Below are 42110 nucleotides of genomic sequence, written 5' to 3'. Positions count from 1 at the left end.
TTCATAGGATTGAAGAAAAAGCCAGCAGTTAATTTTTGTAAGTATTTAGAAAAGCATAAAGAAAGAATTATTAATTACGAACTTTTCCAGAGAGATGGAATCTGTTCGATTGGTTCTGGAGCAGTAGAATCAGGAATCAAGCAAATAGCTAGACGGGTTAAAATATCTGGAGCAAGTTGGAAATTAGACCATATTGGGCAGGTATTGGCTCATCGATGTGCTTACTTAAATGGCTTAATTGGTAGACCTCGAAAAACTGCACAAGTATAAATACTTATCGCAAAAGTGACATGCTCCCAACTCGCTATCGTCATAAAATTAAAATTAAACTGCTCAAAAAAACGCCGACTTTCCTGTTAAACAAAAACGCCGCACCATAGCTAAGCAGACCAAGGAGGATGTCAATCATAATAGTGGTATCGACAAGAGATAATCGTTAGATACTCGTCATCCACAGCATAAACTAATCGATTCGTATCATCAATTCGCCGCGACCAAAAACCAGCCAGATTCTCCCTCAGTGGTTCGGGCTTTCCGATCCCCTCAAACGGCAATCGGATTGTTGCCTCAATTAGCTTGTTAATTCGTTTTAAGGTTTTCTTATCTTGCCCTTGCCAATATAAATAATCGCCCCAAGCCTCATCCGTCCAGGCTAACTTTCTAGTCATCCAACAAATTTCGCTCTACCACTTTCCCCTGCTTAAAGTGAGCGATAGAACGCTCCAAATGGGCAGCATTGGCGGGAGATTTGAGTAAATGAACTGTTTCCAGCAAACTATTAAAGAACTCTAGCGACATCACCACCGCATCCTCCGCATCTCGTCTAGTGATGATGGTATAGTCCGTATCTTCCACTACTCTGTCTAAAACAGCCTTGAGGTTATTTCTCGCTTCGCTAAAAGAAACAATATTCATGTACTTGACACTTGTACTACTTACTGTACAAGTATAGCAATCCGCAATATATTCGGCAATCCCGATCTCATATCATGTCCGGTCAATTTACTGGTTCTATGGCTGGAGCCTGGGAACCGATACCTAGAGGAAGAGCCTCGCGAGCGAAAATTAAATTCGAGGCTCTAGGTAGCTGTGGAGTGTTACTTTCGCTCCAGCCTGGTAACGAGTAAACAATCAGTAAACGAGTAATAATTGAGGACTAAAAAACTTAGATTTCTTCGTCCAAACCATCTACATCATCTACCTCATCATTTACATCATCTACATCATCTACATCATCTACATCATCTACCTCAATAGGAGCGACAGAATTAGCAGAAACCAGAGCACCTGTCTCAAGTTTCTTTTTAACTAGCTCCTCAATTTCATTTTTGAAATCGATGTTTTTCTCCATGTGCTGGATCACTTTGTCTCGTCCTTGAGCTATGTTCTCTCCGTTGTAGCTATACCAAGAACCTTTTTTCAGAATTACTCCCATTTCGTCGGCCAAGTCAGTCAGACAGCCTAAAGTAGAAATGCCTTTGCCAAATACAATGTCAAATTCGGCAATGCGGAAAGGCGGAGCAACTTTATTTTTAGCAACTTTAACTTTCGTGCGGTTGCCGTATTCTTCGGTACCTTTTTTCAAGCTTTGAATGCGGCGAATGTCGAGCCGCACGCTGGCGTAGAATTTGAGTGCGTTACCGCCGGTTGTGGTTTCCGGGTTGCCGTAAGTTATGCCGATTTTCTGCCGCAATTGGTTGAGAAAGATGACGGTACAGCCGGATTTGCCGATATTGCCGGTGATTTTCCGCAAAGCTTGACTCATCAAGCGCGCTTGCAAACCCATGTGGGAGTCGCCCATGTCGCCTTCGATTTCGGCGCGGGGGACGAGGGCGGCTACGGAGTCAATTACTACGATATCGACGGCGACGGAACGGACGAGTTGATCGACTATTTCTAGGGCCATTTCGCCGGTATCCGGCTGGGAAACTAAGAGATTTTCAATATCGACGCCTAAAGCTGAGGCGTAGGTGGGATCGAGGGCGTGTTCGGCATCGACGAAGGCTGCTATACCGCCGGATTTTTGGACTTCGGCGATCGCGTGGAGAGCTAGAGTGGTTTTACCGGAACTTTCCGGGCCGTAAATTTCAATAACTCGACCTTTTGGCAAACCGCCGCCCAAAGCAATGTCTAGTGTCAGGGCTCCGGTGGGAATGGTTTCTACCCTCATGCGAGTGGAGTCTCCCAATCGGACGATCGCCCCTTTGCCAAAGCTGCGCTCGATTTGGGAGAGTACGGAAGTTAGAGCTTTTTGCTTTTCTGAGTTTTCAGTGGAAGTTTTTATAGACGCTTCTTTTTTTGCCATTTGCGGTACGCGGGTAGACCCCTTGCGGAGCTTGTTGATTAACTGTACAACACGTATGTTAGCAGTTATTTTTGGGGTCTGGAGGTTCTGGGAGCATTTGGTTGAAGATTCTTGATTTTGGGGTGGTTCAGCCTGCTCCCGCCTTCAGAATGCCCAAGATGTAGAAGATATTTAACTGGTTCCCAGGCTCTGTCTGGGAACCGATGTAAGCGAGGTTCTGCCTCGAAAAGCTTACATTAAAATTGGAGGCAGAGCCTCCGGATCTGTGTTACCAGGCAGAGCCTGGTAACAAGTAATCGCCACAATTAGGACAAGCATGGCATCTACAACACATCAAGACACATCTGTCAATAGCAAAAATTTCCGCTGGTTGATTAACTTATTGGCGATCGGCATTTTACTTGGTATCGGATTTCGGTTTTTTGAGATCGATCGCAAACTGTACTGGCACGACGAAGCTTACACATCAATCCGCGCCGCTGGTTTCACCCGCCAAGAAATTGACGACGAACTATTCCAAAACCGGATTTTTCCCGCACCAGAATTGCAAAAATATCAGCGGATTAAACCGGGAAGTACAGAAGCAGACACCATTCGTTCTTTAGCACTAGAAGACCCGCAGCATCCGCCTTTATACTTTCTCATGGCTCGTTGGTCGATGCAGCAATTTGGCAGTTCTCTAACAGCATCTCGCAGTTTGCCAGCACTATTGAGTTTGCTGTCGCTGCCTTTGATGTACGCTTTAGCTCAGGAACTTTTCGCCTCGAATTTGGCTGCGTTATTAGCAACAGCACTTTTGGCTTTATCACCCTTTGATATATTGTTTGCTCAGACAGCAAGGCAGTACAGTTTGCTGACAGCCACAGTTATTGGGAGCAGTTGGCTGCTGCTGAGAGCAGTGCGGTTGCGGGATTGGCAAAATTGGGTATTTTACTCGCTGGCGATCGCCCTTGGTTTCTACACTCATCCTTTCTTCAGTTTAACACTCATTGGACACGGAGTTTTTATAATTTCTTACTGGTTGTTTGTCAAAAAAACAAAATTGCCCGGTCACGTAACTAATTCCCAATTTTTCTTAGCAGTAACAGCAGCTTTAATATTGTATATCCCCTGGATTTACGTGCTGGCGACCAACCTGGGACGAGCATCAGCTACGACAGATTGGACGCGAGTATCTCCGGGTTGGCTGTATCTTGTCAAATTGTGGACACTCAGCTTTACAGCTTTATTTTTTGACTTCGACTTCGGGTTTGATAATATTTGGACTTATCTGCTGAGATTGCCATTTTTGCTGTTATTTGCGGCAGCCCTTTACACAATCTGCCGCCGCACTAGCAGTTCAACTTGGCTGTTTATTGTAACATCAATTTTTGTACCTTTTTTGCTCCTGGCTTTACCGGATCTCATCCTAGGTGGCAAACGTTCGGCAGTCAGCCGTTATCTGATTTCGTGCTTTCCGGGAGTGCAGCTAGCAGTTGCTTACTTGCTCGCCAGTAACGTGAAAACTCAGCAGCGGTTTTGGCAAGTCATTTTAGCCCTGGTTTTTACAGCAAGTATAGCATCCTGTACTGTCAGCGCTTTTTCTGATACTTGGTGGAGCAAAGACTTGAGCTATTTTAATGCTGAAGTTGCGAAAATTATTAACAAAGAGGCGATAGCTAACCGATCGATTAAAGATACAATTGTAATTAGCGATCGCGGCAACGATTTTACGAACATGGGAGATTTGCTGTCTCTGAGTTATTTGCTCGACAAAGACGTGCGGCTGATGCTGATGAGCCAGTCGCCAGAAATCGAGATGCTGAACAAATATTCGGCTCCGCTGGTGTTCCGCCCCTCGGAAAAATTGCGATCGGCTCTCAAGCAAAATCAACGCCGCTTAGAGCCAATATTGCAGTATGCCAGACTTTTTCGAGCGCGGCGAGCTTCTTAGAGCAATTCTGAAAAGTAGCTGTAGGGACACTCCAAGAGCCCAAGGCGTGTCAACTTAACGTCAAACCTAGTTATAGACGGCTGTTTGACTATTAAGGCCAGATCCCCCCTAGCCCCCCTTAAGAAGGGGGGGACAGGAAGCCTCTTTAAGTCCCCCTTCTTAAGGGGGATTTAGGGGGATCTGGACTCAGGTAAAAACGAGATTTATCAAGGCTTTCAAGCTTAAGTTGACACCTATGGGCATTGCCGTCTCCGGCGTCGGGATTCGGGACATGGCAAGGCCTAAGTCCCTACTGTTCGTTTTAATAATTGGTATAAGATTTAGAATTGTAGTCAGACAAAAAAACTCTGTCAGTTGTCTCAAGTATTGGGGCTGACACACCCGACATCATCAGCAATAATTATTTGAATACTTAGGATAAAAAGCAATGCAAGAGTTAAATAAATCATCTTCCGAATCCGCGCAGAAGTTTCGCAATCTTCAGACAGAATTACGCGATCGTTGGCGAGCGATAGAAGAATTCGACAGCGGAGATTGTGATATTATTATCATTCCTTCTGTCAGCTTAGATCAGCAAGAAATGCGGAAAATTGAGGGTGCTTACCACTACGAAGAGCGACATTTATTTTCATTGATTCGCCTGCGAAATCCCCACACGCGCTTAATTTACATTACCTCGGAGCCATTGCACCCGATGATTGTGGATTATTACCTGCAATTGCTGCCGGGAATTCCGTTTTCTCACGCGCGCGATCGGCTTTTGCTGTTCAGTGCTTACGATGCTTCTGCCAAATCCCTCACCCAGAAAATTTTAGAGCGCCCCCGCTTGATGGAGCGCATTCGTCAAGCAGTACGGCCGAAAAAATCTTATATGGTTTGTTATAACTCGACGCCCTTAGAACGCGAGTTATCTGTTCAATTGGGGATTCCTTTGTGGGCCAGCGATCCCGATCTGTTATACTGGGGAACAAAAAGCGGTAGCAGGCAAATTTTCCAAGAATGTGGCGTGCCTTATCCTGACGGTTCCGAGTTGGTTTGGAATGCGGAAGATTTAGCAGAAGCTGCCGCTCAATTGTGGGAACGGCAGCCACATTTGCAGCGCATCGTAATTAAGTTAAATGAAGGTTTTTCGGGGGAAGGGAATGCAATTTTAGACCTGAAGTCCCTGGCAGGTAAAGCGCCTACAGAAAGAGCAAAGGCAATTGGCGATCACTTCCATAATTTACGCTTTCAATCCAAAGGCGAAACCTGGGACAACTTTAGCAGCCGCATTCCCGAATTAGGGGCAATTGCCGAAGCATTTATCGAAGGAGAAGAAAAGTTCTCCCCCAGCGTTCAAGGCAGAATTATTCCCAGCGGCGAAGTAGAAATCCTCTCCACTCACGACCAGATTTTAGGAGGCCCAGACGGCCAAATTTTCTTGGGTTGCCGATTTCCGGCGGACGAATCTTACCGGCTGGCGTTGCAAGAATTGGGATGGAAAGTCGGGCAAAACTTAGCTAAAAAAGGCGCTTTAGAAAGATTTGGAGTAGATTTTCTCGCTGTAAAGCAATCCGACGGAAAATGGGATCTTCAAGCAATAGAAATTAACTTACGTAAAGGAGGCACAACTCATCCGTTTATGGCTTTGAAACTGTTAACAAACGGTCGTTACGAGCGTACTACCGGATTATTTTATAGCCAGCAGGGCCGTCCGAAATATTATGTCGCTTCGGACAATTTGAAAAAAGAGCGCTATCGGGGATTATTACCGAACGATTTGATGGATATTATTGCTGACAATCAACTGCACTTTGACAGCGGTACAGAGACGGGCAGTGTGTTTCATTTAATGGGTTGTTTGTCGGAGTTTGGCAAATTGGGAGTGACGAGTATCGGCAATTCGCCGCAACAAGCTGAGGAGATGTATAACAAAGTTGTGAAAGTTCTCGATCGCGAAACGCCAGGCGATGTTAAATTTTAGATTTTAGATTTTAGAATTGATCCAGCCAGTAAGCTTAGATCCCCGGCTTCTTGAAGAAGTCGGGGATCTAATATCCTTAGCGTTTTGTATAGCAAACGATAAGACGATTAGGATGTTCTTAATCACCCAAATCATTGCTATTATTGAATGGGCTTTTTTGCTTCTTCCTTCTTCCGTTAGAGCTAATTTTTAGCGGGATAAAGGGGCGTGGGGTCGATCGAACCTGTGCGGTTGAGTGGCCAAAAACGCACAATTGCCCTACCGATGATATTTTGCTTGGGTACAAAGCCCCAATAATGACTGTCACAGCTTGCGTTGCGGTTGTCGCCGAGTACCAAGTAAGAATTTGGAGCTACAACTACAGGCCCGTAGGGATACTGCGGAATTTCTTCAATATATTTTTCCTGTAGCGGCTGCTTGTTAATAAAAACTTTTCCTTCTCTGACTTCCACACTGTCCCCCGGCAGTCCGATCACTCGCTTGATATAGGCATCTTTGATCGGTGGCGGCTGTCCCGTGCACAAACTAGCCGGATCGGGAGGCATAAATACAATAATATCTCCTCGCTGGGGCTCTTGGAATCGATAGCTGACCTTATCTATAATTAATCGATCGTTAATTTGTAAGGTTGGGAGCATCGAGCCGGTGGGAATGTAGCGTGCTTCGGCAACCAGGGTGCGGATACCAAAGGCTAAAAATGCTGCTAAGCCGATCGTCTTAATTCCTTCGATCCAAGGATTTTCGGTGTCTTGCGGAGGTTTTTCGTCGGCTGACTTGTCTAGACGAGTCATAGTGTATTGTAGTGACTGAGCTGGATACGAATTATAAACTTAATAATGCTTCCATGCTAGCACGCTGTTTACTCAATTAATGATATCTTATGACTCCCAAATCAAGTTTGTTAATCCGTCGCGCTCGCATTCTTTTGCCCAACGGTGAGTTTTTGGTAGGAGATGTGCAAATCTGCGATCGCAAAATTGTCAAGGTTGCTGCGGAAATTGTCGAATCTGGCGATCGAGAAATAGATGCGAAAGGCTTAACTCTGTTACCCGGAGTAATTGATCCCCAGGTACACTTCCGGGAACCGGGTTTAGAACACAAGGAAGACTTGTTTACGGCTAGCTGTGCTTGCGCTAAAGGCGGCGTGACATCGTTTCTGGAAATGCCGAATACGCGACCTCTGACCACAACCCAAGCTGCCTTAGATGATAAACTAAGTCGCGCTGCCGAGAAGTGTTTGGTGAATTACGGCTTTTTTATTGGTGCAACGCCAGAGAATTTGCCGGATTTGTTGAATGCGAATCCGACTCCGGGAATTAAGGTGTTTATGGGTTCGATGCACGGGCAGTTGTTGGTGGATGGAGAAGCAACTTTAGACCAGATTTTTGCCAAGGGCGATCGGCTAATTGCGGTACACGCAGAAGACCAAGCTAGAATCAACCAGAGGCGTCAGGAATTTGCCGGGATTTCCGATATTGCAGTTCACTCGCAAATTCAAGACAATCAAGCAGCTTTATTGGCAACTCAACTAGCAGTAAAACTTTCTAATAAATATCAGCGGCGACTGCACATTCTGCACCTTTCAACGGGGGATGAAGCTGAGTTTTTGCGCCAGGAAAAACCGAGTTGGGTGACAGCAGAAGTTACGCCGCAGCATTTGTTGTTAAATACCAGCGCTTATGAAACTATTGGCAGTTTAGCTCAGATGAATCCGCCTTTGCGCGAGCCCCGCGATAACGAAATACTTTGGCAAGCTTTACTCGACGGGGTAATTGATTTTATCGCCACCGACCACGCGCCGCATACATTAGCAGAAAAAGCTCAAGAATATCCAAATACGCCGTCGGGAATGCCCGGAGTCGAAACTTCTTTGCCTTTGATGCTGACGCAAGCAGTAGAGGGAAGATGTACAGTTGCTCAAGTTGCTAATTGGATGTCGGCGGCTGTTGCTAAGGCTTATAAGATTCCGAACAAAGGGGCGATTGCTCCGGGTTTTGACGCCGATTTAGTCTTAGTTGATTTGGAGAACTACCGCCCGGTGATCGGAGCAGAGATGGCGAGCAAGTGCGGCTGGAGTTCCTTTGAAGGTTGGAGTTTGACTGGATGGCCAGTTGTGACTGTTGTGGGAGGAAAAGTTGTTTTTGAGAATGGTAAATTGGATACAAATGTGAGGGGAGAAGCCTTGACATTTGACGCTGAGTAAGCATGGATTTGACTCAAGTGTTATAATTGGGTATTCCTGCATCGCAAAGGCGATTTTACCCATGCTTCTCCAAGAACTAGAAACACAACTCCTGGCCTTAACTCCGACTGAGAAAGCTGAAGCCATCGGGCTTTTAACCCAAAGTTTAAACAATAGCTGGCCAGGAATTACCAAGACTCCCGACGTGTGTGGCGGCGATGCTTGCATTGCCAAAACTCGACTTCCCGTTTGGCTGTTCGTGAGTTTACGTCGTCAAGGTTCAAGCGATGCTGAACTTCTACAATTTTATCCCCAGTTGAATGCTGCAAACTTAGTAAATGTCTGGACTTATGCTGAGGCTAACTCAGAAGAAATTGAAACAGCACTCCGAGAAGAAGCAGCAGCAATGATGCAGGAAGTATAATTTATGGCACGTTTCTATGCAGATGAACAGTTCCCGTTTCCTGTTGTGGCATTGCTGCGAAATTTTGGTCACGATGCCCTGACTATTCAAGAGGCAGGAAATGCGGGAGATGATGACCCCGAAGTATTAGCCTTTGCTGTGAATAACGATCGGGCGGTTATGACGCAAAATCGTCGGCATTTCATTCGCTTGCATACTCAACAACCAAATCATGCTGCTATTATCGTGTGTACAGACGATAAAAATCTAGAAAGGTTGGCAACAGGCATCAATGATGCTATTGCTGGTGAGGAAACTTTGAGGGGGAAATTGATTGGAGTCAACCGTCCGACGCAGTAAGTTCGATCGCCTTTTCTCAAACTTCCAATTGCCAATCCAATAAGTCGCCATTACCAATTACTTCAGCTTGCCGCCAGTTATCTAGATAACTCAAAGAAATTTGCAAATAATTTTCTGGCTTGTACTGCAATCTTTCCGCCCATTCGATCGCCACAATTCCCAAATCCATTTCTAACCCGTCCCAATAACTTTCTAAGTGCAAAGCCTCCACTTCTTCGGGTTCTAATCGATATAAATCTAGATGATACAGCGGAACTCGCCCTTCAAAATACTCGTTAATCAGCGTAAAAGTAGGACTCTCAACCGAGTCTGATATTCCTAAACCTTCAGCAATGCCTTGAACCAAGGTAGTTTTGCCCGCACCTAAATCTCCTTGTAATAAGATTAGAGTGCCGGCGGGGAGCGCTCGACCTAACGCAACACCAAACTTGCGCGTAGCCTCAGAATCGGGAAGCAAAGTTTTCATTTCAATAGTTAGTCATTAGTCATTTATTATTTGTTATGTGTTATTTGTTATTTGTTACTCGCTGGCGGCTGCCAATAACCAATAACCAATAATATTAGTCAACAGTCAACAGTCAGCAGCTTAAATGTTGTGCGCGCGGCCGTACCAACGCAGCAACATCCCCGCCAACCTTTGAGAATTGTGGCGAATTAAACCCGTATTTTTATCTTCATCCATCACATTTGCGATGACAATTCGCCGCCCCAATTGCGTTACGGCTTCTCGATCGAGCACAACCGGATAAGAATTCTCCTGAGAATAGCGGATCAAAGCCTTTGCAGAAGGGACTTTGCCTTGAACTACTACAGCATCGAACAGGGGCCGGCCGCAAGCGCGATCGATCGCCCGAATGTGGTCTGCAACACTGTATCCGTCGGTTTCCCCCGGCTGAGTCATAATATTGCACACATAAATGCGCGGAACTTCGCTGTTGGCGATCGCATCAGCAATTTCCGGCACCAACAAATTCGGAATGACACTCGTATAAAGACTCCCCGGCCCAATAATGATAAAATCCGCTTCCCGAAGTGCTTGGGCCACCTTCGGTAACGCCGGAGGATTAGCAGGAGTGCAGCCTATTCTGAGGATTTTTCCGTTAGCTTTTGTAATGCTGGACTCCCCCTCAATCCTGCGGCCGTCAGCCAGTTCTGCCCACAAAGAAACGTCGCTCAGAGTGGCCGGCAGCACTTCTCCCCTAACTGCTAAAACTTTAGAACTCGCGGCGATCGCCTGTTCCAAATCTCCAGCAATATCGCTCATCGCCGTCAAAAACAAATTCCCAAAACTGTGACCCATCAAACCGTCACCGGCCTGAAAGCGATATTGAAATAACTCAGTCAATAACTTTTCCTCATCTGCCAAAGCCGCCAAACAATTGCGAATGTCTCCGGGTGGCAATACCCCAATTTCCCGCCGCAGCCGGCCGGAAGACCCCCCATCATCCGCCACCGTGACAATAGCAGTGATTTTGGCACTGTAATCCTTCAATCCCCTGAGCAAATTAGAAAGACCGGTACCGCCCCCAATTGCCACAATTTTCGGGCCGCGGTGCAAGCGGCGGTGGTTGAGAAGTCGATCGACCAATTCCTCATTCCCTTCGGGCATCAGCACTTGAGTAATAGAGTTCAAACTGCGAGTTTGCCCCCACAGAATTAACAAAATCCCGCCAGCAATGATGATCGGCCCCGACACGTAATTGGGAATAACTTCCGCAATCCACGCCAAAAAATTTCTCAACAATTGCAATAAGAAGAAAATGGGAGTCATCCCAGTCCAAATTGCTAAACCCAAAGTGGCAAGTACCACGCCGCTGGCACTGATCAGCAGCCACCGTTTCACTAACAGCCCGGGGGCTAACCACTTAAACCACTGGTGAACTCGCCCGTTCCGCAAAGAAGGGGGGTAAGGATTTCTGGATTGGGCAAAAACCTGCTTGGCTTTAGCCAAGACGCGGAGGGCTTTAGGAAGTGAACTAATTGACATGGTTAATTAGTCTTAATGGTATTGGAACAGATCGATCTGACAAATTTACAATACAAGAGAGTTTTGATTTGCCAGTCAATTTTAGTTATTAGTCATTAATCATTAGTCAGGAGTCATTAGTCATTAGGTAGACTGAGGACTGAGGACTGATAACTTATTGATAACATTTTATGGCTGAGCCACTAATCGAACTCAAGGGGGTAAGTAAGTCCTTCGGCCAGAACCCGATCCTCGATCGAGTCGATCTGAGGATTTATCGGGGAGAGGCCCTGGCAATTATTGGCCCTTCCGGGACGGGGAAATCTACGATTCTGCGGATAATTGCGGGTTTGTTGGCCCCGGATGCCGGTGAGGTTTTTGTTCAGGGACAGCGCAGGGTCGGATGGGTGGACGACGTGGCAGATCCGATCGGAATTGGGATGGTGTTTCAGCAAGCGGCTTTGTTTGATTCGCTGACGGTGGAGGAGAATGTCGGTTTTTTACTTTACCAGCATTCTAAGCTGCCGCGCCGCCGGATTCGGGAATTGGTGGAGGAAAAGTTGGAGATGGTGGGTTTGCCGCGAATTGGCGAACGCTATCCAGCGCAGTTGTCTGGGGGAATGAGGAAGCGGGTAAGTTTTGCCCGCGCGATCATGGCGAATCCTGATAATGACAGGGATAATCCAGAGGTTTTGCTGTACGACGAACCGACGGCGGGTTTAGATCCGATCGCTTCGACGGTAATTGAAGATTTAATCAGGGACTTGCAGGCGGCCCAAGGTGTTTGCAGCACTTATGCGATCGTCACTCACCAAGACAGTACCATCCGCCGCACTGCCGATCGCATCGTGTTTCTCTATCGAGGCAAAGTGCAATGGGAGGGAACTGTCAATGACATTGCATCGACAGATAATTTGCTGATCAGACAATTTTTTAGTGGCAGTGTTACTGGGCCAATTCAAGCGCTTGGATAGTCAATTGTCATTATTCCTTAGTCATTAGTCATTAGTTATTAGTCATTAAGGTCGAGGGTAATATGGCAACAAAAAGTTTTCAGGAATTGCGAGTTTATAAATTATCAGAACGACTAGCAGATGAAATTTGGCAAACTGTTAAGACTTGGGAGCCATTTGCCAAAGATACGATCGGCAAACAAATTGTCCGTTCAGCCGATAGCGTCGGTGCTAACATAGCAGAAGGAGTGGGACGAGGCAGTTATCAAGACAACAGACGCTTTGTCAAGATAGCTAGAGGTTCTTTATATGAAACTCAACACTGGTTGAGACGAGCTTACACTCGAAACCTTTTAACCGTTCAACAAGTAAATACATTCACAGCAATCATTAATGACTTAGCCCCTCAATTAAACTCATACCTACAATCTATCGGGTCATCCCCTAAAAATGATGCTCAATGACCAATGACTAATAACTAATAACCCATAACTAATAACCCATAACTAATGACTAATGACCAATGACCAATGACTAATGACCAATGACTAATGACCAATGACTAATGACCAATGACTAAGGAGGTAATATGCGATCGCGAACTGTAAGAGAAGGTTCTGTCGGGTTCTTAATTTTAGTAGGAATCGGTTTATTTGGTGGCTTAGTGCTCTGGCTGCGGGGCGTGCAGGTAGGGAACCGCAGCTACAAATTCGCCGTAGAATTTGGCAGCGCCCAAGGAATGCAAATCGGCACGCCCATCAGGTATCGCGGGGTGGCAGTCGGTAAAATTACCGCCCTCAAACCGGGTTCCAACGGCGTAGACGTGACGCTGGAGATTTCCCCCGGTACTTTAGTGATTCCCAGGGATGTTACGATCGAAGCGAATAAATCGGGTTTAATTGGCGAATCGTCGATCGACATTACCCCCAACTCGATTTTGCCAGAATCATTACTTACCGCCAATCCCGTTAGTGCCGACTGTCCCTCGGAGATTATCTGCCAAAATTCGCGCTTAAAAGGTCAAGCTGGAGTCACTATCGACGAACTAATTAAATCCACAGTCCGCCTAGCTAATTTCTACACCGACCCCGCGCTGTTCAACAATATTAAATCTCTTGCCGAGAATACAGCCAACACAGCTAAAGGTGCAGCTAAACTTACTCAAGATTTATCGACTTTAACTAAAACTGCCCAAGCGGAAATAAAAACTTTAAATCAATCAGTAAGGGGAGACATTGGGAGTTTAAATCAATCTGTTAAAACCGAAATAGCAAGTTTAAATCAATCATTAAAGGGGGAAGCAAGCACCTTAAATCAATCATTAAAGGGAGAAGCAAACACCTTAAATCAATCGCTCAAGACAGAAATATCAGCAGTCGCCGCTGATGTGTCTAAAGTGGCAGCTACGGCGGACACTTCCACAAAAGCCGTATCTGCCGCTGCGATAAATTCTGCTAATTCAGTAAGTCAAGCAGCCAATCAAGTTACATTAACAGCCAACCAACTCAATTCTTTAGTAACAACCAACCGCGCCAGTTTAGTCTCAACTCTGAATAACATCAATCAAAGCAGTCAGGAACTGCGCGTAGCTGTTAGCAGTTTGAGTCCGACAATAAATCGCATCAACCAAGGACAATTGCTGAACAATTTAGAAGTTTTATCAGCGAATGCTGCCCAAGCTTCTGGTAATTTGCGAGATTTATCCAGCCAGGTAAACAATCCCGCCACTTTGCTATTATTGCAGCAAACTCTAGATTCTGCACGAGCTACATTTCAGAACGTGCAAAAAATTACTTCCGACGTGGATGATTTGACGGGAGATCCGGCTTTCCGCAACAATATTCGCAGGTTGTTCAACGGATTAGGAGGCTTGTTAGGCTCGACAGAACAACTGCGACAGCAAGTTAAAGTCACTCAAACATTAGCTCCCCTTTCTGAAAAAGTAAATGCGAGTACGCCTGCCAGAAATCAATCAGTAGAGCCTGGATTTCCCAGCTTGCAAAAACAGCCCAAATTGCCTGTTATACCTTCTCAAACTGCAAGGTCAGCAGAACCATTGGCTCCAGAAAATAATCCTTAAAACAGGGTATCATTGAATAACCGCAATTATTGCAAGATGCGCGAGCTACTCTAGTTAATAACCAGCGCAATACGCACCCCGATTACAGCTAGTTAATAAGGTGCGCCTTTCGCACCAGGTCTTAAAATTATTGTCCAAATCCTATTAACAAAAAACTCTTTCACTTGAAACAAGGAAAACCAATGACGCAAACTTTATCGAAAGCGAACGCAACCAGAATTCAGTATATTGTGACTTGGGAAAAATTGCCAGACGACTTTAAATTACCCGACGAGGCTGTGGAAAAGATCGACCAACCACTTTTAGCCGCCGCCCTCCGAGAAGCCTTGGATCTCGCAGGATTTATCCTAGCTTCAATGCTAATAGCTTCCAATTTTGGACTGTGTGCCAAAGTTAACGACAAAACAGTAGTAAAAGCCCCGGATTGGGTGTACGTTCCCTCGGTATTGCCAGCAGAACCAGGAGAAGTTCGCCGCAGTTATACGCGCAATGCTGAGGGAGAAGTACCTGCTGTAGTGATGGAGTTTTTATCGGATACTGACGGCAGTGAATATTCAAATAAACCGACATATCCTTACGGAAAATGGCGGTTTTATGAGCGAATTTTGCAAGTACCGATTTATGTAATTTTTGAACCAAAATCGGGATTGTTGGAAGTGTACAGACTCTCGAATTCGGGAGAATACGAATTGCAAGAACCAGATGCTAATCACCGATTCTGGATAGAATCAATGGGTTTATTTCTGGGGCTTTGGGAAGGTGAAAAATCTCAGAGAAGGGGTTATTGGTTGCGCTGGTGGGATGAAAATGGCAATTTGCTGCTGTGGGGTGCGGAACGGGTGGAACAGGAACGCCAGCGCGCCGAAGAGGAACGCCAGAGGGCCGAAGAGGAACGCCAGAGGGCCGATCGACTAATGGCATACTTGAGAAGCCAAGGCATCGATCCTGATGGCATTTGAAGGTGTGAAAGGTCGATCGACCTTTCGGCCCTTAATCCAATCCCATTTTGATTGCACAATCGAGTCAGCAAGGGCGTTTTAGATTAAAAATAACCACAATTAAGGAGCGATGGGGATGACTGCAACAACATTAGAAGAAAAATTAGATCGGCTTTCTGATGAATTAGCCTCAGCACTAGAAGCGGAACGCCAGCGTGCTCCTTAACTCACATCTTTGCTACCGCGTTACCGAGCTCGGTTTGGCGAAATGTCAGAGAGTAACGGCTAAAAAGTAAGGGTGCGATCGCGCTTCATCGATCTCGATCGTCCGCGTGTTATTGTCACCTAAATGTCCTTGACAAATATGAGATTTTGTGCAGGGCTAGAATTGGTTCCAAATTTTAAATGGCGAAGGGCGATCGTTTTGCGATCGAACTTGGGCAATCTAGAGATAGGTGCTTTGCGAGTACCGGGAAAACAGCGAGGCCAAGAGTTAGCAATGGAAAGTACACAGAAAAAATCTAGCCCTCGTCCAGTTAATAAGGGCGATCGAATTAAGCAGATTTTTGCGTTTGTATCAATGGTTGGCTTTAGTGGTTCGGCAATTTTTGGTATGGTGAGTCTGTTCAGCAGCGGTTTGAGCAGCCAGCACCAGCAAAAATCTGCTCCAGTAGCAGTTTCTCAGGAATCTTTGCTGGCGGCGCAGGAACGGGGATATGAGACGGTTTTACAGCGGGAACCGCAGAATCAGACGGCTCTGGAGGGGTTGGCAAATGTGCGGTTGCAGATGAATAATCAGGTGGGGGCGATCGAGCCTTTGGAGAAGTTGGTGAAGCTAAATCCCGATCGGGCCGATTATAAGGCGCTGTTGGGGCAGGCGAAGGGGAAGTAGTAGGCGATCGTTGACCCAATAAACAAGTTAAAGAGTAAGTACGGAAAATGGCAAATAACCTTTCAAACTCTGAACTAAACCGTCTCATTCCTCCTGAAATCAAAAATGATGAACTGTACTTGGCTATCCACAAAATAGCAAGAGAAGAAGATATTAAAACTGTTTTAGAAATTGGCTCATCTTCTGGACAGGGAAGCACGGAAGCATTTGTCACAGGTTTGCGGGAGAACCAGAACAAGCCCACACTTTTCTGCATGGAAATTTCAAAGCCTCGCTTCGCCGAACTGCAAAATACTTATAGGAACGATTCTTTTGTCAAATGTTATAACGTCTCATCTGTTTCTATAGAACAGTTTTCTAATGAAGAGGAAGTCATTAGATTTTACAGAAACAATCAGACAAATCTAAACTACTATCCCCTGGAACAGGTCTTAGGATGGCTGTCCCAAGATATTGAATATGTAAAAAAATCAGGGTTTTTAGGAAATGGCATTAAGGAAATCAAAAAAGAAAATGATATCGATGTTTTTGATGCTGTATTAATTGACGGTTCAGAATTTACAGGTAATGCTGAATTAGAAGAAGTTTACGGAGCCAAAATTATTATTCTTGATGATATCAATACTTTTAAAAACTACCGGAACCATAACAAATTGCTGACCGATCCTAATTATGTCCTAGTCGGTCAGAATTATCTCATTAGGAATGGGTATGCCATATTTAAAAAAAATACTTTTATCTCTGTCAGCACATCCCCCACAGAGTTGGCTGTTGAATCTCATCTTAGCTGTACTCAGGAGCCAACCATCTATTTTAACTTTGAAACTGAAAAATCCGAACAACTGTTGGTTAAAAATATTGTGCGCTCCGGCATGGTCGTTTTTGATGTAGGAGCGAATATCGGTGACTATTCAATCTTATTTAGCCAGCTAGTTGGAAATTGCGGAAAAGTCTATTCATTTGAACCGACAGGTAACATTTTCATAAAACTACAAGAACGGGTTAAAGAATATGGATGCCAGAATATATCTTTATTTCAAAAAGCAATTTTTTCGGAAAATAAACAGATAGAATTTAATGAGTTTCCCGATGAATACTCAGTCTGGAATAGTATCGGAAAACCTAAAATGATGAATCCCGAGGTTCAAAATCAATATGTTCCTCTTCTAAAAACAGAACTGGTAGAAGCTATTACTCTGGACTCTTTTTGTCAACTATACAAAATTGAGTTTATAGATTATCTCAAACTGGATGTTGAAGGAGCTGAAAGTGATGCCTTGGAAGGATCGATTGGGCTTTTAAGCAAAAAAGCCATTCGGTTCATTCAGTTTGAAATCTCTCAAAAGATGCTCGAAGGCTTAAATCGACAAGCCCAAGAAACATTTGACCTATTAATTAAGGCAGGTTACGAATGCAATCGCATCAAGGAAGACGGTCAAATAGGAGAACAAGTTATAGAGTCAACATCTTTTTACGAAAATTATATTGCTTTTCCGGCGCTTCCCATTCATTTCTTTACTATTGTCCTCAACGGTGAACCTTTCATCCGCTACCACATAGAAGCTTTCAAACAACTACCATTTAAATGGCATTGGCATATTATCGAGGGTGTAGCCGAATTAAAGCATGATACTGCTTGGTCTTTAGGAAATGGGGGACGAATTACCGATGAAATTCACTGCAATGGACGGAGTAATGATGGCACAACGGAATACCTAGACGAACTGGCACAGCTATATCCAGAAAATGTCACGGTTTATCGTAAACCGGAGGGTATTTTCTGGGAAGGCAAACGTGAAATGGTTAATGCACCATTGGAAAATATTAATCAGGAATGTTTGCTATGGCAAGTAGACGTTGATGAATTGTGGACTGTCGAGCAAATCTGCACAGCGCGACAGATGTTCATCTATCATCCTGAAAAAACAGCGGCTTTCTATTGGTGCTGGTATTTTGTCGGAGAGAAGTTGGTGATTAGCAGTCGCAACTGTTACGCTCAGAATCCTGCACAAGAATGGTTGCGAACTTGGAGGTTTAAGCCTGGTCATGTCTGGGTACGCCATGAACCCCCCATTTTAGCTGAACCTTTACCAGATGGTGAGTTGAGAAATGTGGCAGAGTTCAACGCTTTTCGACACGAAGAAACAGAAAACCTGGGATTAGTTTTCCAGCACTTTGCTTATGTGATACCAGAACAACTGAGGTTTAAAGAACAATATTATGGCTATACCAATGCTCTATCGCAATGGACAGCTTTGCAGCAGCAGACTAAATTTCCAGCTCTATTACGCGAGTATTTAGGCTGGGTGCAGGATGGAACAACCGTTGATACTGCCGAGTCCTACGGTGTAGTCCCGATCGCACAGAAAGAACTTAAAGGCGCGGGTTGGCATTTTCTAGCATCAGATGATTTACCAAATAAAACTTTAATAAGCCCCAGGGAAGATCCTAAAATTCTCATTGATGGCGTGTTTTTCCAACTCTACAGCACAGGAATTGCTCGTGTCTGGAAATCTTTGCTAGAAGAATGGGCCAAAAACGGTTTTGCCAAGCATATCGTAGTTCTTGACAGGGCGGGAACAGCACCAAAAATTTCTGGAATCTGGTATCGCAATGTACCACTTTATGACTACGGAAGCACGGATGCTGACCGCGAAATGTTGCAGCAAGTCTGCGATGAGGAAGGTGCGGATTTATTTATCTCCACTTACTATACAACGCCACTATCAACCCCTTCTGTGTTCATGGCTTATGACATGATTCCTGAAGTTTTAGGAGCGAATTTTAATGAACCTATGTGGCAAGAAAAGCACTATGCGATTCGCCACGCATCTGCATACATTTCAATTTCAGAAAATACAGCCCGTGACCTGATAGAGTTCTTTCCCGATATTTCTTCAGAGTTGGTAACAGTTGCTCACTGTGGACTTTCAAGTATTTTTTCCCCAGCGCGCCAAGAAGATATTAATGGTTTTAAAACCAAGTATGCGATATCCAAACCCTACTTTATTTCTGTCGGAGGTGGCTCGGACTATAAAAATATTAAATTATTCTTTCAAGCTTTTGGTCAACTTGCTAGCAAACAAGGTTTTGAAATTGTATGTACAGGGAGTGGAGTGTTATTAGAATCAGAATTGAGAGCTTATACTTCAGGTTGTGTAGTTCACAAGCTGCAACTCGATGATGAGGAGTTGAGATTAGCTTATGCTGGTGCTGTTGCATTGGTTTATCCATCAAAATATGAAGGATTTGGCTTGCCTATACTGGAGGCGATAGCCTGCGGTTGTCCAGTCATTACTTGTCCTAATTCTTCTCTTCCAGAAGTTGCAGGCGAGGCCGCATTATATGTGAATGATCGGGATGTTGAGGGTTTAGCCGATGCACTTTGCGAGGTACAAAAACCCAAGGTTCGCAACTCATTAATCGCGGCTGGGTTGGAACAAGCCAAAAAGTTCTCTTGGTCAAAAATGGCAAAAACGGTTAGTTCAGCCCTGATTGACGCAACTCTAGTGCGTTTAAACTTGAAAGAGATTAATCTAATTATTTTTCCAGATTGGACGCAGCCTGAAGAGTCTCTTGGTTTAGAATTGGAACGAGTAGTGAGGGCGATCGCAACTCACCCAGACAAAAGCAAGATGACTCTCTTAGTAGAAAACAGTAACATTTCTGACGAAGATGCTAATCTCGCTTTATCCAGCGTGGCGATGAATCTTTTAATGGAAGAAGATTTAGATGTGTCCCACGGTTCCGAAATTTTACTGATTGGACAGTTAAGCGAAATTCAGTGGTCAGCTTTGATACCTCGACTTTACGGTCGAATTGTGTTGGAGAATGAGAACAGAGAGGCGATCGCGCAGGCAAAAGTACAAAACATTCCCACATTTGCTCCACACAGTTTTATACAGGAGAGTCACTGATAAATCTAGGGATGTGTGCAGCAACTCGGTGCACAAATTACTAACCCCGACAATCACTATCAATCATGACTGCCAAGATACCTTTGCCACATTTGCTCATAAGCTTTCTCCATCTCTCGCGTAAACTGCTTAGCATTCCACAAAGGAGCGGTTTGTCTTGACTGTCGGAGTTTCCAAGATATTTGTTGTCGCAAAACAGTATCTTTTCCTAAACGGATTCCCCATTCTATATACTCTTCATCCGTCCAAGCTATTCCCTCTGTTATACCAGCATTGATCATCATCGTGTAACTGTTGCGGGCCGCAAATTGCTCTCCTACCCGCGTCACGAGGGGAATACACATCCACAAAGTTTCTAGGGTAGTTGTAGCACCGTTGTAAGGATAAGTATCTAACACCACATCTGCGATGCCCAAGTTAGCTCGGTGGACTACCTCTAGTCCCACCTCTGGCAGAAATCGCAGGCGATCAGCCGCCACACCTTCTTCTTCTGCTAACTGAAAAAAGAAGTTTTTAATTGATTCTTCATCAGCAGAACCTTTGATCAAAAAATAGCTATTCGGAACTCCTGCAATAATCTTAAGCTGTAGTCGAGCTGTATGCGGATGACGCTTATAACTTTTCTGAGCACTGATATAGACAACTGCATCACTCGGAATATCCAAATGATCGCGTCGTAGAGTTGGTGTACCCACCTCAAAACCATCCACAGCTATATAAGTTTGAGGTAAACGCCAGATTTTTTCTGTGTAATAATCTTGGGCAGACTCCGGCAAAACATACGGATCGGCTATAAAATAATCAACCGCCGGCAATCCTGAAGCATCCCATCCCAGCCAACTGGCTTGAATAGGAGCTGGTTTAAGCGCCATCGCCTCACAGGTAATGTCTACAGTGATGCTATCAAGTTCAATCAAAATATCTATTTCATCTTCAACAATTTGCTCTGCTATTTCAAGACCAGAAATACTGCCCTTATATGCTTTACACACTTGACTTACATACCATTCTTGTAAAGAATCTTGCGTTTTTTTATTTCCTATAAAATAGCCATAAATTTGAAATTTATCACGATCGTGATACTGAAACAGCCATCGCGCTAACCAGCCCACCGAATGTCTTCTGAGACAGTTGGATAAGTAGCCAATCTTTAAGGGCTTGGTAACACTACCACTGCTTTTACGAAATGACTGTCGCTGGCGGTACTTCTCTGCCTGCTCCTTAGCATAGGTTTGAACATTAACTTGGCACAACTGAGACACTTGGTTTTGAGTTTGCCTATTATTTTTCGGATCGTCCTGAAAGTAAGGTAAAAAGAAAGAGGTAAGAAATAAATTTTGAACTGTAACTGGGGGAATCGACGTTGATTGTTGAACTATCAGTAAGTCCAGCAGTGATTTATGTCGTTCGATAACTGAAGCGACATCTTCCCAATATCCACCTGCACTCATCAAACCGCGCATAATCTGATGGTTAGAAAAAACTTTATCGGCTAACTCCTCTGATACGGAATAGCGCAATTTAGCCACTTTTATACCCAGATCATATTGCTGAGCATTTTGGTAATAAGTAGCCAATTGCTGTAAGATTCCTAAATTTTTATCATCTAAACTGCGAGCTAGCTCAGCGAAGCGTACTGCCAGTGCAGGTATTAGTGCCGAGTGTGCAATCTCAGCCGAAGCTGCTACTACTATTTCGATAAAAACTAGAGGGTTTCGGACATGAGGTAAACAGGCTTCCGTTAATTCTAACGAGGACGGGTGCAAAGAATCATAATCTAAAACACTCTTTAACACTTGCATTAATAGCTCAAAGTCTACCTCGCTCGGGGGTTCCAGCTTGAGCATATTGAACACGCCTAGCGCAGTCAAATCCTCTCCCGTATAAGTCTCAAGCAGGATAGATAGCCCTATCAAATGTAAGAGGTTGTTAATATCCGCAGGGCTGATTTCCCGTATATGCTGCCGGATTGCCCAAGCCATTGAATAATCGCTGACATTACCTCTGCGTTCCGCTTCCGTTTGCAGCACTTGTATCAATTCCGCAGTCCACAGATCGACTTGTTCAGGCTCCCCTTCTGCCATGCCTACAAGCCAAGTCGTCTGAGCTTCTGCTTCTTGCCCCTGTAATAGCAGTATTAGCCCTAAATGCCAATAGTAAGATTTTATATCCGGTTCCTCTTCAATCGCCTCTTCATAAAAGTTTGCAGCCTGAGCATAATCTCCTCGGACTAGACATTGATGGGCTTGTTGCTCCCAATAAGTAGGCTTAGTCGGTAAGTATTTAGCAGTCATATAAGCAAGCTAATTTATCTCATTTTGAATGAAGCGAAGCACAGTGAAGTATAAGAGAGGGCGGGTTATAGATATCTGCAGGGCGTACATTGCATATGCAGGCGAACCAGCCCCTACTAAATCGCAACTACATACCTTGGCTATCAGAAATTGTCTTAACCATTAGGAAAACTGCTCTCTAATGGAAACTTTTTGCTCAAAAGAAGTGTAATTCAAACTATCTATGAAAAGAAAATGGGTAGCATGAACAAACACTACCCACTTTCTTTCTGAAAACGTTTATGCTAGGACGGCGAGAGCTATTCTCTATTTCATACTTTTCCTATTTAGTGACTTCACTTCCCACAGTGCACGTTAAGCCAGTGGCAGTTGGAACACTAACAGCCAGAGTCGTTTTTCCTGCCTTATCAGCCTGACATAATACTGCTATAGTGGTTGCATCAGTCTGACCGGTAGGTGTAACTAGAGCCACAGTTCCTGTATACGCTAAAAGGGCGTCAGACAAGGAAGTTGCTTGGTTAGCAACGTTTGAGTTAGCGCCTGCAACAACTGTGTATTTATAGTTACTGGTTAGAGTTTTGATGCCAATACCGAGACCGTCAACTGTGTCTGTTACAAAGTTGCCATTCTCTGCGTATTTAGCTTGCTGCGCGCGGTTCATTGAACCTGTATACTGCTTGGCTTCAGACTGCTTGGCTTTGTTAGCTTGGTTGAGGAAGGAAGGCAGAGCAATAGCAGACAAAATACCGATGATGATAATAACGACCAGCAGTTCAATCAGGGTGAAACCCTTATCCTGTCTTTTTTGATTGAGGTGTTGCAGGAATCTGGCTTTAAATTCAGTTTTCATGGTTTGTTTCTCCTAGAGGGGTGGGATGCTTGATTTCTAACTCTTAGAGATAACTTACCCACTTCTGACGGCTTTCATATCACTCGCTGGATTTTTTTTTCGTTCTCAAGCCGATCGCTCCAAAAGCACATACAGAAAAGCTTCCAGCATACTTAAGAGTTCCTTCACTTCCTCAAAAGCTGTCTCGTGGCTCACTAGCTCTAAGGTAACAGGATCGAGTGGCTTGAGCTTGAGCCACAGTTCGACTAGGGACATTATCGGCTGCGCTCCCTCCCACAAAGGCAGCAGGCAAGCGGCAACCATACTCTCGATCGAGATCGGCACTTGGCTGGACAAAGGGATATAACCGCTAATAGTAAAGGGTCGTTGCTGGGCAATGCACTTGAGCAGGTCTTCTCTCACATGGGGAGCTTTCAGTTGAGGATGCAGGTGAACCCGCGCTACCTGCCAGTCAGAGTGAGTCCATTCGGCAACTGGCACAAAACGCTCACCTTGGTTGGGAAGAGCGCACCAGAAATCAATCAGGCGATGGACGGGATGTAACAGTTCAAATAAATGCAGCCGCTCTTCGACAGAAATTTCTGGCAGGCTCATTTCTAGAAACGCAGGTAAGTTATCTGGTTCTTTGAACAAATCGGTCATTTCCCAGTGTCGCCAATTGACCATACTGACAAACTCTAAATCAGCAGTTTTCAATGCTGCAAACATTTCAGGGATATTATACCCTTTATCCCCCTGTAATAAATAATTCATTAAAATCCATTCTTCTGTTGCCGCCTCTTCAGGATTCCAAGTTAGCGCCTTAATCATAACTTGATCTTTCAAGGCTTTCATAATGTCTCTAACTAAGTCTATTTCTAGTTCGCGGGGATTATCATTCATTAAACCCATCAAGGTAAAAAGTTTTTGAGCGCAAAAATACATAGCCCTCCGAAGTAAACTGTGGAGATTGGCGCGGATAATACCCTTTGATTTTAAAACAGATTTCATTGCTTGTAAGCCTACTGCTATATCAGGCAACAGATAAAGAACTTCGTCACAATTGATATAATCAAACTCTAATCCTAAGCTCGGTAAATCTTGTATGGGCATAACATAAAACTCTGCATTATCAAAACCATGATATTGCAGGCGTTGTTTAGCTAATTTAACAGATTCTTCTGATATGTCAATCCCCACAATTTTAGCGCCCGGATTTGCTTCGACCAAAGTCAAAGCTTTATATCCACTGCCACATCCCGCATCTAAAATAACTTTACCTTCAGTTTCAATTACTTTTTGATTTCTTAAATAGTAAGGCGTTAGTAAGTTATGAATATAGAGTGACAAATAATCATTTTTAGGAGATTGATCTAGCGGTATTCTAGGATAAGGAGACGTTTCAAATTGCTGCCGAATTTTCTCTATTGTATCTAATTCTTGGTTTTCCATGATAGAGTTATCTTCCTTCTTAAGTAAGGGTAGTAGATATTTGTTTTCCAGTTCTGTAGCAACTTCTGCAATTTCCTCTGACAAGGGATACATATGCTGATATTGAAGGATCTGTTTTCCGATTAAGCCCAAACGCTGATTAAAATTGGGTGGATTATACGGATCGAGCAGTGGAGTTTGGTAAGGCTCAACCTCACTTCGCTGAAATTCAAAAGCTAAGCTTATGCGTGGATGAGGCGCTCTTTCGCTGCTGCGGCCTCCCCAGTGCAATACCGCGTGATTCCAACACAAGACCGAACCTGCTGTTGCGGGTAATGCACGAATATCTTGAAAGTTGATACTTTCCTTTTTTTCACCTTTTTGGAAGTTACCGTCATAATTGGGATCTAAATGAGCAGGGAGGATGTACATACATCCATTGAGAGGAATGGCATCGCTCAGGGGTATCCAGATTGTTACACATTTCGGCATTCCGTTTGCTAAAAGAGTCTCATTCAAGTTGTCGCGATGTGGTTGCCATCCTTTTTCAGTATTGGTTGTGTTGATGTACCAAGCCCAAAAAGCGGGCAACTGTCGATACTCCTCGCCCAGAATAACTGATAATATCTGAGACAATCGACAAAATGTCTGCCAAAACTCATCATAAATGAACGCGAATGGGACAGGCAAGCCTGACTGTCGCAGTTTTTCAATGCCAGCAGCCATGCGCGAAATCTCTACTTCCGACAAAAACGAATCGATTTGAAAATAGCCCTCATTCTTGAGATTGAACAACAGTTTTTCTATCTGTTCTTGCTCAAGTGAAAGAACACTTCCAGATAGTGAAGTAAAATCTTCACCTACACTTAGCTGTGGATTTAGGCTTTTCCAAAAGTCGGGATTTTGAGCTTGCTCTAAAAAAGTTTTGACACTAATCATCGGTTTTGGCTGTGATCCTTTGAGTTGACGACCTGTAATTTATCAATTTTTCCGGCAACATGCTTGACCTGCTTAAACGATCGCCAGCAACAAGGTATGTTCTTGCTGAGTTAGGTTAAGGCAGGAAATCTCAGTTATGCGAACCTACGTTTAAACAGAAGCTTACCCAAAATTTTCATCAATATTATCAACACCCTCCCCCACGAGCGATCGCACTTTTCCCCAAAGTCCACACGGCACAACGGCAGGGACTTGGCATAATAGTGAGGGTCAATATTTCCAGCCCCCGCCCAAAAACAGATTATACAACCAACCACCACGTCCATGAACACCAACATCAGCCCCATCCTCAAAGTATTCACCCTATCCGCCGCCCTTTCCCTGGCCATCAAGTACGCAGGGCCTAGCTTATCCATACCCTCTACCGACCTCAACGCCCTAATTGCCGTCTTTACCCCCAGTATCATCTTAGCTGCTATCCTCGGCTGGCGATCGCGCCAACAGCAGCAGTAGAGACGCCATCAAAAAGTGCGATCGATCTACACTAGGTCTAAAGACTATGTTTTTGCCAAAATCTTAATTCCCCGTACAGCTATCAAAACCAAACTTGAGGCACTCACCATGATTCAAACCATCACAGAATTAGTAACATTCGATGAATTCATTGATTGGTATCCTGAGAATTCAGAACACCGCTACGAACTGCACAATGGAGAGATTGTTGAGATGCCAAAAGCAACAGGTAAACATTCTAAAGTTGCCGGTTTTACCGCACTGAAAGTCGGAATAGAGATTGAGCGTCTCAATTTGCCCTACTTCATCCCCAAAGAATGCGTCATCAAACCCATGCGCGAGGAATCGGGATATGAACCAGATATTATTGTACTTAACGAACAAACCATTGGAAACGAGCCGCGATGGGAAAAATCATCAATTATCACCATGGGTTCATCAGTCCCCCTAATCGTCGAGGTAACTAGCACTAATTGGGGTGATGATTATGCCCTAAAGCTTGAGGCTTATGAATCAATGGGTATTCAAGAATATTGGATTATAGACTATTTAGGATTGGGTGGCAGACGCTTTATTGGCAACCCCAAACAACCCACTTTTTCGATTTACCAACTAATTGAGGGGGAATACCAAGTCAAACTGTTCAGAGGGGGTGACTCTATTGAGTCCCCAACTTTCCCTGAATTGAAGCTGACAGCGCAGCAGGTGTTCGCCAAAGGGAATTGAGGAGGCTGCTTATGCTGCTGTCCGAGTAGGGGTATCTGATTCAAAGATGCGATCGCGCCCATCTGCTGTATCTTGTATAGAGGCGATTCATCGCGTCTGGGCTGCAGAGCAATTAGCCAGCAGTAATTCCCCATACCCTATTCCTCAATCTAAAATCTAATATCTAATATCTAAAATCTAATGAAGCTAGGACAGTGGATGGGCTTATTAGCCCTCATCGCATCTTGTTACATTTTGTGGCAAATCAGGCAGGCCCTACTGCTGCTGTTTGCGGCCGTCGTCTTAGCCACCGCCTTAAACAGGCTAGCACGCTACTTGCAAAAATTCGGACTCAAAAGATCGATCGCTGTACTTTTATCAGTTAGCTTCCTAATCCTCGTATTCGTAGGCTTATTCCTGATAATTGTCCCGCCCTTTACCCAACAGTTTCAACAACTTACCCAAAGAGCCCCTCAAGGAATAGAAAGATTAAATCAGTGGATAGATCAATTTGAAGGTCGTTTTTCGGGACAATTTGGTCAGCGGCTGCCCAATCTTGATGTTAACGACATCATGCAACAACTGCAACCTTTATTCAACCAACTCGTTGGCGGTGCAGGAGCCTTTGTCGGTAACACATTAGGCGTTATTCTCAGCTTTTTGCTAGTCATAGTTTTGACATTGATGACATTAGCAGAACCTCTATCTTACCGCAAAGCATTCATCCAACTATTTCCATCTTTTTATCGGCGACGAGTCGATGGCATCTTAGATGAATGCGAAATAGCTCTCGGTCGATGGGTCATCGGCGCTCTCATTAGCATGAGTGTGATTGCTTTTTTGAGCTTAATTGGTTTGTCGGTCTTGCAAGTCCCCCTACCGCTAGCTCACGCTGTAGTAGCAGGATTTCTTAACCTAATTCCCAATATAGGCCCCACTTTGAGCGTCATCCCCCCAATGACGATCGCACTTTTAGATTCTCCCTTACAATCAGGTTTTGTCCTAATCCTTTACTTTCTAATTCAACAGTTTGAAAGCAACGTCCTCACCCCCTACGTCATGGCACAGCAAGTATCACTGCTGCCAGCAGTAACATTAATAGCTCAAGTATTCTTCGCCACCTTCTTTGGATTTTTAGGCTTATTGCTAGCTCTCCCCCTCACCGTTGTAGCTCAAGTTTGGATTAGGGAAGCCCTCATTAAAGATATTCTAAACCAGTGGAGTGCCAGCCCTAAAACCTTAGCAGCAATCGATTCTGCTATCCATGAAAAACATGAATCTATAGGAGTCGCCGAAAGCCTACCAGAAAAATATTTACCAGAACAGAAACCCGACATCCCCGATCATGCTGAAAATGAGGCTCCTGAAAATCAATAGTTAAGGTTCATAATGACTTCAGTTCTGATTCATTGCCAGTTATAGTACAGAAGTATTCACTATAAAATTAGGAAAAATGTGGTACTAACACTCTCAACTAACTATCTTCAAGCCTCGCATTTTTTACCGTATCTCTGCCGGCTATAAAAAGCTGTTGAGCACTCAAATTAAACTGCCCAAATGTGGGTGACACAACCCTATTACTACCCCGAAACTGACTGACTTGATACTCACCGTCAATCAACTGGTAAACAGAAAAAGTAGGTTTTTTCGGGTTGCCAATATAGCGTCTGGCACCAAGTCCCAAATAATCCGCAATCCAGTATTCAGAAATGCCCAAAGCTTCGTAATTCACCAATTTTTAGCCATAATCATCCCGCCAATTGGTACTGACAACTTCGACAATTAGCCGGACAGAACTACCCATTGTAATGATAGATTCCTTTTTTCATCTCGGTTCGCTGTCCGTTCCTTGCCTGTCTAAAACGATCGCATCCGGCTCGTAACCAGATAGCTCGTTATCAGCTTTGACAACGCATTCTTTGGGAATGAAGTAAGGAAGTCCTAGTCGTCGGATTTCAAAGTTGAGTTCAGCGACAAGGAAGCCAGCTACTTCTGAATATTCTCCGGTGGCGTTAGGGATTTCAACAATAGCTCCATTGTGCAGTTCGTAAATAAAGGTTTTCAGAATTTTTAGGATACCAGTCAAGAAATTCATCGAAGCTGACTCGTTTTAATATCGCTTGAGTCATGGCGATCGCCCTTTATTTTATTTATGATATTGTTATTGTATCCGTTATAATTTACATCTTGCATCATTATCCAGAACAGGCAAGATGCCTGTTTCACGAAGAGTGAATTTTCCTGTGGAACAGGCATCTTGCCTGTTCATAAAATCCTTATTGAGAATAGTGCAACATCTCAGTTATAATATATTGCTTTTATCTCAAACAACCAGCTCTATCGACCTTCCATCAATCCAAAATTAATTTAAAATCAAAATCCCTCCAAAATCAATCAATTCAAAATCTAAAATCTAAAATCTAAAATATATGAGATCGATCGACGAAATCAACGATAAAATCAGCCAAGGCAAAGCCACAGTCTGGACAATCGAAGAACTCAAAACTAGAGTTCAAGAAACCAGCATTACCCAAGCCGCCAAAGAAGTCGATGTGATTACCACCGGCACCTTCGAGCCCATGGAATCCTCCGGTGCAATCATCAACCTCGGCCATACCGACCCGCCGATAAAAATCCGCCAGTGCTGGCTAGACGGCGTTTTAGCCTACTCCGGCTTCGGGGCAGTAGACCTGTACCTGGGAGCCACCCAAGTAGCCGAAGACGGCGAAGAATCCCGCGAACGGGGCGGCGGACACGTCATCGAAGACTTAATAGCAGGCAAACCCGTGCAGTTGCGGGCTTTGGGGCAAGTAACAGACTGCTACCCCCGCGCCTCCTTTGAAACCACGATTACCCGCGATACAATCAACCAGTTTTATTTATTCAATCCCCGTAACGCATATCAAAACTTTATTGTTGGCGTCAACGGAGGCGATCGCCCGCTGTTCACCTACCTCGGCCCCCTGCAACCAAACCTCGGCAACGCCGTCTACTCGAACCTTGGAGCCATGTCTCCCCTGCTCAACGACCCCGACCTCGAAATCATCGGCATCGGCACCCGCATCTTCCTAGGAGGCGCTCAGGGCTACATCACCTGGGAAGGAACCCAGCACTTCCCGCTGCAAAAACGCCAGCCCAACCGCACCCCCATCGGCCCTGCCGCTACCCTCGCACTCATCGGCGACGCCAAACAGATGAACTCGAAATGGGTGCGCGGCTGCTACTTCAAAAACTACGGCCCCTCCCTGATGCTGGGAGTCGGCATCCCCTTTCCCGTCTTAAATGAAACAGTCGTCGCCCACTGTGCAGTATCAGACAAAAAAATAGTAGCGCCGGTGGTAGATTTCTCTATCCCCCGGCGCGTTCGTCCCACATTCGGTTTAGTTAGTTACGCTCAATTAAAGACTGGCCGCATCCTGATAGAGGGCAAACCTGTGCGGGCAGCCCCCCTTGCTAGTATGTTTCTCTCCCGGCAAGTAGCATTGGAATTGAAGCAGCAAATTGAAGCGGGTCAATTTACCCTCACGGCCCCAGTTGCTCCCCTACCCACCGACAGAGTATTTCTCCCGCAAGATTTGTGGGGCGCACAAGTGAGGCTCGAATAAAGGATTTGAGATTGGCGATTTGGCGGTTTTAGATTATTTGTGGACGCACCAGGTCCCAGAAACCGGGTTTCTTGTCCCTAGCGCGGGCCTGAAAGCTTAGGTTGTTGGTCAAGAAACCCGGTTTCTGCTCCTCGCGAGTGCGTCCAGGATTCTAGATTTTAGATTCAAGAATTCTGGTAAAAAACTGCACACATGGGAAAGTGATGCACTCACCTAAAATCTAAAATCTAAAATCTAAAATGGGTTCATTCCTCGATCGGCTTAGGCTTCTTAACCGGCTTAGGAAGAGGTTCCTTCGGGACACGCGGTGCTGCTGCTGCTGCGGACTTGATGGTAGGACGCCCTACAGGAGCACCGTCACCGCTGGGCCTAGGAGTAAACGGACGCTTCCCTCCTCCTTTGAAGCCACCGGGCGGCTTGCTACCAGGGGGGAATTTCCGCTTTTTAATCGGCAGGGCACCAATATTATTAGCCTGCTCAATCATCAGACTGTCAGCTTTCAATTTGACGTGGAAATCCCAAAAAAACCCGATCGCCTTTGTAGCTAAATCTCCCTTGAGTTTCAACTTAAAAAACTTCATCTTGTCGTCATTCTTGCGGGGAGCTTGCTTGATTTTGACGATGACATACTTTTCTTGGTCTTGGGATTGATAAATCACCTCACCTCTAATCGAAAAATAGCCATCTTCAACATCAGGTTCCGAGGGAGGCAAAGATGCGGTCGATGCTTCGTCACTAGCCTCAATCTCCGCTGCTTCCTGATTTTCCTCATCAGAGGAAGGTTCGGGAGGTTTCTTGAGCGTTTCCGGCTCCCAAACTCCCATAATCTGGGCGTGCAAGTTGCCGTCTTCTTGCCGGGTGCGGGGATAGACCACCCACAGGTGTTCTTGTTCCAGCTCCAGGTGATTTTTGACTAAACTCATGACTCTACCCAGCAAAACTGCGTCGATGGCAGTTCCGTCGGCAGCTATCAGCATACCCCGGGTGAATTGCTCTTCTGATGGTGTGTAGCGACCCCGCACCAAACCAACAGCTCGGTACTGCCTGGGTTCGCTGGGGGGGGGAATGGGATGTTGGCGCATGACGGAGGGTATGTCCTCGGCTGCCTGACTTTCGTTAGCGGCAGGCTCGGCGTTTGCCGGCGGTGCGACTGCTAGGGCTGGAGTATCGCTGACAGGTGTCGAAGACGCTGCAGGCGCCGGGGGTACAGGAGCATTGCTGGGCTGGTCTTGTGGCTTTGTTTTGTCCTTGTCGGGGGCAGAACTGTAGCGTGGTCGTTGCAGGCTATCCTTGGACGCTGGGGCGTCTGTTGGCGTTGCCGGTTGATTTTGGTCAACAGGTGCAGCCAACGCCGAAGGCACCGAACTTTCGTCTGGTGTCTCAGGAATGGAATCTGTATCTTTAGGCGGATTGACGGCCAGTTCGCTCGGCTGATCCTTGCGAGTTGAAGTAGATTTGGACGATTTGGAAGACCGGTTGGGAGAGGGGTTCATAAAAACTCCTTGCAGCGGAGACACATCCCTTAAGGGAAATTAGGAATAAACTGAAGAAACTGCTTTAAAAACTACTAGCACCTGACAGGCGGGCTTGCGCCCGGAGGTCTGGTTGTGACCCGTCAACGCCAACTTTCAACGCTACGAGTGCCGATCGGTTCGCTGGCTGCTAAAATCCTTGCGAGGAAGGACTTTGGGAGTTGCTGACTGATCGATCCTGCGATCGCGCTGATCTGGAGTTGCTGGCTAATAGCATTTAGGATATTCAGCTTGCCTATTTTACTTAATCCAATTACCTAACGGCCTGATCCGCCATATTTTCGGTAATTTTTAGCTTGACCAGACTAAATTGGACAGACACCGCAGTCCGTGGGGCTGCAGGTCTGAGTGTCCAAAATTGTTTAGCTAGCATGGAGTTATGGGTCTGTTACCATATTAGCTGCAAGTAAAAGGCTGCTTTGTCCGTTCGGACTTTGAAGTTAAGAACTTTTATGGTTGCATGGATCTAGTTAAATGGCAGACGCCCCTGAGCGATGCGTTAATTCTTAGAAAATAGTAGATTTTAAGCTGGGATAGTTGAATTATGGAAAAAGCAAATAAGCGTCGTGGGTTGATTACTGTGGTGGTGGTGCTGTCGCTCATCGCTTTTTTGGGATTTTCTCTGGTTCCCATTTTGGACAGTATTCTCAAGGCCAGCCAAGCCCAAAGTACGTCAACTCCAACACCTACTCAAACGGCGCAGTCTGGGGAGAAGCAATCAGAGTTGCTGCAAGCTCAGGCGAGGGGGTACGAATTGGTTTTGCAGCGAGAACCAGACAACGTAACGGCTTTACGGGGATTGTTGCAGGTGCGGCTGGAGTTGATCGGCCAAGGAGTGGGGGACATTAAGGATGCAATCGCTCCTTTGGAAAAGTTGGCTTCGCTGAATCCTGAGACTACTGAATACGGGATTTTGCTGGCTCAGGCTAAGGAACGCACGGGCGATCGCGAAGGGGCTGCTCAAGCTTACAGGTCAATTTTAGCGTCTAAGCCTGGGGAAATTAAGGCTTTGCAGGGGTTGGTGAATTTACTGCTGGTGCAGCAGCGACCAGAAGCTGCGATCGGATTGCTGCAAGATACGCTGAAGGCTGCTCCGGCTGCGAATCTGGCGAAACCGGAAAGTGTTGATGTAACTTCAGTGCAGTTGATTTTGGGACAGGTTTATGCTGTGCAGAAGCGCTACGAGGAGGCGATCGCAATTTACGACGAATCTGCTAAGGCTAATCCCAAAGATTTTCGCCCCACTTTAGGAAAGGCGATCGTGCTCAAGGAACAGGGCAAAACAGATGAGGCAAAAACGCTGTTCGATCGAGCTACTGAGTTAGCTCCTCCTAACTATAAAGACCAAATTAATCAGTTAGCTAGTGGCACTCCTTCGCCTTCTCCTGCGGCTGCGGCCACTCCCAAACCGGCTGCTTCTCCTAGTCCTGAAGGTGCGCTACCGAAGCCTTAAGGAGTATTTTGAGTTTTGAGTACCCTATAACTTTAAGGACACAGCAATGCTGTGTCCTTAACAATGCCACTCACTGTTGACTGTTGACTGTTCACCGTCAATATCATTCCGGTGCAATCGGAATTGATATTACCGATCGCCAATTATAAAACCTCGGAGGGAATTATGACCCAAAGCGTTGACCGCGTTGTTCTACCTCCTGCTTTTCCAGACCACACTGGGGCTCTCCCGGATGTTTGGTGTAAAAAGTATTGGCTAATACATTTTTGCTCAGTAATGAAGGTTGAAAACTTTGATGCAGCTAGATTATAAGCTTGCGTTATCACCACAAGTACGGGAGAGCTGATTTTGTAATACAATTTAATATTAATCTAAAATCGTTGTTATCAAGTATACTTGGAACTGCAATATTTTATCATCTCAATTTTTAGACAAAACTGAGCAAAAAAGAGATTTATGACAGTTAACTTATTTGACCCCAACTTTTATCGTGCTGCCAACCCAGACTTACTTGGCTTAAATGATACCGAAGCTTTATCGCACTTTGAACAATTCGGTTTAAAGGAAGGCAGAAAATTTTCTGTTGCTTTCGATCTAGATTACTATCGCACAGTTAATCCCGATTTAGTGACAGCTAATCTCAACAACCAACAATTATACGAACATTTTCAAAAGTTTGGCATCAACGAAGGACGTGCTTCCTCCCAGTTTTTCAGCGCTAGTTATTACGTGGCCAACAACCAAGATTTGCAAAATGCTGGATTCAACTACCAACAAGGATTACAACATTTCGTTAATTATGGTTTGAAAGAAGGTCGCGTTGGTAATCTTAAAACTGACATATTCTTCAATGCTGTAGCAGCGGGAGATGCCACCGAAAATAGCGCTATTCTGTGGACGCGCACCGCCGACCCTACCACTAACAAAGGCAAAATCACTGATTTAATTGTGCAAGTTGCCACCGATCCACAATTTAACGGCATCCAAAACACTTTACTGACTAAAACTAATCCCGATCGCGATTACACTGCCAAATTGGATAACACATCTTTGCAGAGTAATACGCGCTACTACTATCGATTTTTAGCACCGGGGGGAGAAGTTAGTCCAGTCGGAACATTTAAAACTGCACCCAATAAAACCGAGCAAGCACCTCTCCGCATGGCTTTTAGCGCAGATACTGCGGGTGAGTGGCGACCCTATCCTTTAATTAAAGATTTCAATCAACTGAATTTGGACTTTTTGGTTTATTTGGGAGATACAATTTACGAAACACCAAGCGGTAATACAACTACTGGTGTAGGTATATCTCCAGCTACCGCCGATCCCTTCGCAGATCCCGCGCAAGCTTTAGCTGATTATCGCCGTAAATACCTGGAAAATTTATTACCTGTTACACCCAATGGTTTCCCAGGATTGAGATCGTTTTATGCTGCTCAAGGAAACTATACACTGTTAGATAATCACGAATTGGGAGATAAACAATTCGCCAATGGTGGAGCGCCAGCAGGAACGCCAGCAGGTGCAGGCGTAGATCCTACTAATCCCATTTACGATGCCAATACAACTGGCACATTTATTAACAAAACACCCGGATATCAAGCAGTATTAAAACCTTATCAAGATTATCAACCTATCCGGGAAAAAATCATTTCTGCTCCCAACGATCCTCGCATTGATGGCACTTTACAGCAATATTTTGCTCAGCCGTGGGGAGCAAATGCGCTTTTTGTGAACGTTGACGATCGCTCTTACCGAGATATTCGGATGAGAAGAACCAACGCTGAGGGTAGAATTGTCGATGATGTTGGTTCTCGTGCAGATAATCCCGATCGCACAATGTTGGGATCTACTCAACTTAATTGGCTTAAACAAACACTCCTCCAAGCTAAAAATGATGGTGTTACCTGGAAAATAGTGGCTATTTCCGCACCAATTGATGAAAATGCCAGCACCAGCGGGAATAAAATTATCCCCTTAGATACAGGAAAAACTTGGATTGGAGGTTATCGCGCCGAACGTAACGATTTACTCAAGTTTATTGCTGATAACAAGATCGATAATGTTGTCTTTCTGACCGCTGACGATCACGAAAATCGAGTTAACGAATTAACTTATACAGATCCGCTAACAGGCTCTCGCGTTCGCGTACCCAATGCGTTGACAATTGTTGCTGGCCCAATGGCAGCTTTTGGCCCTGGTTTAATTAATAACCACAGTTTTGAGAACATTAAATCTTTAGCTGATGGCATTGTGGCACAACAGCAAGCAACAGGGGTTGATCTATTAGGTTTAGATCCTAACTTCCCCGGATTACAAAATGTTTTCCGCGAAGGCGATCCTAATGCAAATACATTACGTCAACCTGTAGATTTTTACTCACCGGATACCTTTAATTATGTCACTCTTGATGTGAGTGCTGATGGCAATAAACTATCAGTAAATACTTACGGAATGAATCCGTATCCTACTAATAGTTTCCCCGATATTAGCCAAGTAGATCCAGTACGGCGCATCTTAGGATTTGATATTATGCGGAAGGGCGGGCTTTGACAAAAAATTGTAGGACTTACGCATTGACAAAATAGCTCAATTGTGCATATCGGGAACTGAGGTGAGTTCAGTTCCCAAAACAGATAGAATTGGGTAAAATTGCTTAAGCTATTAGGGGAGAAAAAATATTAGAACCAGAACTAAGCCATCTACTGCACAGTGCAACCTGGAAAAGTACACATATTTTCTTTTAGCTGAGTCTAAATATTCAGGTTGCTGTCGGCTTTCCGAAATTTTAGAGGAACTATCTCACGATAGCATTAACCGTTTTTTGTTAAGGGAAAGATATGCACCAAAAGATTTATTTAACGAACTCAAACCACATAATGAGTTAATAGGCGGGACATTAAGCGGGGATGACACAGTTATTAGACTTCATCATGAGAACCCATTTTGAGCAATAAAAGAGTTTCCTCCTCATCTTCTGGATCGATCGCAAACTCAAATAAAATCCGATAATCATAATCTATGGAACACGACCAGATACCCGATAAATCTCCTGTCAATTTGGGAGTCCAACCAATTTTCATCAATCATCCAACTCCGCCATAAAATCGGCTACCGACCCAAATTTAACATTGCCCTCAGCATACTCTTGACGAACTTCTGCCACTTCCTTGAGTAATTCATTTCGTCGCTGTTGTCGCAGACGATTCTGAAGAATATCTAGAAGCATGGCTTGATCTTCTAATGATAAAATTTCTACAGCTTCAAGAGCTTGCTGGAATTGAGATGTATGTGCTGTTTTACTCATAGTTATTGTTCAGTAAATTACCAGATTATTTTCATTGTAACCAAAATATTTTTTATTTATTTTAGCCAATTTTATTATATCCTAGCATTTTTAACTTCTGCTGTGTGTAAGGTTTTCCTTGTTCCCAAGTTCAGCACGGGAACAAGGATTTCAAACTAGCTTCTAGTATTTACGTTCCTGTGGCTCAAACATCGTAATCGCCACGGGCATATAAGCCAAATCAATCCCCGCCGGCGAATAATACGCCATTGTATGCTTTAAGAAATTCCCATCATCGCGCTCAGTAAAATCTTCCCGCGAATGAGCTCCCCGACTTTCCTGACGGTTCAAAGCAGAAGTTAAAATCATTTTTCCGACAATTATCAAACTCCGCAACTCCAAAGCTTCCACAATTTCCGTATTCCACAACTTGCCTTTATCGTCTAAGTAAACCTCCTCATATTGTCGCTCTAAATCCTCCAATTTCTTTAAACCTTCCTGCATCAATTCGGCGCTACGAAATACGCCACAATACTCAGTCATAGTATCTTGATACTGCTGCCGGATTTGATTGATCCGGTATTTTCCGGGACGTTCTAAAAGTGCCTGGATTTGCTCTTTTGCTTCCGTAATATAACGCTGCTCGTCTACGGCAGGTAACTTGCGATTTTGGACAAATCGTGCTATGGTTGCGCCAGTAACTTTGCCGTAAACTACGCATTCCAAAAGCGAGTTGCTGCCCAAACGGTTAGCGCCGTGAACCGACACGCAAGCTGCTTCCCCGGCTGCAAAGAAACCGTCTACCAAACTGTCAGGACTGCTGCGAACTTGCCCGCTAACATTAGTAGGAATTCCCCCCATTGAATAGTGAACTGTAGGGCGGACGGGCATCGGCTGATTTACGGCATCAATTCCTAACAAACGGTGGGCTTCTTCCCAAGCAAAAGGAATTTTGCTCATGATTTTTTCGCGTCCCATGTGCCGCAAATCGAGGTAGATAAAGGGGCCGCCGGCACTACCATCAACATTAATTCCTCGGCCGGCGCGAATTTCTATGGAAATTGACCGCGAAGTGATATCTCTGGGCGCTAATTCCATCCGCGACGGGGCATAATTCGCCATAAATCGATCGCCCTCTGAATTAATCAAATAAGCGCCTTCGCCCCGCACCGCCTCCGAAATCAACACTCCCACGGGATACAAACCAGTCGGGTGAAACTGCACGAATTCCATATCTTCCAGCGGCAATCCAGCTAAAGCCGTCATCGCCAAACCGTCTCCCGTCGAGGCGTAATCGTTCGACGTGGTATTGTAAACTCGGCCGTAACCGCCCGTGGCAAACATCACCGCCTTAGCACGGACAACTTCAATTTGACCGTCTAGAAGGCGGTACATAACTACCCCCTTGGCTTGGCCTTCTTCCAAAATCAGGCGGGTGACATACCACTCCTGATAGATGTGAACTCCGTAACGGCGCAGATTATTGACCAATTCGTGGAGAATGGCGTGACCGGTTTTGTCGGCGGCGTAGCAGGTGCGGCGGTGAGAATGTCCGCCGAAAGCGCGCTGGGCAATTCTGCCGTCTGGGAGGCGGGAAAAGAGGACTCCCATGTGTTCTAAATCTATGACTACACCGGGCGCTTCGCGGGTGAGGATTTCTACCGCGTCTTGGTCGGCTAAATAGTCTGAACCTTTTACTGTGTCGAAGGCATGGGCTTTCCAACTGTCTTCGGGATCGACATTTTGGAGGCTGGAGGCCATCCCACCTTGGGCTGCGACGGAGTGCGATCGAATCGGGTGAGTTTTGGCGACGACAGCTACCTTTAAACTGGGGTCAGTCCGGGCAATTTCTACTGCGGCGCGGCAACCTGCTAAACCGCCGCCTACAATGATTACGTCGTGTTCTAGCATTTTTTTGAATTATTTTGAGTGTTGTGCTCAACTTATGGTGACGCAAAAAAAAACTTCCTACCAAAAGCGCAGGAAGTTTTTTAACTTTTGAGTTGAATGGAAAATCAAAAGTTAAATCAAAATTTCACATTGGACTAGCCGGCGCTTTCGACAGGCTGCTGATTGGACTGATTGCCCGTTGCAGAAGGTTGAGTTTCCGTACCGGGTTCTACGGCAAGCACTTCAATGTTATTTAGCAGAGTTGTAACGAAAGCAAACAGCAAGAAGGGCAGAGACAGCACTAAAATCAAGCCGACGGTAGCCAAGGCGAAGATTTGGCGGGCGCTACTCCACAAGGCGAGTGCCGACGCTAGACTTAGGAAGATGACTATCAGCCAAACAATGATTTGACCGTAAATGTCGCCAAAGGTGAGGGTACATTTAAGGCGATAGTTTTGGATATTATTCATTTTGCTCCTGGCGAGATTGCTATTAAGACTTGTGCAAAAATACTTTGACAGTGCGTCAATCCCCACTGTAGATTTATCAGTTTAGCTACCCTAGCTTGGTTTGGGGGCTATTTTAAGCATTTTTACAGAAGTCGCAACAAGACTTTATAAATTGTTGCTTTCCCTCAATATAGCAACCGCCCGTGTTAGGACGCAAGGCGTAAGACATCTGCGATCGCATGGAGTAAGTAATCAAACTCATCTAGCTGTTTACGAATTCGACTTTTGGGCGAAGATCGGCATTGTTCCATCCAAGTTCAAATCAAATGAATCAACTTAACTTTTCTCTTTTGGCGACAGTTAGAGTTCGATATCAGTTGCCACAACCTTCTTTAGTTTTTTTGCCATCTGGCATTGTGACATCACAGAGGTTATTTTTACTCATTTCCGCACCGCTGAGGTCTGCCCCCATTAAGTTAGCTCTACTCATGTTGATATCTACCAATCTGGCTGATTTTAAAATAGCATTTGTTAGGTTAGCATCAACAAGTTTGGACTTCACAAGATCGGCATTACTGAGGTTTGCCTTAATTAAAGTTGCTCCTTCCAGGTTTGCCATCCTTAGAGAAGCCTTCGTTAGATCGGCTTCCGTTAATTGAGCCATTTCCAAGTTAGAATAACTAAGGCTAGCATTAGTTAAAATGGCATTATTCAAATTAGCTCTAGACAAAGTAGCATCATTCAGCCTAGCGTTACTTAAAAGGGCATTCTTCAAATTAGCTCTATATAAATTAGCGCGATTTAACGTAGCCTTGTTAAGATTGGCGTTTCTCAAGTTAGCACCGCTGAGATAGGCAGAAGAAATATAGATTATGTTCCCCGCACGATAACGGTCAGGACTCAGATCTGCCTCGTTAAGGTTGGCATCTGCGAGATTTGCACCTATAAGCGATACTCCCTTGAGATCGGCCTTAGTCAAGTTAGCTTTTTTGAGGTTGGCATAAGTCAGTCTAGTTCGAGTTGTTTTATTACACTTTAAAATAGCTCCAGATAAGTTGGCATTTTCTAAGTTAGCGCCCGTCATATCGTTGCCTTTAAGATTGGTATCTGTCAAGTCAGCACCGCTCAGGTTAATTCCTTTCATGTTGACATCTCCTAAGTCAGCAGATCTGACATTAGCACCGCTAAGATTAGCATTGACAAGATTAGCTTTGTACAAATATACATTTTCTAAGTTAGCTCCTGCCAAATTAGCCCCCTCCAGACTCGCACCCCTTAATTGAGCGTTTGTTAAATCGCAACCTTTGCACTGTTTAGTTTCTAACAGTTGCTTGATGTGTTCCGGGTTGGCGGCCTGAGCTGGGTTTGTCAAAGTCAGGGAAGCCACAAGTAGAGCAGTAGCTTCTGGCAACCAAGCTAGAAAGCTTCCTGTTTGGTCTTGTCGCTTTAGCCATAGGGCAATAATTTTTAAGCAATCGAGATTGATTGCTGGAATGACTTTCTGGCGTAGATCGTAGCTGTAGGGTTTTGCCATGAGTGGTGCGATCACTTTGCAACAAACAAGATCGTTCTTAGTTTACACCACAATTGTCTGAGGAGTTGCTATACCAAAGAAGCTGGGTTTTTTTGATCGGTATTCAAGGAGCGAATGCAATTTTTATTGAAAAAACTAAGTGTCTGACTATCCCATGCGTCCTGAACTATAAAGCCCAGGTAGATGGGAAAGTCTACTTTTTGAGGGAGCCCTGCCTTGGTAAAGTAATGTTAAGCTGCGTGAGAATGGAATCAACCTTTATAGCGTCGCACCTGTCTTTTCGCCCATGTCTTCAGAGAGCAAATTGCTGATTTCGCGCTGTTTCCTGGCTGGTTTGGGAACGCAGACGTTTGTGTTCCGGGAAGACCGGATTCCCCAAGAGAGTCCGGTGCTGGTGGTGAGCAATCACCGCAGTTTCTTAGATCCTGTGCTGCTGACGGCGGCTTTGGGTCGATCGATCCGCTTTGCTTGTCATCATTACATGGGTCAAGTTCCGCTAATGAGGGAAGTTGTCACGACTTTCGGCGCTTTCCCCTTGGAAGCACCAGAGCACCGACAGCAGCATTTTTTCTCTCAAGCGACAGCGCTGCTGCAAAGCGGGGAGATGGTGGGGGTGTTTCCAGAGGGTGCAGAACCGATGGTGAAGCTGACTGGACCCAATACTGTGGGGAAGTTTCAGCGAGGATTTGCTCATTTGGCTTTGCGGGCGCCGGTGCGGGATTTGGCGGTTTTGCCGGTGGCCATTAGTTCTTTTGAGGAACACTCGGTAAGATCGGGTGTACCGCTCAAGTTGTTGAGTTTGTTTGATCCTTCGGAACCGCTGTTCGATCGCTCTGGGTGGCATCCTGTGATAATTTATCAGCGAGTTAATGTTTTAATCGGCCAGCCTTACTGGATTACTGTCGAGAGACAGCAGCAATATCGAGGCAAAAAAGCCAAAGCAGTTGTGGCTGAACTCACAAACCACTGTCAGGGAGAAATTGCACAATTACTCCAACAAGGTTATTTGTAAGTTTGTAAGTTTGTTGACTGTTGGCTGTTGACTGTTGACTGTGGGCTGGTGTCAGATTTCCAATCTAAAATCTAAAATCTAAAATCTAAAATCGATTGACTTGAATCATGGCAAATGCTAACAACAAGGTTCGTTTCCTAACCCCCAAACCGCCGAAACCAGAGCGCCCTTTATTTGTATTTCTGCCCGGTATGGATGGCAGTGGTTTGCTGCTGAGGCCCCAAATTGCTAAATTAGCAAATCATTTCGACATTCGCTGCTTAACTGTACCGGCTGACGACATGGCTAGTTGGGAGGTACTGGTTAGCGAAACAATTGCCTTAATTGAAGCAGAAAAGCAAGCGGGAAAGCCGAAGCGGCCGGTTTATCTGTGTGGCGAGTCATTTGGGGGCTGTTTAGCGATGAAAACTGTTTTAGAAGCTCCTCAATTGTGCGATCGATTAATATTAGTCAATCCAGCTTCTTCGTTTCGACAGCAGCCTTGGGTGCAGTGGGGATCGTACCTGACTCAGTGGCTGCCGGCAAACCTTTATCCGCTGTCGGTAATCGGTTTATTGCCGATATTAGCATCATTAGGAAAGATTGGGCGCGACGATCGGCGCGCTTTGCTAGAAGCGATGCAAGCAGTACCGCAAAATACGTCTGTGTGGAGATTGGCGTTAGTGCGATCGTTTAATGTTGACGAAAATCAGTTGCGCGGCATCAAACAGCCGACGCTAGTAATTGCTAGCGGTGCAGATCGGCTG

The 42110-nt window shown here is 45.0% G+C and carries 34 protein-coding genes and 5 pseudogenes (1 of these 39 running past the window's edge); 21 read left to right on the top strand and 18 right to left on the bottom strand.

Going from position 1 to position 42110, the window contains the following annotated elements; genetic code table 11:
* A pseudogene (locus tag QUA07_RS13370) lies at positions 1-270 on the top strand (hypothetical protein); the annotation flags it as partial.
* 131 nt (positions 271-401) lie between these two features.
* Here QUA07_RS13370 and QUA07_RS13365 read toward each other — a convergent pair.
* The 3 genes from QUA07_RS13365 to recA all read right to left on the bottom strand — a co-directional run bounded on the left by QUA07_RS13365 (position 402) and on the right by recA (position 2305).
* Positions 402-668: a Txe/YoeB family addiction module toxin gene (locus tag QUA07_RS13365; protein ID WP_333325838.1), complete on the bottom strand. Its 267-nt coding sequence runs from the start codon at positions 666-668 to the stop codon at positions 402-404.
* Positions 661-915, bottom strand: coding sequence for a type II toxin-antitoxin system prevent-host-death family antitoxin (locus QUA07_RS13360; protein ID WP_333325836.1), 255 nt, complete (start codon positions 913-915; stop codon positions 661-663). Before QUA07_RS13360 ends, QUA07_RS13365 begins: the two co-directional genes overlap by 8 nt.
* 250 nt (positions 916-1165) lie before the next feature.
* Positions 1166-2305 carry a recombinase RecA gene (gene recA / locus QUA07_RS13355; protein WP_333081494.1) on the bottom strand — a complete coding sequence of 380 codons (1140 nt, stop codon included), beginning with the start codon at positions 2303-2305 and terminating at the stop codon, positions 1166-1168.
* A 316-nt stretch (positions 2306-2621) separates the two neighbouring features.
* Here recA and QUA07_RS13350 point away from each other — a divergent pair, with 316 nt between their 5' ends.
* Both QUA07_RS13350 and QUA07_RS13345 read left to right on the top strand, forming a co-directional pair.
* Positions 2622-4238, top strand: coding sequence for a glycosyltransferase family 39 protein (locus tag QUA07_RS13350; RefSeq protein ID WP_333325832.1), 1617 nt, complete (start codon positions 2622-2624; stop codon positions 4236-4238).
* Positions 4239-4665: 427 nt separating this feature from the next.
* Complete coding sequence (locus tag QUA07_RS13345; protein WP_333325830.1) at positions 4666-6201, top strand: peptide ligase PGM1-related protein; 1536 nt, start codon at positions 4666-4668, stop codon at positions 6199-6201.
* Between the two features lie 182 nt (positions 6202-6383).
* Here the strand turns inward: QUA07_RS13345 and lepB are convergent, their stop codons facing one another.
* Entirely contained in the window at positions 6384-6992 is a 609-nt protein-coding gene (lepB, locus tag QUA07_RS13340; protein WP_333081491.1) for a signal peptidase I, read from the bottom strand.
* An 89-nt stretch (positions 6993-7081) separates the two neighbouring features.
* Here lepB and QUA07_RS13335 point away from each other — a divergent pair, with 89 nt between their 5' ends.
* From QUA07_RS13335 to QUA07_RS13325, 3 genes are all read left to right on the top strand, one after another.
* Entirely contained in the window at positions 7082-8404 is a 1323-nt protein-coding gene (locus QUA07_RS13335; RefSeq protein WP_333325827.1) for a dihydroorotase, read from the top strand.
* Between the two features lie 61 nt (positions 8405-8465).
* A complete protein-coding gene (locus QUA07_RS13330; protein ID WP_333325824.1) occupies positions 8466-8807 on the top strand; it encodes a DUF433 domain-containing protein in 342 nt (113 codons plus the stop codon).
* 3 nt (positions 8808-8810) lie between these two features.
* Entirely contained in the window at positions 8811-9146 is a 336-nt protein-coding gene (locus QUA07_RS13325; RefSeq protein ID WP_333325822.1) for a DUF5615 family PIN-like protein, read from the top strand.
* 16 nt (positions 9147-9162) lie between these two features.
* Here the strand turns inward: QUA07_RS13325 and tsaE are convergent, their stop codons facing one another.
* Entirely contained in the window at positions 9163-9612 is a 450-nt protein-coding gene (tsaE, locus tag QUA07_RS13320; RefSeq protein ID WP_333325819.1) for a tRNA (adenosine(37)-N6)-threonylcarbamoyltransferase complex ATPase subunit type 1 TsaE, read from the bottom strand.
* Between the two features lie 120 nt (positions 9613-9732).
* Positions 9733-11133 (bottom strand): gluconeogenesis factor YvcK family protein, encoded by a 1401-nt coding sequence (locus tag QUA07_RS13315; RefSeq protein ID WP_333081488.1) that lies wholly within the window; start codon positions 11131-11133, stop codon positions 9733-9735.
* Positions 11134-11303: 170 nt separating this feature from the next.
* Here QUA07_RS13315 and QUA07_RS13310 point away from each other — a divergent pair, with 170 nt between their 5' ends.
* The 6 genes from QUA07_RS13310 (at position 11304) to QUA07_RS13285 (ending at position 19892) form a co-directional block, all read left to right on the top strand.
* A complete protein-coding gene (locus QUA07_RS13310) occupies positions 11304-12086 on the top strand; it encodes an ATP-binding cassette domain-containing protein (protein ID WP_333066584.1) in 783 nt (260 codons plus the stop codon).
* Between the two features lie 62 nt (positions 12087-12148).
* Entirely contained in the window at positions 12149-12529 is a 381-nt protein-coding gene (locus QUA07_RS13305; protein ID WP_333325816.1) for a four helix bundle protein, read from the top strand.
* Between the two features lie 125 nt (positions 12530-12654).
* Positions 12655-14145, top strand: a complete 1491-nt coding sequence (locus tag QUA07_RS13300; RefSeq protein WP_333325814.1) for an MlaD family protein — start codon at positions 12655-12657, stop codon at positions 14143-14145.
* Positions 14146-14327: 182 nt separating this feature from the next.
* The gene (locus tag QUA07_RS13295) at positions 14328-15104 is read left to right on the top strand and encodes a Uma2 family endonuclease (protein ID WP_333325812.1); all 777 of its coding nucleotides are present in this window, start codon (positions 14328-14330) and stop codon (positions 15102-15104) included.
* A 367-nt stretch (positions 15105-15471) separates the two neighbouring features.
* The gene (locus QUA07_RS13290) at positions 15472-15975 is read left to right on the top strand and encodes a tetratricopeptide repeat protein (RefSeq protein ID WP_333325808.1); all 504 of its coding nucleotides are present in this window, start codon (positions 15472-15474) and stop codon (positions 15973-15975) included.
* A gap of 47 nt (positions 15976-16022) precedes the next feature.
* Positions 16023-19892: an FkbM family methyltransferase gene (locus tag QUA07_RS13285; RefSeq protein ID WP_333325806.1), complete on the top strand. Its 3870-nt coding sequence runs from the start codon at positions 16023-16025 to the stop codon at positions 19890-19892.
* A 59-nt stretch (positions 19893-19951) separates the two neighbouring features.
* Here the strand turns inward: QUA07_RS13285 and QUA07_RS13280 are convergent, their stop codons facing one another.
* The 4 genes and pseudogenes from QUA07_RS13280 to QUA07_RS13265 form a co-directional block, all read right to left on the bottom strand.
* Positions 19952-22186 (bottom strand): O-linked N-acetylglucosamine transferase family protein, encoded by a 2235-nt coding sequence (locus QUA07_RS13280; RefSeq protein WP_333325803.1) that lies wholly within the window; start codon positions 22184-22186, stop codon positions 19952-19954.
* A 322-nt stretch (positions 22187-22508) separates the two neighbouring features.
* Positions 22509-23036, bottom strand: a complete 528-nt coding sequence (locus QUA07_RS13275; protein WP_333325800.1) for a type IV pilin-like G/H family protein — start codon at positions 23034-23036, stop codon at positions 22509-22511.
* Positions 23037-23141: 105 nt separating this feature from the next.
* A complete protein-coding gene (locus tag QUA07_RS13270; RefSeq protein WP_333325846.1) occupies positions 23142-24467 on the bottom strand; it encodes a class I SAM-dependent methyltransferase in 1326 nt (441 codons plus the stop codon).
* A gap of 264 nt (positions 24468-24731) precedes the next feature.
* Positions 24732-25172 (bottom strand): annotated as a pseudogene (locus tag QUA07_RS13265) (phytanoyl-CoA dioxygenase family protein); the annotation flags it as partial.
* A 537-nt stretch (positions 25173-25709) separates the two neighbouring features.
* Here QUA07_RS13265 and QUA07_RS13260 point away from each other — a divergent pair.
* The 3 genes from QUA07_RS13260 (at position 25710) to QUA07_RS13250 (ending at position 27980) form a co-directional block, all read left to right on the top strand.
* Positions 25710-25898: a hypothetical protein gene (locus QUA07_RS13260; RefSeq protein WP_332984302.1), complete on the top strand. Its 189-nt coding sequence runs from the start codon at positions 25710-25712 to the stop codon at positions 25896-25898.
* A 108-nt stretch (positions 25899-26006) separates the two neighbouring features.
* The gene (locus QUA07_RS13255; protein ID WP_333325797.1) at positions 26007-26624 is read left to right on the top strand and encodes a Uma2 family endonuclease; all 618 of its coding nucleotides are present in this window, start codon (positions 26007-26009) and stop codon (positions 26622-26624) included.
* Between the two features lie 180 nt (positions 26625-26804).
* A complete protein-coding gene (locus tag QUA07_RS13250) occupies positions 26805-27980 on the top strand; it encodes an AI-2E family transporter (protein WP_333081475.1) in 1176 nt (391 codons plus the stop codon).
* A gap of 97 nt (positions 27981-28077) precedes the next feature.
* Here the strand turns inward: QUA07_RS13250 and QUA07_RS13245 are convergent.
* Positions 28078-28732, bottom strand: a pseudogene (locus QUA07_RS13245) (Uma2 family endonuclease).
* A gap of 300 nt (positions 28733-29032) precedes the next feature.
* Between QUA07_RS13245 and QUA07_RS13240 the strand changes: the two are divergent.
* Positions 29033-30208, top strand: coding sequence for a homocysteine biosynthesis protein (locus QUA07_RS13240; protein WP_333036886.1), 1176 nt, complete (start codon positions 29033-29035; stop codon positions 30206-30208).
* A gap of 245 nt (positions 30209-30453) precedes the next feature.
* On the opposite strand, the gene QUA07_RS13235 is transcribed toward QUA07_RS13240, so the two are convergent.
* The gene (locus QUA07_RS13235; protein WP_333325794.1) at positions 30454-31701 is read right to left on the bottom strand and encodes a hypothetical protein; all 1248 of its coding nucleotides are present in this window, start codon (positions 31699-31701) and stop codon (positions 30454-30456) included.
* Between the two features lie 583 nt (positions 31702-32284).
* On the opposite strand from QUA07_RS13235, the gene QUA07_RS13230 reads away from it, so the two are divergent.
* From QUA07_RS13230 to QUA07_RS13220, 3 genes and pseudogenes are all read left to right on the top strand, one after another.
* The gene (locus QUA07_RS13230) at positions 32285-33193 is read left to right on the top strand and encodes a tetratricopeptide repeat protein (RefSeq protein ID WP_333325791.1); all 909 of its coding nucleotides are present in this window, start codon (positions 32285-32287) and stop codon (positions 33191-33193) included.
* A 456-nt stretch (positions 33194-33649) separates the two neighbouring features.
* Positions 33650-35746 (top strand): alkaline phosphatase D family protein, encoded by a 2097-nt coding sequence (locus QUA07_RS13225; protein WP_333325788.1) that lies wholly within the window; start codon positions 33650-33652, stop codon positions 35744-35746.
* Between the two features lie 127 nt (positions 35747-35873).
* A pseudogene (locus QUA07_RS13220) lies at positions 35874-36113 on the top strand (IS701 family transposase); the annotation flags it as partial.
* 1 nt (position 36114) lies between these two features.
* On the opposite strand, the gene QUA07_RS13215 reads toward QUA07_RS13220, so the two are convergent.
* From QUA07_RS13215 to QUA07_RS13190, 6 genes and pseudogenes are all read right to left on the bottom strand, one after another.
* Positions 36115-36276 (bottom strand): hypothetical protein, encoded by a 162-nt coding sequence (locus QUA07_RS13215; protein WP_333325786.1) that lies wholly within the window; start codon positions 36274-36276, stop codon positions 36115-36117.
* Positions 36276-36500 (bottom strand): hypothetical protein, encoded by a 225-nt coding sequence (locus tag QUA07_RS13210; protein ID WP_333213463.1) that lies wholly within the window; start codon positions 36498-36500, stop codon positions 36276-36278. The genes QUA07_RS13215 and QUA07_RS13210 overlap by 1 nt, the downstream gene beginning before the upstream one ends.
* 162 nt (positions 36501-36662) lie before the next feature.
* Positions 36663-38390 (bottom strand): succinate dehydrogenase/fumarate reductase flavoprotein subunit, encoded by a 1728-nt coding sequence (locus QUA07_RS13205; protein WP_333325783.1) that lies wholly within the window; start codon positions 38388-38390, stop codon positions 36663-36665.
* A gap of 134 nt (positions 38391-38524) precedes the next feature.
* Entirely contained in the window at positions 38525-38839 is a 315-nt protein-coding gene (locus QUA07_RS13200) for a hypothetical protein (RefSeq protein WP_333056259.1), read from the bottom strand.
* Between the two features lie 352 nt (positions 38840-39191).
* The gene (locus tag QUA07_RS13195; RefSeq protein WP_333325843.1) at positions 39192-40205 is read right to left on the bottom strand and encodes a pentapeptide repeat-containing protein; all 1014 of its coding nucleotides are present in this window, start codon (positions 40203-40205) and stop codon (positions 39192-39194) included.
* Between the two features lie 30 nt (positions 40206-40235).
* Positions 40236-40352: pseudogene (locus tag QUA07_RS13190) on the bottom strand (IS630 family transposase); the annotation flags it as partial.
* 286 nt (positions 40353-40638) lie between these two features.
* Here QUA07_RS13190 and QUA07_RS13185 point away from each other — a divergent pair.
* Positions 40639-41364 carry a lysophospholipid acyltransferase family protein gene (locus QUA07_RS13185; RefSeq protein WP_333325780.1) on the top strand — a complete coding sequence of 242 codons (726 nt, stop codon included), beginning with the start codon at positions 40639-40641 and terminating at the stop codon, positions 41362-41364.
* Positions 41365-41471: 107 nt separating this feature from the next.
* A protein-coding gene (locus QUA07_RS13180; protein ID WP_333325777.1) for an alpha/beta hydrolase crosses the window boundary here: on the top strand, positions 41472-42110 show its 5' portion. It continues 183 nt past the right edge of the window; the window shows 639 of its 822 coding nt (coding positions 1-639); the start codon lies at positions 41472-41474; its stop codon lies off the right edge, out of view.

The organism is Microcoleus sp. T3_A4 (genome assembly GCF_036700465.1).
Lineage (GTDB): Bacteria > Cyanobacteriota > Cyanobacteriia > Cyanobacteriales > Microcoleaceae > Microcoleus.
This window is presented reverse-complemented; position numbering and strand designations above follow the sequence as displayed.

Coding starts and splice junctions, on each gene's coding strand:
- QUA07_RS13275 (WP_333325800.1), bottom strand. CDS start 23,036: ATGAAAACTGAATTTAAAGCCAGATTCCTGCAACACCTCAATCAAAAA.
- QUA07_RS13230 (WP_333325791.1), top strand. CDS start 32,285: ATGGAAAAAGCAAATAAGCGTCGTGGGTTGATTACTGTGGTGGTGGTG.
- recA (WP_333081494.1), bottom strand. CDS start 2,305: ATGGCAAAAAAAGAAGCGTCTATAAAAACTTCCACTGAAAACTCAGAA.
- QUA07_RS13315 (WP_333081488.1), bottom strand. CDS start 11,133: ATGTCAATTAGTTCACTTCCTAAAGCCCTCCGCGTCTTGGCTAAAGCC.
- QUA07_RS13360 (WP_333325836.1), bottom strand. CDS start 915: ATGAATATTGTTTCTTTTAGCGAAGCGAGAAATAACCTCAAGGCTGTT.
- QUA07_RS13305 (WP_333325816.1), top strand. CDS start 12,149: ATGGCAACAAAAAGTTTTCAGGAATTGCGAGTTTATAAATTATCAGAA.
- QUA07_RS13260 (WP_332984302.1), top strand. CDS start 25,710: ATGAACACCAACATCAGCCCCATCCTCAAAGTATTCACCCTATCCGCC.
- QUA07_RS13255 (WP_333325797.1), top strand. CDS start 26,007: ATGATTCAAACCATCACAGAATTAGTAACATTCGATGAATTCATTGAT.
- QUA07_RS13210 (WP_333213463.1), bottom strand. CDS start 36,500: ATGAGTAAAACAGCACATACATCTCAATTCCAGCAAGCTCTTGAAGCT.
- QUA07_RS13335 (WP_333325827.1), top strand. CDS start 7,082: ATGACTCCCAAATCAAGTTTGTTAATCCGTCGCGCTCGCATTCTTTTG.
- lepB (WP_333081491.1), bottom strand. CDS start 6,992: ATGACTCGTCTAGACAAGTCAGCCGACGAAAAACCTCCGCAAGACACC.
- QUA07_RS13345 (WP_333325830.1), top strand. CDS start 4,666: ATGCAAGAGTTAAATAAATCATCTTCCGAATCCGCGCAGAAGTTTCGC.
- QUA07_RS13350 (WP_333325832.1), top strand. CDS start 2,622: ATGGCATCTACAACACATCAAGACACATCTGTCAATAGCAAAAATTTC.
- QUA07_RS13280 (WP_333325803.1), bottom strand. CDS start 22,186: ATGACTGCTAAATACTTACCGACTAAGCCTACTTATTGGGAGCAACAA.
- QUA07_RS13310 (WP_333066584.1), top strand. CDS start 11,304: ATGGCTGAGCCACTAATCGAACTCAAGGGGGTAAGTAAGTCCTTCGGC.
- QUA07_RS13200 (WP_333056259.1), bottom strand. CDS start 38,839: ATGAATAATATCCAAAACTATCGCCTTAAATGTACCCTCACCTTTGGC.
- QUA07_RS13300 (WP_333325814.1), top strand. CDS start 12,655: ATGCGATCGCGAACTGTAAGAGAAGGTTCTGTCGGGTTCTTAATTTTA.
- QUA07_RS13330 (WP_333325824.1), top strand. CDS start 8,466: ATGCTTCTCCAAGAACTAGAAACACAACTCCTGGCCTTAACTCCGACT.
- QUA07_RS13295 (WP_333325812.1), top strand. CDS start 14,328: ATGACGCAAACTTTATCGAAAGCGAACGCAACCAGAATTCAGTATATT.
- QUA07_RS13285 (WP_333325806.1), top strand. CDS start 16,023: ATGGCAAATAACCTTTCAAACTCTGAACTAAACCGTCTCATTCCTCCT.
- QUA07_RS13325 (WP_333325822.1), top strand. CDS start 8,811: ATGGCACGTTTCTATGCAGATGAACAGTTCCCGTTTCCTGTTGTGGCA.
- tsaE (WP_333325819.1), bottom strand. CDS start 9,612: ATGAAAACTTTGCTTCCCGATTCTGAGGCTACGCGCAAGTTTGGTGTT.
- QUA07_RS13215 (WP_333325786.1), bottom strand. CDS start 36,276: ATGAAAATTGGTTGGACTCCCAAATTGACAGGAGATTTATCGGGTATC.
- QUA07_RS13235 (WP_333325794.1), bottom strand. CDS start 31,701: ATGAACCCCTCTCCCAACCGGTCTTCCAAATCGTCCAAATCTACTTCA.
- QUA07_RS13365 (WP_333325838.1), bottom strand. CDS start 668: ATGACTAGAAAGTTAGCCTGGACGGATGAGGCTTGGGGCGATTATTTA.
- QUA07_RS13240 (WP_333036886.1), top strand. CDS start 29,033: ATGAGATCGATCGACGAAATCAACGATAAAATCAGCCAAGGCAAAGCC.
- QUA07_RS13250 (WP_333081475.1), top strand. CDS start 26,805: ATGAAGCTAGGACAGTGGATGGGCTTATTAGCCCTCATCGCATCTTGT.
- QUA07_RS13205 (WP_333325783.1), bottom strand. CDS start 38,390: ATGCTAGAACACGACGTAATCATTGTAGGCGGCGGTTTAGCAGGTTGC.
- QUA07_RS13185 (WP_333325780.1), top strand. CDS start 40,639: ATGTCTTCAGAGAGCAAATTGCTGATTTCGCGCTGTTTCCTGGCTGGT.
- QUA07_RS13225 (WP_333325788.1), top strand. CDS start 33,650: ATGACAGTTAACTTATTTGACCCCAACTTTTATCGTGCTGCCAACCCA.
- QUA07_RS13270 (WP_333325846.1), bottom strand. CDS start 24,467: ATGGAAAACCAAGAATTAGATACAATAGAGAAAATTCGGCAGCAATTT.